General features: G+C 67.7%; 44 protein-coding genes and 1 riboswitch. Of the genes, 16 read left to right on the top strand and 28 right to left on the bottom strand.

The features are described 5' to 3' along the window. Positions 1–55: 55 nt before the first annotated feature. A riboswitch (glycine riboswitch) is annotated at positions 56–187 on the top strand. 54 nt (positions 188–241) lie between these two features. The 4 genes from gcvT to Q0982_RS09415 all read left to right on the top strand — a co-directional run bounded on the left by gcvT (position 242) and on the right by Q0982_RS09415 (position 5583). Next, a complete protein-coding gene (gene gcvT / locus Q0982_RS09430; RefSeq protein ID WP_299394580.1) occupies positions 242–1369 on the top strand; it encodes a glycine cleavage system aminomethyltransferase GcvT in 1128 nt (375 codons plus the stop codon). A 29-nt stretch (positions 1370–1398) separates the two neighbouring features. Continuing rightward, complete coding sequence (gcvH, locus tag Q0982_RS09425) at positions 1399–1776, top strand: glycine cleavage system protein GcvH (RefSeq protein WP_299394577.1); 378 nt, start codon at positions 1399–1401, stop codon at positions 1774–1776. Between the two features lie 71 nt (positions 1777–1847). After that, positions 1848–4748, top strand: coding sequence for an aminomethyl-transferring glycine dehydrogenase (gene gcvP, locus Q0982_RS09420; protein ID WP_299394575.1), 2901 nt, complete (start codon positions 1848–1850; stop codon positions 4746–4748). A gap of 193 nt (positions 4749–4941) precedes the next feature. Beyond that, positions 4942–5583, top strand: a complete 642-nt coding sequence (locus Q0982_RS09415; RefSeq protein ID WP_299394572.1) for a class I SAM-dependent methyltransferase — start codon at positions 4942–4944, stop codon at positions 5581–5583. 12 nt (positions 5584–5595) lie between these two features. Here the strand turns inward: Q0982_RS09415 and Q0982_RS09410 are convergent, their stop codons facing one another. Further along, positions 5596–6696 (bottom strand): metal-dependent hydrolase, encoded by a 1101-nt coding sequence (locus Q0982_RS09410; protein ID WP_299394570.1) that lies wholly within the window; start codon positions 6694–6696, stop codon positions 5596–5598. Between the two features lie 233 nt (positions 6697–6929). Between Q0982_RS09410 and Q0982_RS09405 the strand changes: the two genes are divergently transcribed. Then, positions 6930–7367 (top strand): GFA family protein, encoded by a 438-nt coding sequence (locus Q0982_RS09405; RefSeq protein ID WP_299394567.1) that lies wholly within the window; start codon positions 6930–6932, stop codon positions 7365–7367. 330 nt (positions 7368–7697) lie between these two features. On the opposite strand, the gene Q0982_RS09400 is transcribed toward Q0982_RS09405, so the two are convergent. From Q0982_RS09400 to Q0982_RS09380, 5 genes are all read right to left on the bottom strand, one after another. After that, positions 7698–8180 (bottom strand): ATP F0F1 synthase subunit B, encoded by a 483-nt coding sequence (locus Q0982_RS09400; RefSeq protein ID WP_299394566.1) that lies wholly within the window; start codon positions 8178–8180, stop codon positions 7698–7700. Beyond that, complete coding sequence (locus tag Q0982_RS09395; protein WP_299394563.1) at positions 8180–8686, bottom strand: F0F1 ATP synthase subunit B'; 507 nt, start codon at positions 8684–8686, stop codon at positions 8180–8182. Before Q0982_RS09395 ends, Q0982_RS09400 begins: the two co-directional genes overlap by 1 nt. Positions 8687–8773: 87 nt before the next feature. Further along, on the bottom strand, positions 8774–8998 hold the full coding sequence (locus tag Q0982_RS09390; protein ID WP_299394562.1) for an ATP F0F1 synthase subunit C: 225 nt from the start codon (positions 8996–8998) through the stop codon (positions 8774–8776). Between the two features lie 75 nt (positions 8999–9073). Then, a complete protein-coding gene (locus Q0982_RS09385) occupies positions 9074–9817 on the bottom strand; it encodes a F0F1 ATP synthase subunit A (RefSeq protein ID WP_299394559.1) in 744 nt (247 codons plus the stop codon). Between the two features lie 10 nt (positions 9818–9827). Next, on the bottom strand, positions 9828–10202 hold the full coding sequence (locus tag Q0982_RS09380) for an AtpZ/AtpI family protein (RefSeq protein ID WP_299394558.1): 375 nt from the start codon (positions 10200–10202) through the stop codon (positions 9828–9830). A 690-nt stretch (positions 10203–10892) separates the two neighbouring features. On the opposite strand from Q0982_RS09380, the gene Q0982_RS09375 reads away from it, so the two are divergent. Further along, the gene (locus Q0982_RS09375) at positions 10893–14720 is read left to right on the top strand and encodes an ATP-binding protein (RefSeq protein WP_299394556.1); all 3828 of its coding nucleotides are present in this window, start codon (positions 10893–10895) and stop codon (positions 14718–14720) included. Continuing rightward, positions 14698–15414 carry a response regulator gene (locus Q0982_RS09370; protein ID WP_299394554.1) on the top strand — a complete coding sequence of 239 codons (717 nt, stop codon included), beginning with the start codon at positions 14698–14700 and terminating at the stop codon, positions 15412–15414. Before Q0982_RS09375 ends, Q0982_RS09370 begins: the two co-directional genes overlap by 23 nt. A gap of 16 nt (positions 15415–15430) precedes the next feature. Here the strand turns inward: Q0982_RS09370 and smc are convergent, their stop codons facing one another. From smc to Q0982_RS09355, 3 genes are all read right to left on the bottom strand, one after another. Beyond that, the gene (gene smc, locus Q0982_RS09365) at positions 15431–18895 is read right to left on the bottom strand and encodes a chromosome segregation protein SMC (RefSeq protein ID WP_322096991.1); all 3465 of its coding nucleotides are present in this window, start codon (positions 18893–18895) and stop codon (positions 15431–15433) included. A gap of 106 nt (positions 18896–19001) precedes the next feature. Beyond that, on the bottom strand, positions 19002–19673 hold the full coding sequence (locus Q0982_RS09360; protein ID WP_299394552.1) for a thioredoxin domain-containing protein: 672 nt from the start codon (positions 19671–19673) through the stop codon (positions 19002–19004). A gap of 165 nt (positions 19674–19838) precedes the next feature. After that, complete coding sequence (locus tag Q0982_RS09355) at positions 19839–20321, bottom strand: DUF721 domain-containing protein (protein ID WP_299394550.1); 483 nt, start codon at positions 20319–20321, stop codon at positions 19839–19841. A 195-nt stretch (positions 20322–20516) separates the two neighbouring features. On the opposite strand from Q0982_RS09355, the gene mutY reads away from it, so the two are divergent. After that, positions 20517–21665: an A/G-specific adenine glycosylase gene (mutY, locus tag Q0982_RS09350; protein ID WP_299394548.1), complete on the top strand. Its 1149-nt coding sequence runs from the start codon at positions 20517–20519 to the stop codon at positions 21663–21665. Further along, positions 21658–22572: a DMT family transporter gene (locus tag Q0982_RS09345; protein WP_299394547.1), complete on the top strand. Its 915-nt coding sequence runs from the start codon at positions 21658–21660 to the stop codon at positions 22570–22572. The genes mutY and Q0982_RS09345 overlap by 8 nt, the downstream gene beginning before the upstream one ends. 5 nt (positions 22573–22577) lie before the next feature. On the opposite strand, the gene Q0982_RS09340 is transcribed toward Q0982_RS09345, so the two are convergent. The 3 genes from Q0982_RS09340 to Q0982_RS09330 all read right to left on the bottom strand — a co-directional run bounded on the left by Q0982_RS09340 (position 22578) and on the right by Q0982_RS09330 (position 25268). After that, the gene (locus Q0982_RS09340) at positions 22578–23720 is read right to left on the bottom strand and encodes a DSD1 family PLP-dependent enzyme (protein WP_299394544.1); all 1143 of its coding nucleotides are present in this window, start codon (positions 23718–23720) and stop codon (positions 22578–22580) included. A gap of 187 nt (positions 23721–23907) precedes the next feature. Beyond that, positions 23908–24549: a CARDB domain-containing protein gene (locus Q0982_RS09335; protein WP_299394542.1), complete on the bottom strand. Its 642-nt coding sequence runs from the start codon at positions 24547–24549 to the stop codon at positions 23908–23910. 92 nt (positions 24550–24641) lie between these two features. After that, positions 24642–25268, bottom strand: a complete 627-nt coding sequence (locus Q0982_RS09330; protein WP_299394539.1) for a LysE family translocator — start codon at positions 25266–25268, stop codon at positions 24642–24644. A 122-nt stretch (positions 25269–25390) separates the two neighbouring features. Here Q0982_RS09330 and Q0982_RS09325 point away from each other — a divergent pair, with 122 nt between their 5' ends. Together Q0982_RS09325 and Q0982_RS09320 are read left to right on the top strand one after the other, a co-directional pair. Beyond that, positions 25391–25756: a VOC family protein gene (locus Q0982_RS09325; protein WP_299394537.1), complete on the top strand. Its 366-nt coding sequence runs from the start codon at positions 25391–25393 to the stop codon at positions 25754–25756. Positions 25757–25774: 18 nt separating this feature from the next. Further along, entirely contained in the window at positions 25775–26170 is a 396-nt protein-coding gene (locus Q0982_RS09320; RefSeq protein ID WP_299394534.1) for a VOC family protein, read from the top strand. A 144-nt stretch (positions 26171–26314) separates the two neighbouring features. On the opposite strand, the gene Q0982_RS09315 is transcribed toward Q0982_RS09320, so the two are convergent. Beyond that, entirely contained in the window at positions 26315–26782 is a 468-nt protein-coding gene (locus Q0982_RS09315) for an SRPBCC domain-containing protein (protein WP_299394532.1), read from the bottom strand. Then, entirely contained in the window at positions 26779–27108 is a 330-nt protein-coding gene (locus tag Q0982_RS09310; protein ID WP_299394529.1) for a helix-turn-helix transcriptional regulator, read from the bottom strand. Before Q0982_RS09310 ends, Q0982_RS09315 begins: the two co-directional genes overlap by 4 nt. 79 nt (positions 27109–27187) lie before the next feature. On the opposite strand from Q0982_RS09310, the gene Q0982_RS09305 reads away from it, so the two are divergent. Continuing rightward, entirely contained in the window at positions 27188–27796 is a 609-nt protein-coding gene (locus tag Q0982_RS09305) for a glutathione S-transferase family protein (RefSeq protein ID WP_299394527.1), read from the top strand. Between the two features lie 31 nt (positions 27797–27827). Here Q0982_RS09305 and Q0982_RS09300 read toward each other — a convergent pair whose 3' ends face one another. Together Q0982_RS09300 and Q0982_RS09295 are read right to left on the bottom strand one after the other, a co-directional pair. After that, complete coding sequence (locus tag Q0982_RS09300; protein WP_299394524.1) at positions 27828–28463, bottom strand: GNAT family N-acetyltransferase; 636 nt, start codon at positions 28461–28463, stop codon at positions 27828–27830. A 30-nt stretch (positions 28464–28493) separates the two neighbouring features. Next, on the bottom strand, positions 28494–29834 hold the full coding sequence (locus Q0982_RS09295) for a tetratricopeptide repeat protein (protein WP_299394523.1): 1341 nt from the start codon (positions 29832–29834) through the stop codon (positions 28494–28496). Between the two features lie 309 nt (positions 29835–30143). Between Q0982_RS09295 and Q0982_RS09290 the strand changes: the two genes are divergently transcribed. Continuing rightward, positions 30144–31970 (top strand): hypothetical protein, encoded by a 1827-nt coding sequence (locus Q0982_RS09290; RefSeq protein WP_299394520.1) that lies wholly within the window; start codon positions 30144–30146, stop codon positions 31968–31970. Here Q0982_RS09290 and Q0982_RS09285 read toward each other — a convergent pair. From Q0982_RS09285 to Q0982_RS09255, 7 genes are all read right to left on the bottom strand, one after another. Further along, complete coding sequence (locus Q0982_RS09285) at positions 31967–33286, bottom strand: radical SAM protein (RefSeq protein ID WP_299394519.1); 1320 nt, start codon at positions 33284–33286, stop codon at positions 31967–31969. The two genes, Q0982_RS09290 and Q0982_RS09285, sit on opposite strands and share 4 nt — an antisense overlap. 12 nt (positions 33287–33298) lie before the next feature. Then, the gene (locus Q0982_RS09280; RefSeq protein WP_299394511.1) at positions 33299–34024 is read right to left on the bottom strand and encodes a hypothetical protein; all 726 of its coding nucleotides are present in this window, start codon (positions 34022–34024) and stop codon (positions 33299–33301) included. A gap of 267 nt (positions 34025–34291) precedes the next feature. After that, positions 34292–35329: a site-specific DNA-methyltransferase gene (locus Q0982_RS09275; protein WP_322096993.1), complete on the bottom strand. Its 1038-nt coding sequence runs from the start codon at positions 35327–35329 to the stop codon at positions 34292–34294. A gap of 141 nt (positions 35330–35470) precedes the next feature. Continuing rightward, entirely contained in the window at positions 35471–36088 is a 618-nt protein-coding gene (locus Q0982_RS09270) for a ribonuclease HII (RefSeq protein ID WP_322096992.1), read from the bottom strand. 92 nt (positions 36089–36180) lie between these two features. Then, entirely contained in the window at positions 36181–37632 is a 1452-nt protein-coding gene (locus tag Q0982_RS09265) for a cation:proton antiporter (protein WP_299394503.1), read from the bottom strand. Between the two features lie 170 nt (positions 37633–37802). Continuing rightward, positions 37803–38945, bottom strand: a complete 1143-nt coding sequence (locus tag Q0982_RS09260) for a PA0069 family radical SAM protein (RefSeq protein WP_299394502.1) — start codon at positions 38943–38945, stop codon at positions 37803–37805. A gap of 42 nt (positions 38946–38987) precedes the next feature. Then, positions 38988–40115 carry an aminoglycoside phosphotransferase family protein gene (locus tag Q0982_RS09255; RefSeq protein WP_299394500.1) on the bottom strand — a complete coding sequence of 376 codons (1128 nt, stop codon included), beginning with the start codon at positions 40113–40115 and terminating at the stop codon, positions 38988–38990. Positions 40116–40277: 162 nt separating this feature from the next. On the opposite strand from Q0982_RS09255, the gene Q0982_RS09250 reads away from it, so the two are divergent. Together Q0982_RS09250 and Q0982_RS09245 are read left to right on the top strand one after the other, a co-directional pair. Then, a complete protein-coding gene (locus tag Q0982_RS09250) occupies positions 40278–40994 on the top strand; it encodes a TIGR04283 family arsenosugar biosynthesis glycosyltransferase (RefSeq protein WP_299394498.1) in 717 nt (238 codons plus the stop codon). A 13-nt stretch (positions 40995–41007) separates the two neighbouring features. Further along, positions 41008–41604: a TIGR04282 family arsenosugar biosynthesis glycosyltransferase gene (locus Q0982_RS09245; RefSeq protein ID WP_299394495.1), complete on the top strand. Its 597-nt coding sequence runs from the start codon at positions 41008–41010 to the stop codon at positions 41602–41604. Here the strand turns inward: Q0982_RS09245 and Q0982_RS09240 are convergent, their stop codons facing one another. From Q0982_RS09240 to Q0982_RS09220, 5 genes are all read right to left on the bottom strand, one after another. Then, complete coding sequence (locus Q0982_RS09240) at positions 41605–42342, bottom strand: nitroreductase family protein (RefSeq protein WP_322096990.1); 738 nt, start codon at positions 42340–42342, stop codon at positions 41605–41607. Positions 42343–42500: 158 nt separating this feature from the next. Continuing rightward, entirely contained in the window at positions 42501–43046 is a 546-nt protein-coding gene (gene moaB, locus Q0982_RS09235) for a molybdenum cofactor biosynthesis protein B (protein WP_299394493.1), read from the bottom strand. After that, entirely contained in the window at positions 43033–44994 is a 1962-nt protein-coding gene (locus tag Q0982_RS09230; RefSeq protein WP_299394490.1) for a lytic transglycosylase domain-containing protein, read from the bottom strand. Before Q0982_RS09230 ends, moaB begins: the two co-directional genes overlap by 14 nt. 197 nt (positions 44995–45191) lie before the next feature. Next, entirely contained in the window at positions 45192–46112 is a 921-nt protein-coding gene (locus Q0982_RS09225) for a uracil-DNA glycosylase family protein (protein ID WP_299394488.1), read from the bottom strand. Between the two features lie 154 nt (positions 46113–46266). Next, positions 46267–46755 carry a hypothetical protein gene (locus Q0982_RS09220; protein ID WP_299394487.1) on the bottom strand — a complete coding sequence of 163 codons (489 nt, stop codon included), beginning with the start codon at positions 46753–46755 and terminating at the stop codon, positions 46267–46269. A 218-nt stretch (positions 46756–46973) separates the two neighbouring features. On the opposite strand from Q0982_RS09220, the gene Q0982_RS09215 reads away from it, so the two are divergent. Continuing rightward, on the top strand, positions 46974–47798 hold an 825-nt coding region (locus Q0982_RS09215; RefSeq protein WP_322096989.1), incomplete at its 3' end, for an NAD(P)/FAD-dependent oxidoreductase.

Genomic DNA, 47798 nt, shown 5'->3' with positions numbered 1-47798 from the left:
CCGGCGCCGAAGGAGCAACCGCCCCGGAAACTCTCAGGCAAAAGGACCGCAAGGGGGAGGCGCTTCTGGAAAGTGGTCGCAATCCGCCCGTTGGGCGTTTGCGCCTCACCGAAGGAGTAAACCGTGCTGTGGCCCTGCGACGGGCGGCGCGGCGAATCTCTCAGGTATCCATGACAGAAGGGGCCGGAACCACTGAAACAAGGTGGTGACGGCACAACGACCTTTGTCGGAGGATCTGGGAGTGGCCAACAACGGCGAATCGGCGGTTGCGGCGGAACCGAAGCACACCCCGCTCTACAACCTGCATAAGGAACTGGGCGGCAAGGTGGTGGACTTTGCCGGCTATGCCCTGCCGGTTCAGTATGCTGCCGGCATCATGGCCGAGCATCAGCAGACCCGCCAATCAGCTGCACTCTTCGACGTCTCCCACATGGGCCAGCTCCGCCTCGAAGGTGCGGACCGGGTCGCCGCCCTCGAAGCCCTGGTGCCCGCGGACATCGCCGGCCTGGCGCCGGGCCGGCAGCGCTACAGCTATTTCACGGCAGGGGATGCCGGCATCCTGGACGACTTGATGATCAGCAACCAGGGGGACTGGCTTTCCCTGGTGGTCAACGCCGCCTGCAAGGACGCCGACATCGCCCATCTGCAGGCAAACCTGCAGGGCGATGTCCGCCTGATGGTCGAGGAGGACCGGGCGCTGCTGGCCCTGCAGGGACCGGCGGCCGCCGCGGTGCTTGCACGCCATGCGCCGGGGGTCGAGACCCTGCGCTTTATGGATGCCGTCCCCGTCGAGATTGCCGGTCTCAGTTGCCGGGCCAGCCGCTCCGGCTATACGGGCGAGGACGGCTACGAGATTTCCGTGCCGGGCGGCCAGGCGGAGACGCTTGCCCGCCGCCTGCTGGCGGAACCGGAGGTCGAACCGGCCGGTCTTGGCGCGCGCGATTCGCTGCGCCTGGAAGCGGGCCTCTGCCTTTACGGCCACGACATCGACACCACCACCACGCCGATCGAGGCGGACCTGGCCTGGGCGATCCAGAAGCGCCGGCGAAGCGAAGGCGGATTTCCCGGGGCTGCGGTCGTTCAGCGGCAACTGGCCGAGGGGCCGCCGCGCCGCCGTGTCGGGCTGCTGCCCCAGGGCCGCGCGCCGGTGCGCGAGGGCGCGCCGCTGAAGGACGCCGACGGGCAGGACATCGGACTGGTCACATCGGGCGGCTTCGGCCCCAGCGCTGGCGGCCCCATCGCCATGGGTTACGTCACGAGCGAACAGGCATCCGAGGGAACCGAGGTGCAGGCGGAGGTGCGCGGCAAGCTGCTGCCCTGCCGCGTCACCGCGCTGCCCTTCGTCAAACACAACTATTACAGAGGCTAAACCATGCTTCAGAGGGGGAACCTTTTGCCATGAGCAATCGTCGTTACACGGAAGACCATGAGTGGCTGAGCGTCGAGGGAGATGTCGCCACGGTGGGCATCAGCAACCATGCCCAGGAACAGCTCGGTGACATCGTCTTCGTCGAGTTGCCGGAGATCGGCAAGACCCTGGCGAAGGGCGGCGAAGCGGCGGTCGTCGAGTCGGTGAAGGCGGCCAGCGAGATCTACGCCCCGGCGGATGGCGAAGTGGTCGCGGTGAACGAAGCCCTGAACGACGAGCCGGGCAAGGTCAACAGCGAGCCCGAAAGCGGCGGCTGGTTCTTCAAGATGAAGCTTGCCGACGCCGGACAGCTCGCCGATCTGATGGACGAGGCCGCCTATGGGTCCTTCGTCGAAGGACAGGGCTGAGAAGCCCGGGTAAGGGTTTGGGGGTTTCCGGTCGGTGGCAGGGACCAAGAAGGACCAAAAGGGAGACAAGCATGAGTGACGCAGTGCGCAGCCTGGCGGAGTTGGAAGTGAAGGACGACTTCGTTCGCCGTCACATCGGCCCCGGCGAACCGCAGACCCGCGCGATGCTGGACAGCCTGGGCTTGGACTCGCTGGAAGCCCTGATCGACAAGGCGGTGCCTGCGGCGATCCGCAGCGAGACGCCCATGCCCCTGCCGCCGGTCGTCAGCGAACGCGGCGCCCTGGAGGCCCTGCGCGCCATGGCCGACAAGAACCAGGTCATGGTTTCGATGATCGGCATGGGCTATTCCAACACCATCCTGCCCGGTGTCATCGTGCGCCGCGTGCTGGAGAACCCGGGCTGGTATACGGCCTACACGCCCTATCAGGCCGAGGTCAGCCAGGGCCGGCTCGAAGCGCTGCTGAACTTCCAGCAGATGGTCATCGATCTGACCGGGATGGAACTGGCCAACGCCTCGCTGCTGGACGAAGCAACGGCGGCGGCCGAAGCCATGGCCATGGCCCACCGGGTCGCCAAGTCCAAGGCCGACCGCTTTTTCGTTGCCGAGGACTGCCATCCCCAGACCCTGGCGGTCCTGCAGACCCGGGCCCGCCCTCTGGGCATCGACCTTGTCGTCGGCGATCCGGAAAGCGATCTTGCCGGCCAGGAGGTCTTCGGTGCACTGCTGCAGTACCCCGGCACCTACGGCCAGGTCCGCGATCTGACGCCGGTCGTCGAGACGCTGCACGGCCAGAAGGCGCTGGCCATCGTATCAGCCGATCTGCTGGCGCTGACGTTGATCAAGCCGCCGGGCGAGATGGGGGCGGACATCGTCGTCGGCTCCTCCCAGCGCTTTGGTGTGCCGATGGGCTACGGCGGCCCGCACGCGGCCTACTTTGCGACACGGGAGGCCTACAAGCGCTCGGTGCCCGGCCGCCTCATCGGTGTCTCCGTCGATGCCGAGGGACGCCCGGCCCTGCGCATGGCCCTGCAGACCCGCGAGCAGCACATCCGCCGCGAGAAGGCGACCAGCAACATCTGCACCGCCCAGGTTCTGCTCGCCATCATCGCCGGGCTCTATGCCACCTATCACGGCCCCGACGGCCTCCGAACCATTGCCCAGCGGGTGCAGCGCCTGACCGGCATCCTCGCCGGCGGCCTCGCCCGCCTCGGCTATGTGGTGGAGAACGACAGCTACTTCGACACCCTGACGGTGAAGGCGCCGGGGCGCGCCGCGGCGCTGGTCGCCGCGGCCCGGGCTGCGGGCATCAACCTGCGCCCCATCGACGGCGACCGCCTGGGCATCGCCCTCGACGAGGTGACGACCCGCGAGCATCTGGACCTGCTGCTGGAAGCCTTTGCGAAAGGCGATGCGCCGACGGTGGAAACCTTGGAGAACGAGGCTTCGTCTGGCATTCCCGAGGCGCTGCGCCGACGCAGCGATTTCCTCACCCATCCGGTCTTCAACCTCTATCATGCCGAGACCGAGATGCTGCGCTACCTGCGGCGTCTCCAGTCCAAGGACATCGCGCTCGACCGCGCCATGATTCCGCTCGGCTCCTGCACCATGAAGCTCAACGCGACGACGGAGATGGAGGCGGTCACCTGGCCGGAATTCGCCGACCTGCATCCCTTCGCGCCGCTCGACCAGGCCGCCGGCTACCGCCAGCTCTTCGACCGGCTGGAAGCCATGCTCTGCGCGGTCACCGGTTTCGAGGCGGTGTCCCTGCAGCCCAACGCCGGCTCCCAGGGCGAGTACGCCGGTCTCATGACCATCTGCAAGTATCATGAGAGCCGCGGCGAAGGGCATCGCAACATCTGCCTGATCCCCTCTTCGGCGCACGGCACCAACCCGGCCTCGGCCACCATGGCCGGCCTGCGCGTCGTCGTGGTCGCCTGCGACGACCAGGGCAACGTCGACGTCGAGGACCTGAAAACGAAGGCCGGCGAGCACCGCGACAACCTGGCAGCGCTGATGGTCACCTATCCCTCGACCCACGGCGTCTTCGAGGAGGCGATCCGCGAGATCTGCCGGATCATTCATGACAACGGCGGCCAGGTTTACATGGACGGCGCCAACCTGAACGCGCTGCTGGGCGTCTGCAAGCCGGGGGAGATCGGCGCCGACGTCTCCCACATGAACCTCCACAAGACCTTCTGCATTCCCCACGGCGGTGGCGGCCCCGGTATGGGCCCCATCGGCGTGATGGCGCATCTCGCGCCCTTCCTGCCGGACCATCCGGTGGTTCCGGGCGTCAATCCGGCGGCGGGGCCGACCGGCACCATCGGCACCATCTCCGCCGCGCCCTGGGGCTCCTCCAGCATCCTGCCGATCTCCTGGGCCTACATCGCCATGATGGGGGCGGAGGGGCTGACCCGGGCGACGCAGATGGCGATCCTCGGCGCCAACTACGTGGCGCACCGCCTGGCGCCCCATTTCCCCGTGCTCTACACCGGCCAGAACGGCATGGTGGCGCACGAATGCATCATCGATCTCAGGCCGATCAAGGAGGCCTGCGGCATCTCCGTCGAGGACGTGGCCAAGCGGCTGGTGGATTACGGCTTCCATGCCCCCACCATGTCCTTCCCGGTCGCCGACACGCTGATGATCGAGCCGACGGAAAGCGAGTCCAAGCGGGAGCTTGACCGCTTCTGCGACACCATGATCGCCATCCGCCGGGAAATCGCCGAGGTGGAGAGCGGCGCGGCGGATGCGAAGAACAACCTGCTGCACAACGCCCCTCACACCCACAGCCTGCTGCTGGGCGACTGGGACCGCCCCTACGACAAGGCGCGCGCCTTTTTCCCGCTGCCCGGCATGCAGGAGGACAAGTACTGGCCGCCGGTCGCCCGCATCGACAACGTCGCCGGCGACCGCAACCTGGTCTGCACCTGCCCGCCCATGGAGGCCTACCAGGAAGCCGCGGAGTAACCGGTACTCTCTGGCCGCAGCGGCATCCGGTCACGCGTCGTATGGACCGGCCCGGGTGCTTTCCGGTCCCGGCTCTTTTGGGTATGCCCACGCAAGGCCGTTGCAATCTGCGCCGGGCGGGAGGACCTTACGCGGCGCCGGCCGCGGGTGGAGCCGGAGTCCTTTTCAGACAAGATCATATGTGGGAGATGCAATGGCTCAGGCAGCCAGGTTTTGGGACAACGTCGCGCTGCGTTATTCGAAGAAGCCGGTCAGTGACGAGGCGTCCTACCAGAAGAAACTGAAGATCACGCAGGCGTACTTTCGCCCGGATATGGAGGTGCTGGAACTCGGCTGCGGCACCGGGTCGACCGCCATGGTCCACGCCCCTTTCGTGAAGCACATCCACGCCGTCGACATCTCCGCCGGGATGCTGGAGATCGCCAGGGACAAGGTCGAGGCCGCCGGGATCGACAACATCACCTTCCAGTGCGCGGCGGTCGACGATTTCACCGCGCCCGATGAAAGCCTCGATGCCGTCCTGGCGCTCAGCCTGCTGCACCTTGTGACCGACAAGCAGGCGGTGATGGCGCGGATTCACAGGATGCTGAAACCCGATGGCCTCTTTGTCAGCAGCACCGTCTGCCTGGGCGAGAACATGATGCGCTATATCCGGTTCATCAATCCGTTGGGCCGGGCGCTCGGCCTGATGCCGCTGGTCAAGGTCTTCACCGCCAAAAACATGGAAGACAGCGTGACCGCCGCCGGCTTCGAGATCGAGCGCGTCTGGCTGCCGCCCGACGGCATCACCGCCTTTATCGTCGCCCGTAAAGTGGGGGGCGGGAAGAACGCCTGAGACCGGTCGGCGTCAGCAGCCCGCCGTCGGACCCGCCGGTGGGCGGGCCGCTTCGGCGAGCGCGGCCGGACCCGACAGATCGGCCAGCCAGGGCGCCTCCACCGGGCGCAGGGCGGGCTCGCCAGAGAGGTTGGCCAGCAGCCAGTCCAGATCGCCCTCGGCCTGGCGCTGGCTGCGCCGGCGCTCCGGGGCCATGGCTTCCAGCCCCTCGCCGGTTTCCTCGGCAATGGCGAAGCGGAAGACGTAGTTGGGCGTCATCCCCATGCGCAGGTCGGAGACCACGACCTCCCCGTCTTCCAGGTCCACGCCGTAGAAGCCGTCGCTGAAGGCGGCCAGCTTCTCCAGCGCTTCGGACTCGCCGAGGCAGGCCAGATGCTCGGTGCCGCGCGGGTGGATGTAGGCGGTGATCCGCTCCTGTGGCCCGAAGAGGGGGACGTAGAGGTTGACGTAGCGGTCGCCGGTGACCGCGATCACCTTCCAGAACAGGCTGTTGAAGGGGGTCGGATTGGCCAGCAGGCGGTCCGGATAGACGCCGGCCTCCGCCAGCAGCGTGCGCGCCCGGGTCTCTATGGCCTGCTGTGCGGCCAGGCCTGCACCGAGATAGGCTGTGGAGACCGCAAGCGCGGCGGTCGCCGCCTTCCCGAATCGCGGCGTCCAGTTTCCTTTGAACAGCGCCCAGATCACCACCACCAGCAGCGGTATGGAGTAAAGCGGATCGATGATGAAGATCGATCCGGCGCCCACCGGGTCCGGGAACAGCGGCCAGAAGATTCTTGTGCCGTAGACGGTCAGCGCATCGATGATGGCGTGGGTGACGAAGATCAGATAGACGGCCAGATAGCTCCGCAGCCGCTGGTCGCGCAGGCCCTCGAACAGTCGCACCAGCGCTTCCCCGAAGACCGGGGTCGCCAGGGCCTGGATGAAAAACGAATGGGTGGCGCCGCGGTGCAGGGTAAAGGCGTCGATGGGATCGTCGAAGGGATAGAGCACGTCCAGGTCGGGCAGGGTGCCGAGCAGACCGCCGGCGATGGCGGCCTTGCGCGGACCGATGCGTGGCCCCAGCAGGGCGGCGCCGACACCGGCGCCCAGCGCGAATTGGGTCAGGGAATCCATGGGGTCGGGCGGGCTTCCTGAGGGTGGCAGGGACGTCTTCGGGTCGGTCCGGCGGCAAAGCCGGAGGCCCTGCATTGATCGCCCTCAAAGACATATAGCGTGGTTGCGGCCATTGTCACGGCTGAACTGCCGGTCCCTTCGGGGCTGCCCCTGCCGGTTTCGACAAAGGCGCGGCGGGTCGGGTGGAACGACACCGGCGTGTGAACCGTTACGGTCAGGTATGGGAGAACGCAATGTCCGAAGCCAGCAAAGCGACCGCAAGCTGCCTCTGCGGCGCGGTGAAGATCACGGTGAGCGGAGACCACAAGGAAGTCGGCGCCTGCCACTGCACCATGTGCCGGCGCTGGGGCGGTGGCCCGGGCATCGCCGTCTATGTGGGCAAGGACCCGCTCACCATCGAGGGCGGGGACAATGTGGGCGTCTACCGCTCCTCCGACTGGGCGGAGCGGGGTTTCTGCAAGACCTGCGGCAGCAACCTCTTCTACCGCCTCGTCGAGGCCGGCGACCACTACCTCTACGCCGGCCTGTTCGACGACCAGGACGACTTCGCCATGACCACCCAGGTCTTCATCGACGAGAAGCCGGGCTACTACGCCTTCGCCAACGAGACGAAGAACATGACCGGCCCCGAGATCTTCGCCATGTTCGCCCCGCCGGCCGAGCAGCCGTAGGGTTGCGAGGATCGTAGTCGAGGGGTGGAGCGGTGGCGCATAGCCCCCTCACCCTCCCGCTTCGCGGGCCCCTCCCTCTCCCACCAGGGGAGAGGGAATCAAGGAGCGCCTCGCCCCTGCGTTTAAATCCCTCTCCCCTGGTGGGAGAGGGTTGCGCAGGCTTGGCGAACCCGGAGGGTGAGCTTAGCCGAAGCTGGGTGAGGGGGAGCCCGGGCCCCGTGACCGCAGCGGCCCAAAAAAGAAAACGCCCGGTCCTCGTTGTGAGGGCCGGGCGCTTTGCGTCCTTGGGACTGGCGGCTGCGGGTCAGTGATGCCGGTCAGTGAAGACGGTCAGTGCAGCTTGGCGCCGAGGTCCTTGATGGCCTGGTCGACCATGGCCTGATCGCGGCCGGGGTCGACGTTCTCGGAGAGCAGCTTGGCCGTCGCCGTCATGGCGATGTCGACCGCCTGGCTGCGCACCTCCTGCAGTGCCTGGGTTTCGGCCTGGGCGATCTTGTCCAGGGCGGCCTTCTCGCGGCGCGCCAGCACCGCCTTCAGCTCTTCGCTGGCCTGATTGCGCAGCAGCTCGGCCTCGTGCTTGGCGTTGGCCAGCATTTCCTCGGCTTCCTTGGCGGCGTCGCGCTGCTTGCGCTTGTACTCGGCCAGGGCCTTCTGCGCTTCCTCGCGCAGGCGCTGGGCCTCGTCCAGTTCGGCCTTGATGCGCTCGGCACGGGAGTCGAGCCCGGCGAGAATCGGCTTGCCGGCCTTCCAGGCAATCAGCCCCATGAAGAGGAAGAAGGCGACCGCGACCCAGAATGACGGATCCTGGAACATCAGTGCCCTCCTTCCTTGGCCTGATCGCCCATGACCTGGCCGACCACGCGGGTGACCTCCTGCTCGCCGGCCTTGACGCCGATCAGCTTTTCCGTGGCGGCGACCACCACTTCGGAGACCGTGCCCTCCAGGCTCGCCAGCGCCGAGGACTTGGCCGCGGCGATGCGCGCTTCGGCTTCCTCGGTCTGGCTGTTGAGCTTGGCGGCAAGCGCCTGGGTTTCCCGCTCCGCCTCTTCTTTCAGGGCGTCGTGGGCGGCCCGCAGCTCTTCATGGGCCGAGGCCTGGGCGTCGGCGCGCATCTTCTCGTACTCCGCCAGAATGGCTTCGGCCTCTTCCTTGAGGGCCGTCGCCTTCTTCAGGTCGTCGTCGAGCTTGCGTTGCCGGGCCTCCAGCACCTCGCCGATGCGCGGCAGGGCGACCCGCCAGATCACCAGGTAGAGAATGGAGAAGGTCAGCACCAGCCAGAACAGCTGGGTCGGCCAGACGGAAGGATCGAGTTGGGGCATGGCCCGCGTCCTCTCTCAAACGGTTCTGCAGGGCTTCGGGAGAAGCGCCCCGGGGACATCCCCAGGAAGCACCCCGCCGTCGGCCTGTTAGCCGAAGAGAATCAGCAGCGCGATGACCAGGGCGAAAAGCGCGATGGCTTCCACCAGGGCGAAGCCCAGCATGGTCATGGTGAAGACTTCACCGCGGGCGGCCGGGTTGCGGCCGACGGCAACGATGAAGGAGGAGAAGATGCTGCCGATGCCGACACCAGCACCGATGACGCCGATCACGGCGAGGCCGGCGCCGATCATTTTGGCGGCTTCAAGTTCCATTGATAAAGCTCCCTTTGAGGTAAACCGAAAACGGATGGTGGATAGGGGCGGCTGCCGGTCTGCTGTTCCCCGGGATCAGTGCAGATGCAGCGCGTCGTTGATGTAGAGGCAGGTCAGAATGGCGAAGACATAGGCCTGCAGGAAGGCGATGAGGATCTCCAGGCCGGTCAGTGCCACGACCAGGGCGAAGGGCAGGATACCGAACACGCCCATCACGCCGATGAAGCCGGCGATGACCTTCAGCAGGGTATGGCCCGCCAGCATGTTGGCGAAGAGCCGCACCGAGAGGCTGATCGGGCGCGAGAGATAGGAGATCACCTCGATCGGGATCAGCAGCGGCCACATCGCAACCGGCGCGCCCGGCGGCACGAAGAAGGAGAAGAAGTGCAGCCCGTGCTTGGCGATGGCCAGGATGGTGACGCCGGTAAAGACGGTGATGGCCAGGGCGAAGGTGACGATGATGTGGCTGGTGAAGGTGAAGCTGTAGGGCACCATGCCGAGCATGTTGCCCACCAGAATGAACATGAAGAGCGTGAAGATGATCGGGAAGTAGCGCCGGCCTTCCGACCCCACGGTCTCCGATATCAGCCCGGCGATGAACTCGTAGGAGAGTTCCGCCAGGCTCTGCATGCGGCCCGGCACCAGGGCGCCGCGGCGCATGCCGAGGATCAGAAAGGCCGAGATCAGCACGACCGCGATCACCATCATCAGGGATGAGTTGGTGAAATCCAGGGTACCGATTTCGCCGGGGTCGCGGGCCGGGAAAATGCCCTTGATCTCGAACTGCTCCAGGGGGCTGTGCGCGCCGCCTTCCGCCATGACTTAACCCTTATCCGTCCTTGTCCCGCTCTTCGGCGGGGTTTTGCCCGTCCCCGGACCCGGTCGGTTCGCCTTTTTTGCGGTATCCGACCTGTCCCCCCAGACCACCGACAATCCTGAAAACGTTCATAAATCCCGCGGCGGCGCCGAGCACGAAAAACAGCAGCAGAAACCAGGGTTTGGTTCCCAACCACTGATCGAGGAAGTATCCGATCGCAACGCCGACAATGAGCGCCGCGACGATCTCCACCCCGATCCGCATCGCAAAGGCCAGTCCCTGTCCGCGTTCGCGCGGGTCCGGCTCAGCGCTGCGCCGCTTGGCTTTCGCCGCACGGAGTTTTTCGTCCAGCTGTTCGAGGGATGGCGGGGGAGAGTCGTCTTGCATGCGCGCTTTCGTCCCACTCGCCGGGTGACCGTTCTCCCCAAGAATTGATGGAGGTCTGAGCTGAATTCGCGCGCACAGTATGAAGACTCCTCCCCCCTGTCAAGGCGAAGAGAACCCGCGATTCCCTTGGCCTTCGGCGGTCTTTCCGGCGCGTCGAAAGCAGCCCGCGGCGGGCTTTGAATGGGGGGCTCCCCGCCGACCCCGCCGGCTGCCCGGTTGCGCCTCCGGATGGGTTCGGGGGCACCGCCCAGTCACCGCCCAGTCACCGCCCAGTCACCGCCCAGTCACCGCCAAGTCACCGCCAAGTGCTGCGCGTGCGCTCTGTGGCGGCGCCTGCCCTGGCTGAGGGCGGTTGGCGGCCCGGGTGGCGGCCCGGGTGGCGGCCCGGGTGGCGGCCCGGGTGGCGGCCTGGGGTGGCGGCCCGGGTGGGGTCAGGGGGGGCGGTCAGGTCAGCGCAGGGCCCCGCCGTGCGGCCCCGATGCCCGGACACCCGGCGGCTGGACACCCGGCGGCTGGACACCCGGCGGCTGGACACCCGGCGGCTGGACACCCGACGGAGACCCGCGCCCTTCCTGGCAGACAAGCTTCTCCTAATCAAAGTTGTAAGTGAACTAAACATAGCAATTATCAATTGTTTAGGAAGTTTCTTGTAGGAGTAGCATAAGTCCAAAGAAAGCTCTCGCAGGTACCATGTTCCGGACTTTCTCCAAACCGCTCGCCCTCGGCCTGGTTTTTGCCGCCCAGTTCGGCATTTTCAGCCTGCTCGCGCTGATGTCCTACGAGCGCACGGTCGAGCAGGAGCGCCTGCGCCTGACGGTGGATGCCCGCGCGACGGCAGAGCAGATCGCCTATGCCATGCGCCTCGTCGATTCAGAGCTCGATCATCTGGAAGACCTGGTCGACCAGAACCCGAATTGGGTCGACGAATTGACCCCGGAGACTTTGTCGGTCTTGGGGCGTGTCTCGCAGTCCGGGGAACACGTGACCGGGGCCGCGCTGGCGGATCGCTTCGGCATTGTTCGCGGCCTGGTCGCTGCAGGCGGCACCAAGGTCAGCGGCCTCGATATCTCCGACCGCTCTTACTTCGTAGCGCAGCGCGATGGCCTGGTCCGGGGCTCCTTTCTCAGCGAGCCGATCGTCAGCCGGGTGCGCGGCGAGACAATTCTTGTGGTTTCGCGCCGCCTTTCCGCCGCTGACGGCAGTTTCCGCGGCATCGCGATGATCTCGGTAAAGCCCTCCTACTTCGCGCAGAAGTTCGCGCTCCTGGGCGATTTCCCCATCGCGCGCCGCGTGCTGACGGACGACGGCGAACTCGTCGCCATCAAACGGCCTGACGGCGCGGATGAGGCGGCGGCAGAGGGGGAAATCCCGACCTTCCTCGACCAGGCCTATCTGGGCAGGGGCGGCATTTTCTGGGAACCGGGCACCCGGGGCCGTGACGTCCTGACGGCAACGGCCCCGGTGGCCGGCTGGCCCATGACGGCCGCTGCCACCATGGACATGAGCGCCATCCTGGCCGACTGGAAGGCCAACCTCATGGGCAAGGGCCTGGCCTTGTTGCTGTCGCTGCTGGCCATGCTGGCCCTTATTCTCATTGTCTACCGCCATCAGGACCGCGGGATCAGGCTGGAGCGCCGCTTCCGATCTCTGATTGAAGAAGCCATCGACGGCGTGGTCATTCACGACCGCGGGCAGGTGCTCTTCGCCAACGATGCCGGAGCCCAGATTCTCGGGCTGGAACACGGCACGGAACTGCGCGCGCGCTTCCTTGCCGATTTCATGCCGGAAGAAAGCCAGACTCGGGCGCGGAGCGCCTGGCGTCACGTCCAGGAAAGCGGCGAGCCGGAAACGGTGCGTCAGTTCGCCATGCGGCGCGTCGACGGCAGGCTCATCTACACAGACGTCTCGTCGCAGGCCATCGACTGGGGCGGCAAGAGCGCCGTGCGCTCATCGCTCAACGAGGTCACCGAACAGGTTCTGCTGGCCGAGCGTGACAAGCGGCGCGCGGCCGTGCTGGCGGCGGTCAACGATGCGCACTCGATCTATCTCAACCAGACCCGCAACCGGGCCGCCTTCGAGGAACTGCTCGACAAGATCCTGCAATTGAGCGGTGCGGACTACGGGCTGATTGCGGAGAAACTGGAGGACGAAGAGGGTGCGCCCTACCTGAAGACGCTGGCCATCTCCAACATCGCCTGGGACGAGGAAACGCGGCTCTGGTATGCGAGTTCGGTCAAGGGCGGCATGGAGTTCCGCAACATCGACAACCTGCGCGGCGAGCCTTTGCGCACAGGCAAGGTATTGATCGCCAACGACCCCAAACGTCATCCCGCTTCGTCTGGCGTTCCCTGCGGCCATTTGGCAATGGACAATCTGATGATCCTGCCCCTGGTCCTGGAAGACGAAATCCTGGGCGAGGTGGCCCTGGCCAACCGGACCGGCGGGTTTGACCATGCACTCGCCGGCGAACTGGGCCCGATCATCCAGGCCATCACCCGGATCGTTGCCGACTACCGCTCCGTGCGTCTGCGCCAGGCGGCCGAAAGGGCTTCGCGGTCGAAGTCTCAGTTTCTGGCGCACATGAGCCACGAGCTGCGCACGCCGCTGTCGGGCGTAATCGCGAACCTGGAGCTGCTGGCAGGGACCCAGCTCGAGCGCGAGCAGGCCGATCTTGTGGAGGCTTCGACAAGCGCCGGCCAGGCCTTGTTGGGAATCATCGGCAACACCCTCGACTTCTCCAAGATCGAGGCCGACGAACTTGTGCTCGACATGGCTGCCTTCGATCCCGCCGCTTTGGTGCGGGAAGTCCAGTCGATTTTTACCGCCGCCGCCCTGGAAAAGGGGCTCCACATTGCCGCCACCATCGATCCGCAAGTCCCGCGGGTCGTGATGGCTGATGAGAAGCGGCTGCACCAGGTGCTGGCGAACCTCGTCGGCAATGCCATCAAGTTTACCGACCGCGGCAGAGTGGAGGTGAGCCTGTCGGCCCAGCGCATCGGCAGCGATCAGGTCCGGCTGCGCTTCTCGGTGGATGACATGGGCATTGGATTTGATCCGGACATGGCCGAGACCCTGTTCAAGCCCTATGGCCAGGAAAGCCGGTCGACAACCCGGGTCTTCGGTGGCACGGGGCTGGGCCTGACGATCGCACAGCGGCTTGTCGGCCTGCATGGCGGTACCATCGACTCCAGGTCGCGCCCGGGCTGGGGCAGCAGCTTTTTTGTTTCCCTTCCGGCAAGGGTTTCGGACTGGGGATGCCCGCGGGTTTCGCCACTGCAGGGCCACAGCCTGACCTTTCTTTTTCCAGGCGAGCCTCCCGACAATGCGCTTGTTTCAGACCTTCGGGATGCAGGGGCCGAAGTGCAGATCTTGACCACGCCTGCAGGCCTCGGCCAAAGATCGTCAGGCGGTGCTGTCGGGAAACAAACGCTGCTGATCGACTGGGATTCAGCCGAAGGTATGGACGTTGGCGCCGTCCTGGCGCGCTACGGAGAGGACTTCGAGCGGACCTATGCGGTTGTCTCCTGTGACGACCCGGACTACCGGCGCCAGGCGTTGTTTCACCCCTTGCTGAGTTTGCTCGACAAGCCACTGAGCACCGTAAAGGTATCCCACGCGGCTTCGGGCGAGAGATACAGGTTTGACGACCGCGGCAATGAGCCCGCGTTTCCGGCCGGTGAGAGCTATCAGGTCTTTGCGCCCGGCCAGGCCCCGAAGATCCTGGTGGTCGAAGACCAGCCGATGAACCAGCTCGTTCTGCGCCGCCAACTGCGTCGCCTCGGCGCCGACTGCGATCTGGCGGAGCACGGCGCCGAGGCCCTGGAACTGCTCGACCGGAGGCCTTACGACCTGATCATCACGGACTGTTCGATGCCGGTTCTGGACGGCTTCGAACTGAGCCGCGCGGTTCGTGCGCTGGAGGCCGAAGGCCGCCCGCGCAGCGCGATCATCGCGCTGACCGCCAATGCCGTTACCGGCGATGCGCAGCGCTGCTATGACGCCGGGATGGACGCCTACCTGTCCAAGCCGGCCGGCCTCGCCGAGCTGTCGCGCACGCTCGAACAGTGGTGGCATCCGTCCCTCAAGGAGGGCGCCGCCGAGCCGATGGAAGACGTCGAGCCACCGGAAACCCCGCAGGCCCATGGACCCAGCCAACCGCCGATCGATCGCCAGGGGCTGGCCGAGCTGATCGGCGACGACGACGGCGACACCATCAACGCCCTGATCGCCGACTTCTTCGACAACTGGCAGACGTCGCTTTCTGCGCTGCATGAACCCTGGTCGAGCCGCGATGCCGCGCGGTTGCGCGCCGCGGCGCACGCCGCCAAGGGCACTGCCCGCTACGGCATGGCGCCGCTTCTGGCGGCGACCTGCGAGGCCCTGGAAAAGCAGGCCAAAGACGAAGACTGGGATAGCCTGCGTAAGCTCATCGAAACGCTGGAGGCGGAGACCGACCGTCTTCAGAACTTTCTGCGAAGCGAAGGACTAGTGAACGATGTTGAACGCCAAAGCGCCTAAGTCGGTCCTGGTTGTAGACGATCAGGCCTTCGTGCGGAACCTCATGGTACGCATGCTCAACGACCTGGGCTATGCGACGCAGACCGCCAGCAGCGGCAAGGAAGCCATCATGGCGCTCGACTTCGTCACCGGGGCCTTGATCCTCGACCACCAAATGGATGGAATGACGGGTCTGGAAGTCCTTCATGCCGTGCGCACCGGGGAAACGCCCCTGGAGCGGGACTTTCCGATTCTGATGCTCACCGGCCATGCCGAATCCGATCTCGTGATGCGGGCCAGCGCCCTGGACGTCTCGGCCTTTCTCTCCAAGCCGGTGTCCAAGGCCAAGCTGAGCGAACGCATGGCCTATGCGATGGAGCGCAAGCTCGTGCTCAAGCCCTCCGTCGAGTACGCCGCGATCAAGGTGCCAAAGGTCGGCGGAAACCAGCAGGAAACGGAGGAAGATCCCGCCCGGCGCCTGAAAGAAATGCTGGAGTCCCCCGATACCGTCGCGGTCGAGGGGCCGTCGCAGCAGCTTCATTACACCCTGGTCGAACCGGGCATGGTTGTTGTCGAGAATTTCTACAGCGCCGGTGGCACGCTGCTGCTGGAAGCCGGGACCGAACTGACGGTGGAACTGATCGACCAGATCGCCATCAAGTGCGCCGCCAACACGGAGATTGCCGTGATCACGGTGGCTCAGGGTCGGCGCTGAAGACGCCGCGTCTAGATCAGGCGCTCTCGCGCAGGCCCTCGGCGGCCTGCAGATCCACCGAAACCAGCTGGCTGATGCCACGCTCGGCCATGGTGACGCCGAACAGGCGGTCCACGCGCGCCATGGTCATGCGGTGGTGGGTGATCACCAGGAAGCGCGTTTCCGTCGCCTTGGTCAGCTCATCCACAAGGCTGCAGAAGCGATCCACATTGGCATCGTCCAAAGGCGCATCGACCTCGTCCAGCACGCAGATCGGCGCCGGATTGGTCAGGAAGACCGCGAACAGCAGGGCCAGCGCGGTCAGCGCCTGCTCGCCGCCGGACAGCAGCGACATCACCTGCAGGCGCTTGCCCGGCGGGCTCGCCATGATCTCCAGGCCGGCGGCCAGCGGGTCCTCCGACTCGGTGAGCTTCAGGTGCGCGCGACCGCCGCCGAAGAGCCGCACGAAGAGCTCCGAGAAGTGGCTGTTGACGGCCTCGAAGGCGGCCACCAGGCGCTCGCGCCCTTCGCGGTTGAGGCTGGCAATACCCTGGCGCAGCCGGCTGATGGCGGCGATCAGGTCGCTGCGCTCCGACTGCATGCCGACGATCTGCTCGTCCAGTTCCCGCGCTTCGGCTTCCGCGCGCAGGTTCACCGCGCCCAGGTTCTCGCGCTCGCGGATCAGGCGGGCCAGCTTGGTCTCCACCTCGTCGCGCGGCGGTAGCTCCTTGTCCGGATCGACCTCGGCCACGGCCAGGGCCTGGTCCAGGGCGCAGTTCAGCTTCTCGCGCACTTTCTCGGTGACCGTATCCAGGCTCTGACGGCCCTGGGAGACCGCACCCTCGCAGCGGATGCGGTTTTCCCGCGCGTTGGTCAGCCGCGCCTCTTCCGCCTTCAGGGCCTTGTCGGCGGCGCTCAGCCGGTTCTCGCCTTCGGCCAGGGCGTCGGCGGCGCTGCGGCGCCGCGCCTCGGCCTCTTCGATCAATGCGGCCAGGGCTTCGCGGCGCTCGGCGAGAGCCAGCGGAATGGCCGCCAGCGTCTCAATCTCGGTTTCCGTGGCGCCGCGCCGGGCTTCCAGGTCGGCCAGATGGGCCTTGGCTTCCTCGGCGCGCCGCTGCCAGGACTGGCGCTCGGTGGCGATGTCCTGCAGCCGGCGGCCGCGTGCTTCGGCTTCGCGCTGCAACTGGCTCAGGCGGCCCTGGCGCTCGACCAGGCCGTCGCGGGCCGCGGCGAGGGCCTCGCGCAGGTCGTCCGCCCGCTGGTGTTCCAGGTTGAGGTCGGGCAGGCCCGCTTCTTCGCCGCGCGCCTGGGTCAGGGCGCTTTCGGTCTCCGCTTCGTCGGCCTGCAGGCGCTCGACGCTCTCGTCCAGTGCCGCCAACCGCGAGGCGACGGCGCTGGCCTTGCCGGCAAGCTCTGTGTGCGCCTGGCGGGCCGCGTTGACGCCGTCGAAGGCGGCTGTTTCGCGTTCGCGCGCCGTCTTCTCCGCCGTCGCGGCCTGCTCGACCGCGGTTTCCAGGCTGCCGTGGTCGGCACCGGCGCGGGCGGTTTCCCGTTCGACTCCGTCCAGCTCGCCGCGCAGTTCCGCAAGCCGGTTGCGCTGGGCCATGCGTTGGGCGGCGGCGGTGGGCGCGTCGGCCTTGGCCGTGAAGCCGTCCCAGCGCCAGAGGTCGCCGTCCTTCGTCACCAGGCGTTGGCCCGGCTGGAGAGCACCCTGCAGGCGCACGCCGTCCTCGGCGGAGGCGACGACGCCGATCTGCGACAGCCTGCGGTCCAGGGCGGCGGGGCCGCGCACACTGGCCGAGAGCGGCTCGGCCCCCGGCGGCAGGGCAGGCGCGGCGGTCATCGGTGCGAGCTGCTGCCAATGCACCGGCGCAGCCTCGTCGGCGGAAAAGGTCAGGTCGTCGCCGAGGGCGGCCCCCAGCGCCGCTTCGAAGCCCGGCGTCACCGAGATCGCATCGACCACCGGCGGCCACATGTCGGCCTCCGCCGGCTCCAAAAGCGCGGTGAGGGCCGAGATCTCCGCCTCAAGCTTCGCCTGCGCCGCCTCGCGCTCGCGCAGAGCCTGGCGGGACTCTGCCTCCGCCGTGCGGGCGGCGGCGGTCGCCTCGGCGGCCGCGCCACTGGCCGCCCGGCACTGGGTCAGCGCGGCCTCGGCCTCCGCAAGGCGGGTCTCGGCGGCCGCGAGGACCTGCGGATCCACGGTTTCGTCCTGCAGGTTCCGGCGCTGGGCCAGGGCCTCCTCGCTCTGCCCGCGCAGGCGCTGCAGGCGCTGGGCCAGCTCCTCGCAGCGCCGCTGCAGGGCCGCGGCCCGGGCCTCGTCCTGGGCGATCTTGCTGGTCACCTGGCCCAGAAGCTGCTCCTGCTCGCTGGCCTTTTCCGCGGCCTCGGCACGATCCTGCTCGGCAGCGGCCAGGGCTTCGCGCTCGCCTTCCGCGGCCTGGGTCAAGCCGTCGCGCTCGCCGTCCAGGCGCGCCTGGGCGGCCTCGGCGTCGCCCGCCAGCGCTTCGGCGCGGCTCTGGTCGCCTTGCAACTGCGCCAGGCGCTCCTCGGCCCGGCTCTTGGCCTCGACGGCCTGGGCCTCTTCCTTGTCCAGCGTGTCGCGGTCCACGGTCAGCCGGTGCAGGGCTGCGGCGGCTTCCGCCTCGCTTTCCCGGAGAGCCGGCAGGGCGGCGGCGGCCTCGGCCTGCTCGCTGGCACGGGCGGCGGTTTCCTGGGTCACTTCCGCGACGCTGCGCTCGGCGGCCTCGTAGGCGGCTTCGGCAGCGGCCAGGGTTTCTTTGGCTTCCGCCCCCTCCAGGTGGAGGACGATGGCCTCGGAGCGGCGGATGTGCTCGTTCACATTGCGGTAGCGGGTCGCCTGGCGCGCCTGCTTCTTCAGGCTCTGAAGCTGGGTCTCCAGCGTCGCGATGACGTCGTCCAGGCGCTCCAGGTTGGTCTCCGCAGCGCGCAGGCGCAGTTCGGCCTCGTGGCGGCGCGAGTGCAGCCCGGTGATCCCCGCCGCCTCCTCCAGGAGCGAGCGGCGGTCCGCGGGCTTGGCGTTGATCAGGGCGCCGATGCGCCCTTGGCTGACCAGGGCGGTGGAGTGGGCGCCGGTCGCGGAATCGGCGAACAGAAGCTGCACGTCGCGGGCGCGCACTTCCTTGCCGTTGACCCGGTAGGTCGAGCCCTCGCCGCGGTCGATCTGGCGCGTGACCTCGATGTCGTCGAAGTCGTTGAACATGGCCGGCGCCTTGCGCTCGGCATTGTTCAGATAGAGCGTGACGTCGGCGACGTTGCGTGACGGGCGATTGGCGCTGCCGGCGAAGATGACGTCGTCCATCTCCTTGCCGCGCATGCTCTTGGGCGAGGTTTCACCCATCGCCCAGCGCAGCGCCTCGACCAGGTTGGACTTGCCGCAGCCGTTGGGGCCGACGACGCCGGTCACGCCCGGTTCGATCACCAGTTCGGTGGCATCGACAAAAGACTTAAACCCGCTCAAACGAAGCTTGGTGAACTGCACCACGCGCGGCTATTCCCCCTTTGCCGTCGAACCAGAACTCATACGTCCCCCTGCAAAACGCCGCGCCGCCTCTGCCTGCCGATCAGCCGCTCGCCGCCGGGCGCCGTCCTCAGGCGTCCGGCGCGAAGCGCGTCAGCACCGCCGCGAACTCGTCATAGCTGCGGGCGCCGACAACGCGCTGACCGTTGATCACAAAGCTCGGAGTCGAAGCAACCTCGTAGGTGTCGCGGCCGTCCTTTTGGACTTCAAGAATGCGGGTGATGGTTGTCTCGTCGGCGATGCAGGCCTGGAAGGCTTCCGGGCTGAGGCCCGCCAGCGCCGCAAACTGCTGCAGCGCGCCGATCGGATCCTGGCTGCGGCTCCAGCGCGGCTGATTGCTGAAGAGCACGTCGAGAAAGCCGAAGAAGCCGTCGCCCTCGATGCAGTTGGCTGCCGCCGCGGCGCGCAGCGCCAGCTGGTCCAGCGGGTAGTGCCGGTAGACCAGGCGCGCCTTGCCGGTGTCGATCCAGTCGGTCTTCACCTGGGGCAGGGTGCCCTGATGGAAACTGGCGCAGTGCGGGCAGGTCAGCGAGGAGTATTCGAGAATGGTAATGGGCGCGTCCGGCGCGCCGAGAATACGGTCGTCCTCGAAGAGCTGCATATCCCCGGCAGCCGCCAGCCGCGGCGCCTGCTCGGCGACCTGCGGGCCGTCTTCCGGCCGCTGCACGAGAGCATAGGCGCCACCGACGCCGACACCCAGGGCCACGGCCCCCATTCCGATCAGTATGTTCCGTCTCTTCATGGCTTTACCTACCATATGTTGTGCATGCTAGTGGGCCATCCGCGATTCCACAAGCGCCCATTTGCCCCGGATTCCGGGGCTTTGGCGAGGTCTCGCGCCGGGTCTCTCGCCGGGTCTCTCAAGGTCTCCCGGACCTGAGGGATGTGGGCTCCGAAAGGCATGTTTTTAAGCCCTTTCCGGCCGCTGGACCTGTTTTTGTCGAAGGGCGCGGCCAAGGCGTTCAAGGGCCTGGCGCAGCTCGGGATCGTCGATGCGGGCGAGCTTATCCACAAGATCTCTGTCAGCCGGTGGCGGAGCCGCGGCGTCTGAGGAACGGGCTGCCGGCTGCGGCGTTGGCTGCGGCAGGGGGCCCTGTTGCAGGGTCAGCCGTTCGACCGCCCGATAGCCGAAGAAGCCGTTGACCCGTTCCAGGAGCAGGGTTTCCAGGTGCTGGATCTCCAGCGCCCAGGCGGGCGTCACCCGCAGCGTCAAATCGCCCTCGCGCGTTTCACCCGGACGGCGAAACCGCAGCCGCCGGGGCCGGCAGTGGCGGGCGAGGTCGGCACCGACAATCGCCGGCCACTGGCGGGCCAGTTCCGCCCCGCTGAGGCCGCGCCGGGCGAAGGCCCGCTTGGTCACGGCCGGCAGATCGCTGGCCAGGGCGCGCAAGCCGCTGCGCCGCTTCCGGGCCGCACTGGGGTCCTGTGCACTGGGGTCCTGTGCACCGGGGGCCCGCGCATTCTGCCGCCGGCCTCTGCCTTTGGGATCCTGGGGGGTCGCCTTGGCCATTGTCGCGGTGACAAAACCTCGCTTTGCCGTGTTGCGGCGGCTCAGTATATGAAGGGATCGACTATAGAGATTTTTATGTCCTCTGTCGCATCTTCTCCGGCGCCGGCGCCCGCTGCAGACGCCGTTCATGCCACGCTGCTGACGTGGTACGACCACCATGCGCGGCGCCTGCCCTGGCGTTCGCCGCCGGGCGCCGCGGCGCCGGATCCCTATCACGTTTGGTTGAGCGAGATCATGCTGCAGCAGACCACCGTCGCGGCGGTCGCGCCCTACTATGCCGATTTCCTGGCGCGCTGGCCTGATGTCGAGACGCTGGCAGCGGCGCCATTGGATGACGTTCTCACCGCCTGGGCCGGGCTCGGCTACTACGCCCGGGCGCGCAACCTGCACCGCTGTGCCCAGGTCGTGGCCGGCGACCTCGGCGGACGCTTCCCCGACAGCGAGACGGAGCTGCGCCGCCTGCCGGGGATCGGTGTCTATACGGCCGCGGCCATCGCGGCCATCGCCTTCGGCCGCCGGGCTGTGGTGGTCGACGGCAACGTGGAACGGGTGATCGCGCGGCTGTTCCATGTCGAAACCCCGCTGCCGACGGCAAAGCCGGAGTTGAAGGCCCTGACCGACCGCATCACGCCGGAGCAGCGGGCCGGCGACTTCGCCCAGGCGATGATGGACCTGGGCGCCACGGTCTGTCTGCCGCGCCAGCCGAAATGCCTGTTGTGTCCGCTGGAGGACCAGTGCCAGGCGCGGGCGGGCGGTGTGGCGCCGGAGCTGCCGCGTAAGCTGGCCAAGGCCCCGAAGCCGACGCGCCATGCGGTGGCGTTCTGGGTTGCCACGCGGGACGGGGCTCTGCTGCTGCGCCGGCGGCCGGAAAAGGGCCTGCTCGGCGGCATGATGGAGGTGCCCTCGACCCCCTGGCGCGAAGGCGCATGGGACGAGGCGGAGGCCGGGGCGGCCGCGCCGCTGCAGGCCGACTGGCGGGTGCTGCCCGGGGTCGTGCGGCACACCTTCACCCACTTTCATTTCGAGGTGACGGTCTGGGCCGCCTCTGCAGACCAGACCTCTGCAGATAAGGCCGGGCTCCCCGAGGCGGCCGGCCGCTGGGTCGGGCTTGACGCCCTGGACGGCGAGGCCTTGCCGACGGTCATGCGCAAGATCATCGCCCACGGGATGAAGCAGACCGCTCTTGCGCCGTCCGGCGAAAGGTCCGCCGATAGCGATGGCTGATCAGCCGCAGGGCGTGGCGCCTGTTACCGCCGAGGGTCCGGCGCGTCAGGAGGCGAAAGGCCTGCTGCTGGGCTTCATCGGTGTTGCCATCTTCAGCCTCACGCTGCCGGCCACCCGCATCGCCGTGGTCGACTTCACTCCCGTGATGATCGGGCTGGGCCGGGCCATCCTGGCAGCCGCGGTGGCCCTGATCATCCTGCTGGCGACGCGCCAGCGCCTGCCGCGGCGCGGGGAGTGGCGCAGCCTCGTCATCGTCGCCCTCGGCGTGGTGCTGGGCTTTCCCCTGCTTTCGGCCTGGGCCATGCAGAGCGTGCCCGCCGCCCATGGCGGCGTCGTGCTCGGCATCCTGCCGCTGGCCACCACCCTGGCTGCGGCGGTGATGCTGCGCGAACGGCCGTCGCCCGGCTTCTGGTTCGTCGCCTTGGCCGGCGGCGGCGCGGTGGTGGCTTTCTCGCTGCTGCGCGGCGGCGACAGCATCGGGCCCGGCCACCTTGCGCTGCTGGCCTCGGTGGCCTGCGCCGCCATCGGCTATGCGGAGGGTGCGCGCCTGACCAGGACTCTCGGCGGCTGGCAGGTGATCTGTTGGGCGCTGGTGATCGCCGCGCCCTTCCTGGCGGTCCCGGTCGGCCTCTCCCTGGCCGAGCACGGCATGCAGGGCTCGCCGGCCAGTTGGGGCGCTTTCCTCTACGTGGCCCTGTTCAGCCAGCTCCTGGGCTTCTTCGCCTGGAACCGCGGCCTTGCCATCGGCGGCGTCTCCCGGGTCAGCCAGGTCCAGCTGCTGCAGACCTTCCTGACCATCTTCGCCTCGGCGGTCCTTCTCGGCGAGACGGTGGACGCAGTCACCCTGGCCTTCGCCGTCTTCGTGGTCGCCAGCGTCGCCCTCGGCCGCCGCATGCCGGTGAGGTAAGCGGGTTAGTTGGAGGCGCCCCTGGCCTCGATCGGCCAGAGGGCCACCAGGGCGTCGCCGCGGACACAGTGGTAGAAGTCGAAGAGGTTGATGGTGGTGTCGCAGTGCGGCACCTGCAGGGCGATCAGGTCGCCGACCGCGGGTGCCGCGCTGCACGGTGCCAGGGTGAGCTGGCCGAACTCGTCGCCGGAAATGGCATAGCGGCTGCCCGCCGCGGCGCCGAAGACCACCTCCGGCAGCGGCCCGTCGGTGGAGAGCGTCTTGGAGCCGGCGTCGATGGTGACGAAGTCCGCATGGCTGGCGCTGATCACCCGGCTGTAGACAAAGAGCCCGGCCGTGAAGGGCGCCGCCTCCGCACCGGCCAGATCAACCGCGCCGTACTGGACGTCCGAGACGATGTAGGAGCCGGCCTGCAGATCGGTCAGCAACCCGGCCTCGTGATCGAAAGCGTGGCTGCCGGTGCCGCCGCCGGTGACGATGGGGCAGGGGTGGCCGGCGCCCTCCAGCGCATCGCGCACCTCCGCCAGCGCCTGCAGTGCGGCATGGGAGGCGCGGCGGCGTTCCTCGAAGCCGGCGATGTGCTGCAGATGGCCGGCATAACCTTGCAGGCCCCGCAGGGTAAGCTGTGGATGCGCGGCAATGGTTTCCGCCAGCGCCAGGGCGCTTTCGGCGCCGACGACGCCGGTGCGGTGCTGGCCGATGTCGACGTCGATCAGCAGGTCCAGGCTTTGCCCGCGCGCCGCCGCCGCTTCGCCGAGGTCGCGCAGATTGCCCGGGTCGTCGACCACTGCCAACAGCTCGGTGCAGCGCGGCTGCAGGTCCAAGAGGCGGGCGATACGCCGGGCGCCGGTGACCGGCGAGGTCAGCAGCAGCCGGTCGAGCCCGCCGGCGGCCAGCGCTTCGGCCTCAGCCAGCTTGGCGCAGCACAGCCCGACGGCCCCCTGATCCATCTGGCGTTTGCCGATGGCCACCGACTTATGGGTCTTGGCGTGGGGCCTGAGGCCGATGCCCTGCGTCTTGGTGATGGCCGCCATGGCGGCAATGTTGCCTTCCAGCGCATCAAGGTCGAGCACCAGCGCCGGCGTGGTGATTTCCAGGCGGCTGCCCGGGCGGGCGATGAGGTCCTGGTCGTTGGGGGCCTGGGTCATGCGGGTCCTTGCAGTACGTGAGAAGGCCGCAAGACTATCGCGAGTCTGGATGTCGTTACAAAGATGCCTGTGCCCGCGCGCAAAAAAGGGGGCGGTCCCAAGGGACCGCCCCGGGATCGCAAAAAAATGGGCGGTCCCAAGGGACCGCCCAGGAGGCAAGCTTCAAGAGGGAAGCTTCGGGAGGAATTCAGTTCGTCGAGCGCCGCGGCGCAGGCTGCTGCGGTGCCGGGCGTGTCGGTTTTGCGGGAACGGCTTTCAGGACCGGCAGACGCTGCGGCGCGACAATGGTGGCCTTTGCCGGCTTCTGCCGATGAGGAACTGCCGGCCTGGTCTGCAGTGGCAATTGCGGCTTCTGGCCGATGCCGGGCTGGGGCAGCTGGGTGTAGCTGGTCTGGGTATCGTTGTTGAACTCGTTGGCTTCCACGGCGGCGTTCCCGGCATCGGCGGTGACGCTGAAGATGTAGGTGCCTTCCGGCCAGACCATGTCGTCCCAGACGCTCAGCACGTGGTTGTAGCTTTCGCCGGGCGCCAGTTCGGGCACCTCGATGGTCGCATGCTGGGGATAGGCGGGGTTCTCGTAGATGCCGAGATCCGGGGCATCCGGGCAGCCACCGCCGCCGGCCTTGCCGAGCTTGTCGCAGCTGATGATCAGCTGGCTGGCCGGGGCCGGGCTGTCGCCGATGTTCTGCACGCCGACGTTGGCCGACATGGGCGCTGTGACGATGGGCACAAGATCGGGCTGGGCGGCAGCCTGGCCGACGCCGATGACCGTCAGGGCGGCAATAAGGCTCACGGAGGCCAGAAGGCCCTGGACACGGTACTTGCGCACGGTTCTCTCCTGCGAGAAAGGGTCAGATTGATCATGGGTCGCAGGGACTGTGCGGAAGGTTCAAAGAGCCGCCGGGGAGGGCGGCGGAGGACCTAGCTGCGCGAGGCCGCCAGATGGACGCCGAGGGCCACGAGAATGGAGCCGCCGATGGCCCGCACCACCCGCTGGCCGGCGGCGCTCTTGCGCACCAGACCCACCATGGTGGAGGTGGCGGCGACGGTGATGAAATCGACCGTGGAGAAGGCCACGTTCACGAAGGTCCCGAGGATCAGCAACTGGACCCAGAGCGGCCAGGCCGCAGCGGGATCGACGAACTGCGGCAGGAAGGCGATGAAGAACAGCGCCGCCTTGGGGTTCAGTACTTCGACCAGCATGGACTGGGCGAAGGCGCGCCGGGCGTTGCGCTGGGTTACCGCGGGCAGCGCGTCGCTCTGCGGCTTGCGGAAGAAGGAGATGCCGAGCCAGATCAAGTAGAGCGCCCCTGCAATCTTCACCGCCAGATAGGCTTCCGGCACATAGCGGAAGACGGCGGAGAGGCCGGCCGCCGCGGCGATCACATGCACGTAGCCGCCGATATGGATGCCGAAGGCCGCCATGGCGCCGCCCCGCCGCCCGCGCGCCATGGTCTGGGCGGCGGTGTAGAGGATGGCCGGTCCGGGCATCACCGCGAAGAGCAGTGTCGCCGCGAAGAAGGGGAGGAGCAGATCGAAGGCAGGCATGGCGGGTCCTTTCCGGGCGGGAGGCTAGCAGAGACCGGACCGCGGCAACCAGCCCAAAGTTGTCCGCACACCGAAGCGCTTGCCGTCCTATAATGGGCTTGGCCGTCCACCAGGGTTCCGTCATGGCACAGGTTCGCTACATCGTTCACGACGTCGATCAGGCCGTCGCTTTCTACCGCGACCGGCTCGGCTTCGAACTGCAGCAGCAGTTCGGGCCGGCCATGGCGATCATGAGCCGAGACAATCTCGGCCTCTGGCTCGCCGGTCCGCAGGCCTCGGCCTCCAAGCCCATGCCGGACGGGAGCCGCCCCGAGCCCGGCGGCTGGTCGCGGATCGTAGTCACGGTCGGCGATCTTGAGGCGACCGTGACCGCTTTGCGGTCCGAGGGCACGGTCTTCCGCAATGACATTCTCGCCGGGCCGGGCGGCCGCCAGGTCCTCTGCGAGGACCCTTCCGGCAATCCCATCGAGCTGTTCGAGCCTGCCTGACGCCGGGAGCCCAAGCGTATGCACCAGCACCTCGGCCTCGTTGCGCTCCTGGTGCGCGACTACGACGAAGCGATCGGCTTTTACGTCGGCAAGCTCGGTTTCGATCTGATCGAGGACAGCGACCAGGGCGGCGGCAAGCGTTGGGTCGTGGTCTCGCCGCCGGGCGCCGCAGAGACGCGCCTGCTGCTGGCAAAGGCCGCCGACGAATCACAGCGCGCGAGGATCGGCGACCAGACCGGCGGGCGCGTCTTCCTGTTTCTCATGACCGACGACTTCGCGCGCGACCATCGGGCGATGCAGGCGGCCGGCGTGACCTTCCTGGAGGCGCCGCGGGAGGAGCCCTACGGCACCGTGGCCGTCTTCGAGGATCTCTACGGCAACCGATGGGATCTCCTGCAGCCGGGCGGCCGCTAGAGCGGATCATGTTTAGACGGAAACACTCTTGTGTTTGCGTCTAAACATGTGAATCCGCTCTACACTTTACACTTAGAGCAGATTCAGCGGGCTTGATGGATCGCTTCCGCGACTCCATCAAACCCGGATCTGCTCCGGGCCGTCTCAGCCAAGCCGCGTCTTCAGCTTGTCGATGGCGCCGCCCCAGCCCCAGGTAACCAGCTCCGAATAGGTCGGGTTCAGCCCGTCCTGGGTCAGGATGATCTCCGACTGGTCGCCATGGCTGACGAACTCGACGGTCACTGGTGTCGGGGCGATCTGCGGTTCCACCTCCGGCGGCAGGTCTTTTGCGCAGTGCTCGGTGATCTCGAAGACCAGCCGCGTTGGCGGCGAGATCTCCCGGTACACCCCTGTGATACGGCTGGCCTCGCCGTCCTCGGCGGTCATCTCGATCTCGAAGCGCCCGCCGGGGTGCAGTTCCATCACCAGAACCTTGCTGCGAAAGCCTTCCGGCCCCCACCACTCCGCGAGCATCTCGGGGTCGGTCCAGGCGGCGAAGAGTTCCTCGACGCTGGCGTTGAAGCGGTACCGCAGGACGACGCTGCGAAGATCTTCCGCGACTGCTTGGCTCATCGCTTCTTTCTCCTCTGTATCGCCCTCTTCTGTATCGCCCGGTCCAGGCGCTGCAGCTTGCCGACCCACATGCGGCGGTAGCGTTCCATCCAGCGGTCGACCTCCGCCAGGGTTTCGGCACGCAGGGCGCAGAGCCGGCGCTGGCCGTCCCGCCGCCGTTCGATCAGAGCGGCCTGCTCCAGCACGTTCAGGTGCCGCGAAACGGCTGATTGGGTGATGGGGAAGTGGTCGACAAGCTCGCCCACCGAGTGTTCGCGCTCAGCCAGCAGGTCCAGGATCGTGCGTCGTGTCGGGTCGGACAGGGCCGCGAAGGTTGTATCCAACATATATCACCTATTGATCATATGTTGATTAATAGATATCAAAGGCGGAGCGGATTGTAAAGAGACCAGAGGAGACCTGACCGTGAAACTCTACAATGCTGCTGCGGCGAGCCCGCGCCGGGTGCGCATCTTTCTGGCTGAGAAGGGGATGGACCTGCCGCGTGTCGATCTGAGTCTCGATGCTCAGGGTACCCGCGGCGAAGCTCTGCGGAAGAAGAACAGCCTGGGCGAGGTTCCGGTTCTGGAACTCGACGACGGCACGATCATCTGCGAGTCTCAGGCGATCTGCCGTTACCTTGAATCTTTGCAGCCTGAACCGAACCTCTTCGGTGGGGATGCCGTGGAGCAGGCCCGGATCTACATGTGGGACCGCCGCATGGAGCTGGAGATTCTGACACCCCTCAGTCTGATCGCGCGCCACAGCTTCGACTTCTTCAAGGACAAGCTGACCCAGGTGCCGGCCATCGTCGAGGCGCAGCGCCATGACCTGCCGGCCAAGCTGGCCTGGCTGGACAGCGCGCTGGCCGACGGCCGGCCCTTTGTTGCCGGAGAGCGCTTCACCGTCGCCGACATCACCGGCATGACGGCGCTGTTCCTGTCCGACTTCGTGAAGGTGCCGATCCCGGAGGGCCTGGATCATCTCAAGCGTTGGAACGACGCCCTGCGCGCCCGGCCCAGCTGGAACGCCTGAGCAGTTCGGAAGCCTGAACGGCCCGGGTTACTCAGCAGGCGCGCGCCAGAAGCAGGGCGTCTCCCTCGGCGTAGTGCAGGCTGGGGTGGGGCACCAAGGGCCGCCGTGCGATCTCGCGATAACCGCGGCGGCGGTAGAACGCCAGGGCCCGCGTGTTGCGCTCGAAGCAGATCAGCGAAACCCGCGGCAGACCCTTGGCCCGGGCCAGTTCCTCTACGCAGTCCATCAGCTCCGCACCGATGCCCGTGCTCCGGTACGCCTCCTCGACTGCCAGGCCGGAGAGGTAGAGCGAGCCGGGGGCCTCCAGCTCCGCATAGGGCCGCAGCACTGGGTCCTCCTCCTCGGCAGGTTCCGGATCCGCCTCCATGGGAAAGGCATGGGCCATGCCGACGACGGCCCCGCCGGCAAGGGCCAGCAGGCAGTTCTCGTAGGAGAAGGCCGTGCCGCTGCGCGCGTAGCGGGCGGCCCCGACGTCCTCCAAGCTTGCGTCGCCCGTACGCAGGCCCGGCATGTCGATCCGGCTCCAGATGTAGGCGGCAAGGCCGTCGGAGGAGATGAGGAAGAGACGCGCGATCGCACGCGCCTCCTCCGCCTTCGCCCAACGGATATCGAGGTCGGCGCGGGAGGCTTTAGGCAACGCTCCCTCGCCGCTGTCGCCGGCTTGCATGGCGCGCTCCTGGCAGTTTCGGTGGGCCGCCTAAGCGGCCTGCTCGCCGCCGGAACCGCCGGCCCGGGCGCGCTCCAGGAAGCCGCGGTTGACCGGGCTGTGGGGCTTCAGGGCCAGGCGCTCGTTGGCCAGCGCCGTGGCGACGTCGCGGAAGCCGCCACGCAGCGCCGCCTCGGTCAGGGTCCAGTCGATGATGTCGCGCTGGGCATGGCTGCCGCCGAAACGGTTGGCGATATAGCGCGCGCCGTGCAGACGCTCGACCGCGGTCTCGTAGTCGCCGCGCCGGAAGGCCGTGAAGCCCTCCACCAGCGCAAGCCCCGTGGTCCTGGCCCAGCCGCTGGTTTCAGCAGCCGGGTCGGCCGCGTTGCGCAGGGCATCCGTGATCCGGCTGACGTCGCTCTCGCGGCCGGCGCCGAGATAGGCCATGACCGCATGCCAGTCGTTGAAGGCATAGAGCCGCCCGTCGGCATGCTGGTCCCAGGCCGTGGCGACCTCGTCCCAACGTTCGCCGACGTCATGACCAGTCAACTGCAGCCGCCACAGCAGCGCCGAGGCATCCACCAGATCCAACGCGACGGCGCTGCGCTCCTCCCGGATCGGGCCGTCGTAGAGCGCAAAGACCTGGTCGACCTGGCCGAGGTCGAGATGGTAGAGCGCGCGATGCCACCAGTTGTGGACCTTGAAGAAGTTGTCGTCGCCCGACCACTGGGGCTCGCGGGCGATCATCCAGCCGATGCCGTCCTCGGCCCGGCCCTGCATCTCCATCACATGGGCGACGGCATGATGCGCCCAGCAGTCGAGCGGCTGCAGCTCGACGGCCTTGCGGCCCATTTCTTCGGCGCGGGCATAGTCGCCGCTTTCCTCCAGGCCGAAGGCATACATGCCCAGCACGATGGAATAGCCGGGCACCTCCGGCGACCACTGGGGCAGGGCGCGGGCGATGCGGTCGCGCATGTCGCGCGCGTTGGCGCGGTAGAAGTCCATCAGGTGGCCGGACTGCAGCGCCACGAGGTCGCGGGGGTAGCGCACGAGATGGTGGTCGAGCGCGACGGCCGCCGCGGTCCAGTTGCCCTGCAGCACCAGATCCAGGGCGTCGAGGTGGGAGGCCTCGCGCTCGTTCAGCGCGCGCGTCTTGACATCAGCGACGATGTCGCGTGCCTCCGCCGTCGCTTCCGGCTCGGTCGCAAGGCCATAGAGGTGCGCCTTCAGGATGCGCGCCATGGCGAAGTCCGGCGCCTGCGCGATGGCCTCGTCGACAAGGGCGATGGGATCGCCGCGGTAGATGTTGAAGGCCTCGACGGCCTGCTCGTAGAGCGTGAGGGCCGCGGGCGTGGCGCCGGAAAGGGTGTTTCCCTGGCGGTCGCTGGACATGCTGTGATCTCCTTCTTCGGCTGACGCCAAATCCACAAAACAATACCCGCGCCGGGGGCGGCGCGGCTTCGATTTATTTCATTCGCGGCGGAAGGGACCTTGCGGCGGAGAGCTCCCTGTACCCCAAAGGGCGTGAGGCGGCGCCTCACGATGTGAGGGCCGGCGCATTTTCCTGAAGCCCGGCTTGGGCTATGCTCGTAGATAAGGCCGCCGATCAGACGAAAAGACCAAGCCATGCCCGGCCCAATGCCCGGCCCAATAACCGGCCCCAACGCAGGCCAGAATCCAAGCCAACCTCCTGTCCTGGCTGTGCTTCCCTTTCAGGTTGCAGGCGACGCTGCCGCTGCCGACCCCCTGGCGCAGGGGCTGCTGGAAGACATCTGCGGCGAACTCACGCGCTTCCGCAGCCTGCAGGTCATCTCCTGGATGTCGTGTATGGCCGTGGCCGGCCTCTCCGACCGGGAAGCCGGGGCACGCCTGGGGGCCAGCCACCTGCTGCGCGGCAGCCTGCGGCGTGCCGGCGAGCGGCTGCGGGTGACCGCCGCCTTGGTGGACTGCGGCGGCGGCCGCCAACTCTGGAGCGAGCAGTACGACTTCTCCGCCGGCGATGTCTTTGCCGTCCAGGACGAGGTCGTCGCCCGCATCGCCGCCACGCTTTCGACGCGGCTGGAGGAGACGGCGCGCGACGATCTGCGGCGCAAGCCGACGGACTCCCTGGCCGCCTACGAGCTTACCCTGCGGGGCCTCGCTTTGCTGCGCAACGGCAGTGCCAGCGCAGACGAAGAAGCCCGCGGTCTTTTCGAGCGCGCCATCGACCTGGACCCGCACTACGCGCGCGCCCATGCAGGCGTTTCGCTCTCCTGGTTCAACGAGTGGAGCTGCCATTTCTGGTCGCAGTTCGAAGAAAACGGCCAGCGTGCCTATACACACGCCCACCGCGCCCTGGAGATCGACGACCGCGACGCCCTTTTGCACGTCGTCATCGGCAAGGTGCTGAACTACAGGCGGGAGTTCGACCGCGCCGCCTGGTACTTCGACCGCGCCCTGGCGCTCTGCCCGAACGACGCCGACATGCTGATGGAGATGTCGGTCGGCGAGGCCTTCCTCGGCCGGCCGGAGCTTGGCGCCGAGCACGCCGAACGGGCCCTGCGTCTCAACCCCTGTCATCCGAACCATTACTTCGCCTACGCGGCTATCGCCCATACCGCTGCCGGAGATTACGAACGGGCCGCCGCCCTGGCCGCGGCCATCGACGGCTTTCCCATCGTCGATGTGCCCGCCTTCGTCGCCATCGCTTACGCCAGGCTCGGGCGGATGGAGGAGGGGCGGGCAATGCTGGCGGTCTATGAGCGGGAGTACCGCGACTGGATCAACGGCGGCCGCGAGCCTGAGCCGGGCGAGGCCTGCCGCTGGCTGCTGACGGTCAACCCCTACCGCCGTGCCGAAGACCGCGCGGTCCTGGCCGAGGGGTTTCGCCTGTTGGACGATGCCTGCGGTAGGCCCTCCGAGGCTGCGGCCTCCGGCACCGCCCGGGGCAGCAATCCCGCAGCGGCGGAACCGGCGGCGCTGGTGCCGGAGGCCGGCCAGTGGCGGCTGGCGTTTGCCGGACAGACGGTGCGGCTTCCTGCCCTCAAGGGGCTGCACGACATCCGCCGCCTGCTGGAGCGTCCGGGGACCGAGGTGCATTGCCTCGATCTCGCCGAACGCAGCGACGAGCACTTCGCCGGCGACGCGGCGCTCGACGAGCCGGCGCGCCGGGCTCTCAAGGCGCGTATTCGCGATTTGCAGGAAGACCTGGCCGAGGCGGAGGACCGCAACGATCCGCTGCAGGCCGAACGGCTGCGCGGCGAGATCGGGGAGCTGGTCGATACCCTGGCCAAGGCCTTGGGCCTGGGCGGGCGCAGCCGCCGTCTCGGCAGCCTGGCCGAGCGGGCGCGCACCACCGTCACCTGGCGCATCCGCCATGCCCTGCGCAAGATCGAGGCCGCCCACCCGGCGCTCGGCCGCCACCTCGCCAACAGCCTGCGCACCGGCACCTTCTGCGCCTACCGCCCGGAACGGCCGATCGACTGGCAGCTCGCAGAAGAACCCAAAGCGGCGCGGCAGCAGCAGGCCCCTGCGCGGTCCCGGGCCTAGGAGATGTTGGACGGAGCGTGAGACTGAAGTCGCCGAAAGGCGCCACGGCGCTGGCGTCTGAAGTCGTCGCTGTATAGGGTTGCGATGAGGGCATGAAACCGCGATTCCAGATCGCTGGCGCTCATGGTTTGCGGCTTGAAGGTCACGTCAAAAAGCGTGCACGCCTCCCAGGCGTCTTCCTCCAGAAGGCGCCCTGCGTCGCGCAGGCGCGCATAAAGCGGTGTTCCGGGAAAGGGCGTCTGCAACGTCACCTGCACCTCGTAGAGGCCGCTTTCGCGCACGAACGTTATGACGTCGTTGAAGCTGCTCTCATCCTGGCCGTCGAGACCCAGAATGAAGCAGCCGTTAACCGTGATTCCCTGCCGCTGAATGCGTTCGATCGCGGCCAGATTCGTTGCAACGCGCCCGGCCTTCCAGTTCGACTTTGTCTCCAGCCCATCCAGCCCGCGGCGGCTCGGCGCCTCCAGCCCAATGAGCAACTGGCTGCAACCAGAATCCCTCAGCATCGCAAGCAACTCAAGATCGTCAGCGACGGAGATGTCTGTCTCGGTGAACCAGCGGATGCCTTCTTGGGCGATTGCCCGCACCAGGCGCTTCGCGTGGGAACGGTTGGCGAAGCTGTTGTCGTCAGCCAATTCAATGAAGGGGTTCGGCCAGATCTCCTTGATGCGCCTGATCTCGGCAATCACTTTCTCCACCGGCTTGACCTTGAAGCGGGGAGAAAGGCGGATGGAGGCGGCACAGAACTCGCAGGAAAAGGGGCAGCCGCGCTGGGTCTGGACTGTAAGGCGATTGTAGCGCGCGGGATCCAGTAGGTCGAAACGCGGCATCGGAGCGGCAGCGAGATCGAAGCTCTCGCCGCGAGCATCGTAGACCTGCTTGAGCTGCTTTCTTTCGAGGTCTGTCACGACCTGCGGCCAGAGCCCTTCCGCCTCGCCGAGCACCACGGCATCGGCATGCTGTGCGGCCTCTTCCGGGCAGGCGGTGACGTGCAGGCCGCCGAGGATTACTCTCACCCCAGCCATTCGATACCGGTCAGCGAGGCGGTAGGCATCCTTGATCTGGGCGGTATAGCTTGAGATCGCAACCGCGTCGAAGCCGTCTGGCAGCTCATGAGACTCGGAGAGGTCTGGGAGCTCCAGGTATCGGACGTCGATGTGCCTGGGTGTCAGCCCCGCGAGGGTCAGCAGGGCGAGGCTAGGCAGGGACGCGATCACCTTGCTGCGTTCGACAAAGCCCGGCAGCGTCAGCCCCAGGGCGGTCAGCTCGGGGTTTTGTACCCGCACCCCACTCATGGCGATGAGGCCGAGCTTCATGCCTTTGTGGACCTAGCTGCCGTGTCTCTCATCGCTTCTCTTGTCCCATCGGGACGGCCGCGCCTTGAGGCATAGAATCATGTAGGCGAGGAGAAGAAACGGAAGGGCGATAGAGGAGAACAACGTGATGGTGATCAACACGGCGTAGGCCGCATCGTTCGGGGTTCTCTGGGCGGGGTCCAGACCGCCCATGATCTCAAAAGTGGCATGTTCAAGGTTGAACAGGCTGAGGGCAACCACGATGAGAGCAATCGGCAGAAGAGTGCCCACGAAACTGACGCCGAGTGTGAGGCCCGCCGCGCGCTGCAGGAAGACCCACAGGAGGATGACCCGCCAGAGCGCGACCGTCACGAGAAACCAGATGTTGACGCTCTGAGCGGCATCAAGAGAGAGGAAGCGCTCCACCGGTATTGCATAGAGTATGGCCGGTGGGGAGGTCAGTGCGACGAAGACGAGAACCGAGCGGTAGCGCCAGCCGCGCGGATTCAGGGGCCAGACGATAATCCAGAGCAGCAGCGCCATCACGAAGACATAGGCGACCGAACCCAGGCCGAGTGTCTGCCAGAGCTCAGCCCTCGGGTTATCCCAGTAGCGTCCGATGCCCGCAAGCCAGGCAAAGGCCAGCCCCATTGCGACATAGAGCGGTCCCAGGCGCTTCAGATCCGGCACCGCCGGGCGAAAGGCCAGCAGCCGGCCGGTGGTCAGCAACACCTCACCAACGTCGCTGAGCTTGTACATCGGCCAACTCCTTCCGGGCCAAGGGCCATCGCTGATCCCGCGTCACGAGGTGGACCGCACCTGCGGCTGCCTTCTTCATAGCGGAAGACTCGCCGGCGAGTCACCCTGTGGTTGAGCCCTGCTCAGGGTGATGTCGTTCTACAGACCGTGCGCTGTGGCCGTAGGAGCCGCGGCTAGGTGCTTGTCATCGACCGCGCCAGCGGGAACGCCCTTCGAGTTGGTCAAAGTTCGGGGGGCTCGAGCCGTTTCGGCGCTACTCGAGAGACTTCAGTTCAGCGTCTTGCCGAGATTGGCGCGAAGCTTCTGGCGCAGCACGTCGATGGAGACCGGCTTGCCGTCGGCCTTGATGTGCCAGAAGGACCAGCCGTTGCAGGAGGGGGCGCCCTGCAGGTGGGCGCCGACCTGGTGGATGGAACCCTTGAAGTCGCTGGTGATGAGGGTGCCGTCGGCGCGCACCTTGGCGCGCCAGCGCTTGTCGGGCCCGTGCAGCACGGTGCCGGGCTCCAGCAGGCCGTGTTCTATCAGCCAGCCGAAGGGGATGCGCGGCTCCTGGCGCTTGGCCGGGGTCTCGACCAGTTCCAGATCCTTGACCGGCTGCACCTGGGCGATGCGCTGCTCGGCCAGCTTCACGTAGCCCGCATCGCGCTCCAGCCCGATGAAGCGGCGGCCCAGCTTCTTGGCAACCGCGCCGGTGGTGCCGCTGCCGAAGAAGGGATCGAGCACGACCTCGCCCGGCTTGGTGGCGGCCATGATGACGCGGTGGAGCAGCGCTTCGGGCTTCTGGGTCGGGTGGCCCTTCTCACCCTGGTCGTTCTTCAGCCGCTCGCCGCCGCTGCAGATCGGGATCAGCCAGTCGCTGCGCATCTGCAGATCGTCGTTCAGCCGCTTCATGGCGTCGTAGTTGAAGGTGTAGCGGGTATCCTTGTCCTTGGCCGCCCAGATCAGGGTCTCGTGCGCGTTGGTGAAGCGCCGGCCGCGGAAGTTCGGCATGGGGTTGGACTTGCGCCACACCACGTCGTTGAGGATCCAGTAGTCCAGGTCCTGCAGCGCCGTGCCGACGCGGAAGATGTTGTGGTAGCTGCCGATCACCCAGAGCGTGCCGCTGTCCTTCAGCACGCGGCGCGCGGCGCGCAGCCAGCGGCGGGTGAAGTCGTCGTAGGCGGCGAAGCTGTCGAACTGGTCCCAGGCGTCGTCCACCGCATCGACGCGGGTATTGTTGGGCCGGTAGAGCTCGCCGTCGAGCTGGAGGTTATAGGGCGGGTCGGCGAAAACCATGTCCACCGAGGCTTCCGCCATCTCCTCCATCAACGCGATGCAGTCGCCCTGCTTGACCACATCTTTCTGCACGCCGGTCGATCCCCCCTCTCTTGCGCGAAAGCGGGCATCCTGAGTCACCCGGGGACTCCCGTCAAGAGTCTATGAGACTCAAGATGTTAGGGATTGTTGTTAAGAGACTTTGGCGATTGCCTCCCGGATCGGGCGGAAGGAGCGGCGGTGCTGTGGCGTCACGCCCAGTCGGGCGATGCCCTCGCGGTGCTCGGCGGTGCCGTAGCCCTGGTTGCGTTCCCAGCCGTAGCCGGGATGCGCGCGGGCCAGGGCGGCCATGGTGCGGTCGCGGCTGACCTTGGCGATCACTGAGGCCGCGGCGATGGACAGCGAGCGGGAATCGCCCTTGACCACGGTGCGCAGGGGGCAGGTCAGGTCAGGCTTCTGATTGCCGTCGACCAGGGCTGCATCGGCGGTCAGCGGCAGCGCTGCCGCGGCGCGCCGCATGGCCAGGAGCGAGGCCTGGAGGATGTTCAGACGGTCGATCTCCGCGACGCTGGCCTCTCCCAGCGCGACCGCGCCGGCCTCCGGCGGCAGCGCCTGCAGCGCATCGAAGAGGGCTTCGCGCGCCCGTGCCGTCAGCTTCTTGGAATCGTCCAGGCCGTCGCGCAGCGTTGCCGGCAGGCCTTCGTGCCGCAGCCAGACCGCTGCGGCCACCACCGGCCCGGCCCAGGGCCCGCGGCCGGCTTCGTCCAGGCCGATGATCCGCAGGCTGGGACGGGGCGTATCTGAGCCCAGGCTTTCGGCGAATGCGTGTTCGAGGGCGAAGTCCGGCACGGGAGGTGGGGGTCCGGCAGCGTTAAAGGATGGCCGCCCGCCCCGGTCTACGGTCAGTCCGCTTCCGCCCCACCAGGATTGAGGGGCGGCGACGGACTGCGCCGGGGGGATGGCGACCCAGTGCCATCAAGGTCGCCGCCATTATGGGTAGGGCCGGCGTCCGGCGCCAGCGGCTTTTGGTCGCGTTGGGAGGCCCCGAGCATCTTTGGCGCCAAGGGTCCGGCGGCGCGCCGCAGCCAGTCGCCGATGCGTCCGCCGATAAGCCCGCCCGAGCGGCCGAGCGCCTTTGCCTCCGGCCCCAGGGTGAGGCGCAGGGTCTCGCGGCCGGAGGTGATGCCGAGCAGGGCGATGCGGTGCAGCCGCCGCGCGGCCTCCAGCCAGATCGGGCTGCCGATCAGCGACAGCACGGTGACGGCCACCAGCAGGCGGTGCTCCTCCGGCGAGATCACGCCGGCGGTGAGGCCAAGGGCGGCGAGAATGAAGGAGAACTCGCCGAGCTGGGCCAGCATGACACCGGAGAGAAAGGCGCGCGGCCAGGTCTCCCCCATCGCACGGATGACGACGATGTTGAGGGCGGTCTTGAGGATCGCCACGAAGGTGACGATGAGGATGACGGTGCCCAGGTTCTCCCAGATGTAGCCGAGATCCATCAGCAGGCCGATGGTGAGGAAAAAGACCATCAGCAGCACGCTCTGGATCGGCGCGGTGTAGTGCATCATCACCCGCCGGCTGGTGGAGTTGCCGATCACCAGCCCGGCCAGGAAGGCGCCGTAGGAGGCGGAGAGCTCCATCAGGCCGGACAGCGCCGCGGCGCCGAAACAGAAGGCAAGCCCGGCCAGAGGCGTCAGGTCGGCATTGCGCCCGACGGACTTGGCAAAGGGCAGGCGCAGCCGGCGGCCGCGGCCGAGGTAGACCAGCAGGATCCCCAGGAAGGCGATGGAGAGACCGAGCTTGATGAGCGTCCCGGCCCCGATCGAGGCGTTCTCGCCGGTGAAAGTGCTCACCACCAGCATCATCGGGATCACCGCCAGGTCCTGGGCGATCAGGATGCCGATGGTGACGTTGCCGACGCGGGTGCCCTTCTCGCCGATCTCTTCCAGCATCTTGATGGCGATGGCGGTGGAGGAGAGGGCGACGACGAAGCCCAGCACCACCGTCAGGCCGATGGGCCAGTCGAGATAGAAGCCGAGCAGCGACATGGCGAGCACGCCGACGGCGATCTGGAAGAGGGTGGTCATCAGCGCGATGCGCCAGACCGCCTTCAGGCTGCGGAGTTGCAGCTCCATGCCGATGAAGAACAGCAGCATGAGCACGCCGAGTTCGGCGAGCAACTGCACCTGATCGCGGTTTTCGACGAAGCCGAAGCCGGAGGGGCCGAGGGCGGCGCCGGCCAGGATGTAGCCCAGCAGGATCGGCTGGCGGAAGGACCGGACGATGAGCCCGCAGCAAAGCGCGGCGACCACCACGATCGCCAGTTCGGTGATGCTGCTGGTATGGCCCTCCATGACCGGTCTCTGATCTCGTCAAATCGCCAGGGCGCGCCGCCGCGGCCCGCCTCCCTTCTGTTTAGCAGGCTGCTGCTTTCAAAAGAGTGAAGGCCGGACAAGGCGTTAGCCGCGATTTCGCTGGCCCGGCAGGCAAGGGGCGCTTGAAGGCGCGGTAGCGGGGATTTGCGTTAAAAGAACGAGAGCTGGCGCTTGTCGGTCTTGGCTTCGGCTGCCGGCGGCTCGAACTGGCTGCAATCGAGGTCGCCGAGGCCCCTGCGCTTGAAGCCCCCGCGGTTGAGGCCGAGGCGCCCTTCGGCCCGCTTGAAACGCTGGGCCAGGAGGTCGGAGTAGACCCCGCTGCCGCGCTGGCGCAGGCCGAACTCCGGCTGGTAAAGGGCGCCGTCGCGGGTCTCCCGCACCAGCTTCATGACCTTGGACTTGCGGTCCGGGAAGTGGGCCTCCAGCCACTCGGCGAAGAGGTCCTTGATCTCGAGCGGCAGGCGTAAGAGCACATAGCCCGCCGTGGTGGCGCCGGCCCGCGCCGCCGCCTCCAGCAGTGCTTCCAGCTCGTGGTCGTTGATGGCCGGGATCATCGGCGCGGTCAGCACCCCGGCGGGCACGCCGGCGGCGTTGAGGGTGCGCAGCGCCTGCAGGCGCCGCTCCGGCGTCGGCGCGCGCGGCTCCATCACCCGGCTCAGCTTGCGGTCCAGGGAGGTGACCGAGATCATCACCCGCACCAGCCGTTCCCGCGCCATGGGGGCCAGGATGTCGAGGTCCCGCAGGACGAGGTTGGACTTGGTGACGATGGTGAAGGGATGGCGGGTGTCGCGCAGCACCTCCAGGATCTGGCGGGTGACCTTCAGCCGCTTCTCGATGGGCTGGTAGGGATCGGTGTTGGTGCCCAGGGCGATGGGTTCGGGCTTGTAGCTCTTGCGCGCCAGTTCGGCCCGCAGGAGGTTCGCCGCCTCCGGCTTGGCCAGCAGCTTGGTCTCGAAATCGAGGCCGGGCGAATAGCCGAGCCAGGCATGGCTCGGGCGCGCAAAGCAGTAGATGCAGCCGTGCTCGCAGCCCCGATAGGGGTTGATGGAGCGGTCGAAGGGCACGTCGGGGGAGGTGTTGCGGGCAATGATCGTGCGCGTCGCATCCCAGGTCACCTCGGTCGGACGCGGCGGCGGATCGGCCCCGAAACCGGGCTCGCCGAAGCCGCTGCTGCCGGGGTCCTGACCCCAGCCATCGTCTATGGCGACGCGGGTGAAGGGCTCGTAGCGCCCGCTGGCATTGCTGACGGCGCCACGGCCCTTGCGTGGTTTATCGGGGATCAGATCAACCATGCGCAGAGGGTAGCGCAGAGATAAGAACAAAGCAAGAACAAACTATTGATCCGACAGCACTTCCGTCAGGGCGCCGGGGCTCAGCCATTCGCTCCGCATGCGCGCCAGAACCGGCGGCGAAAGGTAGAGCGCGACCCGTCCGGCGACATGGGCAACGAGCGCAGGATCGCTGTTTTCAGCGGACCAGTCCTCGGTGCTCTCCGCCGCCGCCTTGTCGGCGGTGCGGGCCCTCGCCTGCAGCACCTGCCACTTGGCGCACCAGGTGATGGCGCGCAGGAAGAGGAGGCGGCGCAGCGGCAGCAGCCAGGGGCGTAGCCGCGCCGCCCAGGCGGCGCCGCGGAGCTCGGCGGCGACCGCCAGATAGCGGGCATAGAAGGCGGCGACCTCCCCGACTTCCAGCTCTGCCGAGGTCGCGACGTCCCAGGTGGTTGAGGAGTAGACGCTGGCATGGGCGAGGTCGATTCCGGGGGCGCCGTAGAGCGCCTTTTCCAGGTCGACGATGATGGCCCGCCCTTGGCGATCGATCAGGAAGTTGCCGGGGTGGGTGTCGGTCAGCACCAGGGCGCGGGGCTGCGGTGTGCCGGCCTCTGCAATCTCGGCGGCGTAGGCGCGCGCCCAGGCCAACTCCTCCGCGATGGCCCGGGCGCTTTCCCGATCGAGACCGGCTTCCGGCAGGAAGGCGGCCTGGGCCTCGATCTCGGTCAGGGCGCCGGCAACCGGGTCGCGGTGGTCGGCCAGCGGCGCCCGCGCGCCCTCCGGCGGCAGCGGCAGGCTGTGCACCCGGGCCATGGCCTCGGCCAGGGCCGGCAGGTCCCCCGGCAGGTGCGGTGGGCGACCGTCGATGCGCTCCACCGCCAGGGCGCCCATGGGCAGGCCCGCGTCCGGCGCCAAGACGCCGAACAGCCTGGGGCCGCGGGCGCTGACGGCGACCCGCTCGAAGCAGGCGGCCTGATAGGCCAGGTTGTCGGCGGCGTTGAAGGCGAACTGACTTTGCCGCGGCACCCGCAGCAGCACCGCCCGGCCCTCGAGGCGCAGGCCCTCCATCGTCACGTGGTCATGCGCCAGGCCGGTGGTCGGCATGAGCGCGAGCTGTTCCCGCGCGACGCCGGCGAAGGCCGGCAGCGCCGTCAGGCCGCGCAGCAGCGCATCGATGTCGGGTCCGTCGGGCAAGGCCGGCTCCGGGTTCGGGAAAGACGCCCGGACCGCTAGCACGGGCGCCGCCGCACCGCCAAGCGCGCGGCGGCTACGATCACGAAAACTTGGCCCGCGCCGACTCCCGCGCCTTGCGGCGCGTTGTGTTCGACCTCCAGGGCCCCGTGCTAAGTCTTGGCCATGCGCCGCCCTTCGCTCTCCCCTTCGCTTTCGGTCGTCATTCCCACACTCGACACCGCCGATGGTTTGCGGGCCTGTCTGGCGGCGCTGGCCGAGGCACGCCGGGACGGCCTGCTGACGGAGATCGTCCTCGCCGCTGCCGGTGACACGGCGGCCAGCCGCGCTCTGGCGGAGCAGGCCGGTGCCAGGGTCATCGAAACGCCGCGCGGCAGAGGGTCTCAACTCCGCGCCGGGGCCGCGGCGGCCAGCGGCGACTGGCTGCTCTTCCTGCACGCCGACACGCTGCTTCAGTCCGGCTGGGCTGATGAGGCCGCTGCTTTCATGACCGCCGGGGCCGCGGGGGAGCGGGCGGCCTGCTTCCGCTTCGCCCTGGACGATCCCGCCCCGCAGGCACGCCGTATCGAACGCCTGGCCAACTGGCGCAGCCGGCGCCTGGCTCTGCCCTACGGCGACCAGGGCCTGCTGATCGCCCGCGACCTTTACGGCCGGCTCGGCGGCATGCGCCCGTTGCCGCTGATGGAGGATGTCGACTTCGTGCGGCGCCTGGTGCGGCGGCAGGGGCGCAGCGCCCTTAGGATGCTTAAGAGCCGCGCGGTGACCTCCGCAGTGCGCTATCGCCGGGGCGGCTGGCTGCTGCGGCCCTTGCGCAACCTCTCGATCCTCGCACTTTACTTCGCGGGCACGCCGCCCCGGGTTCTGGCGCGGCTCTACGGTTAGAAGAGAGCGAGGAATGCTGGAGAACCATCTTGTCGTCATGGCGCGCGCGCCGCGCCTGGGCACTGTGAAGCGGCGTCTCGCGCGCGACCTCGGGACCGTCGCCGCGCTGCGTTTCTACCGTAGTCATACCGGCGACCTGCTGCGCCGCCTGTCGCCCGATCCGCGCTGGCGGCTCTGGCTCGCGGTGACGCCGGACTGCGCCGCCCGCGACGGCAGAGGGCTCTGGCCCTTCGAGGGCACGCTGGTGGCCCAGGGCAGCGGCGATCTCGGCCGGCGTATGGGCCGGCTGTTCGAGGACCTGCCGCCCGGCCCTTTGGTGCTGGTGGGCAGCGACATCCCCGGCATCCGCCGTGACCACATCGCCGCCGCCTTCCGCGTGCTGGGCGCCAAGGACTGGGTCTTCGGCCCGGCGGCGGACGGCGGCTACTGGCTGGTCGGCGCCCGCCGGCGGCCGCGCATCGTGGCGCCCTTTGACGGCGTGCGCTGGTCCAGCGTCACGACGCTGGCGGACACGCTGGCCAACCTCGGCAGCTGTGACGTCGGCTTCGTCGAGACCCTGCGCGACGTCGATACCGCAGCCGACCTCACGGCCCTGCGTGGCGGGCGCTGATCAGCAAAACGTCGCAATCTCGTCCAGGGACTTCTTGCGCTTGGCGTGCTTGGGTACGGTGGCGTCTTCCGTCGCGTGCCCGGCGACCAGGATCATGTAGGGCTTCTCGTTCTCCGGCCGGCCGCAGATCTCGTTCAGGAAGCGCATGGGGTTGGGTGTGTGGGTCAGGGTCGCCAGCCCGGCGCAGTGCAGGGCCGTGATCAGCATGCCGGTGGCGATGCCCACCGACTCGTTGATGTAGTAGTTCTTGACGATCTTGCGGTCGGCGGAAACGCCGTAACGTTCGGCGAAGATGACGATCAGCCAGGGTGCGGTCTCCAGAAAGGGCTTCTCGTCGTCGGTGCCGAGCGGCGCCAGGGCGGCCAGCCAGTCGTCGCCCGCCTTGCCGTCGTAGAAGGCCTTCTCCTCGGCCTCCGCCGCCTGGCGGATGCGGCGTTTCATCTCCGGGTCGCCGACAGCGACGAAGTGCCAGGGCTGTCGGTTGGCGCCGCTGGGCGCGCGCCCGGCGGCCAGGATGCAGCTCTCGATGACCATGCGCGGCACCGGCGTGGGGGCAAAGTCGCGGATCGAATGGCGGGTCTTCGCCTCTTCCAGGAACTTGGCGGCGCGCTCGGCCATCTCCACGTCGGTGAAGCTGCGGCGGTCGGGCAGGGGAATTGCCTCGTAGCTTTCAGTGGTCAGATCGCTGTCGGTGATGCGCGCTTCGTTCGCGGTGCCGTCGTTCATGCCGTCATTCATGACTGTCTCCTCCTGCCGCGCCCCTGCCTGGTGCGTACCCTGGACAAGAGTAAAGCCTCTCGCCCCCGGCTTTCAAAGCGGAAAGGCGAATGCGCGCGCAATTGTGTTGCGCGCAGGCTCTGGCGATTTTGAATCTGCTGGAGTCGACCGCTGCCCGGTCAGCTTGCCGCCTTCAGGTGTTCCTTCAGGCGCGGCATCAGCTCGACCAGGTTGCAGGGCTTGTGGCGGGAGTCGAGCTGGTACTTCAGGATCTCCTCCCAGCCGTCCTTGCAGGCCGAGGGCGAGCCGGGCAGGGCGAAGAGGTAGGTGCCGTCGGCGACGCCGCCGATGGCGCGGCTCTGGATGGTGGAGGTACCGACCTTCTGGTAGCTGATCCAGCGGAACAGCTCGCCGAAGCCCTCGATCTCCTTTTCCATTACCTGCTTGAAGGCCTCCGGCGTCACGTCGCGGCCGGTCACGCCGGTGCCGCCGGTGGTGATCACCACGTCCACGTCCGGATCGGCGATATGCTTGCGCAGGGTGGCGACGATCTTGTCGCTGTCGTCGGTGACGATCTCGCGCGCTGCCAGACTGTGGCCGTCGGCGGTGAGCATCTCCTGCAGCCGCTGGCCCGACTTGTCGTCCGCCAGCGTGCGGCTGTCGGAAATCGTCAGGACGGCGATGTTGATGGGCAGGAAGGGCAGGCTTTCGTCAATTCTGGCCATGTTGCGCGACCTCGGCACGGGTTCCGTCCAAGGCTACGTAATGCGGCCAGTCGCCGCCTGCAAGACGTTCCAGCGAAGGCGCGGGCTGGCCGAGCCGCTGGCGGTAGATCCAGAGATTGGTCAGAACCCGCTCGATGAAGAGCCGGGTTTCCCGCGACGGCAGGGCCTCGATGAACAGCAACGGGTCGTCGCCGGCCTTCATGTGGCGCTGCCACTTGCCCAGATTGCCGGGCCCGCCGTTGTAGGCGGTGGTCAACCGGAAGAGGTCGCCCTGCACCCGCTCGTGGCGCAGCAGATAGGCGATGTAGCGCTGGCCCAGCTCCATGTTCAGGCTGGGCTCGAAAAGCTCGTTGCGCCCGTTCTTGCCGCGGTAGCGCCGGTCGCGGGCCATGTAGCTGGCGGTGCGCGGCATAAGCTGCATCAGGCCGCGGGCGCCGTCCGGGCTCTTGGCCCGGGTGTTGAAGCCGGATTCCTGGCGCATCAGGGCGTAGATCAGGGCGCGGTCGACCTGAAAGCCGCTTTCCGGCTGCCAGGGCGGGATCGGGTAGAGCGCGGCGTCCAGCGCGCCGGGGGTCGCCCGGTTGTCGCCCAGACGAGCCAGTTGGGTGCCCATGCGAAAGGCCAGCGACGGCATGCGGGCATGCTGGGCCAGCGCCAGCAGGGCCTGGCTCATACGCGGGTCGTTCCAGGACCCGCCTTTCACCAGCTCCCGCTCGGCCGCTTCGCGGTCGCCCACCTGCATCAGCGCCAGCGCGCGGCTGCCGACCCGGTTGTTCTTCAGCAGCGCCGCCATCTGCGGGTCCATGCGGTGGGAGCCGAAGTCGAACTCGATCGGCATGCCCAGCGCCCGGCGCGCCAGCAGGCCGTAGAAGGTGTGCGGGTAGAGCGCGGCACGCTGCAGCAGCGGGCTGATGCGCTCCGGCCGCTGCAGGCGCAGGTGGGCGCGCGCCGCCCAGTAGGCGCCGGCGGCGATGTTCCAGCCGGCGGCGCGGTCGGTCTGGCCCAAGACCTCGAAGAATCCGGCCGCCGCTTCCAGCTCGCCGAGGCGCCAGGCGGCAAGCCCGGCGGTCCAGTTGATCATCGGTGCTGCATGGCCCGAGCGTTTGGCGGCCGGCGCTGCCAGGGCATAGGCCCGCTCCGGCCGGCCGTAGTAGAACCAGCCGGCCGCGACGCGCGCGCGGGCCTGATCCAGTTCCACCTGGTCCAGCAGTTTCTGGGTCGATGTCCGGTTCAGCAGGTCCTCGGTCACGGTGAAGCGCTGGCGCAGCACGTTGCGGCGCACCTGACGCTTGATCTTCGCGACCCGGCTGCGGGTGGCCTTGCTGCGCTGGCGCGGCGAGACGTATTCGCTGCTGACACGCTTTGCGGAGGACAGGATGCCCTTGCCCGGCGTGATCGGCGGCTGCGGTCGGCGGTAGTTCGCCGGGCGCCGCTTCAGGGCGAGCTTGTAGATGCGCGGTGCCTGCGGATGGTCGGCGTAGTCGTCCATCCAGGCTTTCAGCTCCTTGTAGCGGGAGCGGTAGGCCGTGGGGTGCAGATAGCGCTGGGCCAGGACGTGTCCCATCAGCACGCGGTTGTCGAGGGCGGCGATCAGAGCGTCCGCTTCCTTCCAGCGCCCCTTTTCCTGCACGGCGAAGATGCGGCGGTAGCGCTCGGCATCGGCGGGCGAGAGCACGGCCGGAAGTCCGTCGGGGCCGGGCAGGATGCCGCCGGGCAGTGCCGCGGCGTCGCCTGGAAGACTGTTGTTGAGGCCGGGTTGCCGGCTGTCAGGCTGAAGATCGCCCGGCTGCAGCACCTGCGCCTGGGCTGCTGCGCCGAGCGCCAGGGTGCCGGCCAGGCCGGCAGCAGCCAGGGCAGCGGTAAGGGCAGCGGTAAGGGCAGCGGTCAGGCGCAAAGGCAGCGTTGCCGCGCAGGCTCCCGCGCGGGCGATCTGACGGGGGATCGACAAGAAAAGCCGTGCCCCGGAAAACTGGACACGGACCCGACTCCTGAACTGCACTACCTCTCCCGGTGTTCTCATGGCCCCGGTGTTCGATAAAGGTTAATGAAGCGCTCATAAGACTGCAACCACGGCGGTCTTCAGGCGATCTTCAGAAGGCCACAGCGCGGGTTAAATCCGCGTTAAGCTTTGCAGCCGCCAGGGTTTTAGCGTCGGGGCGTCGAGCGAACTTCGGGGGCGGTCGGGCTGGATATCAGGCTTTGGGGGGAGAGCCCTTCGCGGGTCATCGCCTCGCTGAAGGCCAGCAGGTCGCGCCAGGCCTCCCGCTTCTGCGCCGGTTGGCGCAGAAGATAGGCCGGATGCAGGGTCGGCAGGGCGGGAATCGGTTCGCTGAGGCGGGGATGGCGGTAGTCGTCCCAGCGGCCGCGCAGCTTGAGGATGCCCTGGCTGCGGTTCAGCAGGGTCTTGGCCGACATCCCGCCCGTCAGCAGCAGCAGTTTCGGTTCCAGCAGTTCGACCTGGCGCTCGAGGAAGGGCAGGCAGACGGCGATCTCCGCCGGCGTGGGGTTGCGGTTGCCCGGCGGACGCCAGAACAGCAGGTTGGTGATGTAAACTTGGCTGCGGTCCAGCCCGATGGCCGCCAGCATGCGGTCCAGCAACTGGCCGGCCGGGCCGACGAAGGGCTTGCCCTGCCGGTCCTCCTGGCCGCCCGGCGCCTCGCCGATGATCATGATCTTGGCTTCGGGATTGCCGTCGTAGAGGCAGAGGTTGGTGGCGGTCGCCTTCAGCGGGCAGCCGTCGAAGGCCTCCAGCGTTTTGCGGATGTCCTCGACCGAAGAGGCCCCCTGGGCCAGGCGCTGCGCATCGGCCTGGGTTTCGCTGGCCGAGGTCAGGCTGGCCGGGCGGCGCGCGCGCGGCGCTGCGGGTGCGGCCTCCTGCAGGCCCGGACGGGCGGGCGCAGCGGCTGCCGCTGCAGGCTTCGCTGCCGCCGCCTGCAGTGGGCGCTGCGGTTCGGGCAGGCGGGTGCGGTCCAGCGCCGTCTCGCCGACGGCCTCGTCGGCGCCGGCATCGATCAGCCACTGGAGGGCGGCCAGGGCCTCGGTGTTGCGGGATGCTGGATCTGCCATGGATCCAGGCTAGCAGATGCGCCCCTTGGCCAGAAAGTCCGCAGTGTCAGGCTTTCGCGCAGTGTCGGGCTTTCGCGCAGTGTCGGGCTTTCGCGCAGTGTCGGGCTTCAGCAGGGCCCGGCTGCGACGTTTCGCGTCCTGGAGCGGCCGCGGCCTAGCGGTAAAGTGGCGAAACGAAGAGAACCAGCATGAGGTTGCCCATCAGCACGCTGACGATCATGAAGGCCAGCAGGGTGTAGCGATGGACGTTGGCTTCGCGGGAGGACTTGATGGCGCGAATCGCCTTGGCGTAGCTGGAGAGGTGCAGACCGATCTCGCGCAGTTTCTTGCGCTCCGTGTTCTGCCAGGCCTGATAGAGCGCCAGCGAATAGATGACTCCGCCGCTGCAGACAAAGCTGATGGCGATGATCAGGTTGGTCAGCAGCGGCTTTTGTTCGGCGAGCTGCGACAGGCCCATCAGGGCAATGAAGACGACCAGGATCGCACCCACCGACTTCCATTGCTGGGTCTTGGCAAAGCGAACGACCTCGACGGATTCGGCATAGAGCATGCGCATCTCCGCGTGGGTCAGGTCGTCAAGCTCGCTCGGGATGTTCTCCGGGCGCTCGTCGGACTCGAATCTCGTAAGGTCCTGTACGGCCATGGTTTTGCTTCTCCTGGCCTTTAAGGATGCCGGGCATTGGTAAATCCTCCGTAAAGCCCGATTCGGGAGTCCCAGGGGGCCGGGAGGGGCGGAAAATGGCCAGAAAGCGGCGTCCCTGCCGTGCGCGGGGAGGGGTCGGCATCTGTACTCTGGCGGCATAAATCTATAGGACAGTCCGAAAACGTGGGTCAGCCACGGCAGTTGAGGAGTGAGGGATCTTGGAACGCGAGTTCATGGAGTACGATGTGGTCATCGTCGGGGCGGGCCCGGCGGGACTGTCTGCCGCCATCCGTCTGCGCCAGTTGGCGCAGGAAAGCGGCCGGGAGATCACGGTCTGCGTGCTCGAAAAAGGCTCGGAGGTTGGCGCCCACATCCTCTCCGGCGCGGTGCTGGAGCCACGCGCCCTCAACGAGCTGATTCCCGACTGGAAGGAAAAGGGCGCGCCCCTGAACGCGCCGGTCGGCGACGAGAAGTTCATGCTGCTGCGCGAGAAGGGCAGCCTCTCGCTGCCCGTCTGGATGCTGCCGAGCCAGATGCACAACCACGGCAACTATGTGGTCTCGCTCGGCAACGTCTGCCGCTGGCTGGGAGAACAGGCGGAAGCCCTGGGCGCCGAGATCTATCCCGGCTTTGCCGCCGCCGAGGTGCTGTATCACGACGATGGCCGGGTGAAGGGCGTGGCCACCGGCGACATGGGCATCGGCCGCGATGGCGCGCAGAAGGCGTCCCACCAGCAGGGCATGGAGCTGCACGGCCGCTACGTTTTCTTCGGCGAGGGCTGCCGCGGTTCGCTCACCCGGCAGCTCGAACAGCGTTTCGGCCTGCGCGACGGCGCGGACCCGCAGACCTACGGCATCGGCATCAAGGAGCTCTGGCAGCTCGATCCCGCCAACCACAAGACCGGCACGGTCATTCACACCGCCGGCTGGCCGATGAACACCACCACCTGGGGCGGCTCCTTCATCTATCACCTGGAGGACAACCAGGCCTACGTCGGCTATGTCGTCGGCCTTGACTACGACAACCCGCATCTCTCGCCCTTC

The organism is Pelagibius sp. (genome assembly GCF_028281305.1).
GTDB lineage: Bacteria > Pseudomonadota > Alphaproteobacteria > Kiloniellales > Kiloniellaceae > Pelagibius.
Note: the sequence above shows the minus strand (reverse complement) of the source record. Positions and strands in the feature narration are given on the sequence as shown.

Excerpts from the sequence above, each read along its gene's own strand:
- gcvH (WP_299394577.1), top strand. The coding sequence starts at position 1,399 with ATGAGCAATCGTCGTTACACGGAAGACCATGAGTGGCTGAGCGTCGAG.
- gcvP (WP_299394575.1), top strand. The coding sequence starts at position 1,848 with ATGAGTGACGCAGTGCGCAGCCTGGCGGAGTTGGAAGTGAAGGACGAC.
- Q0982_RS09415 (WP_299394572.1), top strand. The coding sequence starts at position 4,942 with ATGGCTCAGGCAGCCAGGTTTTGGGACAACGTCGCGCTGCGTTATTCG.
- Q0982_RS09410 (WP_299394570.1), bottom strand. The coding sequence starts at position 6,696 with ATGGATTCCCTGACCCAATTCGCGCTGGGCGCCGGTGTCGGCGCCGCC.
- Q0982_RS09405 (WP_299394567.1), top strand. The coding sequence starts at position 6,930 with ATGTCCGAAGCCAGCAAAGCGACCGCAAGCTGCCTCTGCGGCGCGGTG.
- Q0982_RS09400 (WP_299394566.1), bottom strand. The coding sequence starts at position 8,180 with ATGTTCCAGGATCCGTCATTCTGGGTCGCGGTCGCCTTCTTCCTCTTC.
- Q0982_RS09395 (WP_299394563.1), bottom strand. The coding sequence starts at position 8,686 with ATGCCCCAACTCGATCCTTCCGTCTGGCCGACCCAGCTGTTCTGGCTG.
- Q0982_RS09390 (WP_299394562.1), bottom strand. The coding sequence starts at position 8,998 with ATGGAACTTGAAGCCGCCAAAATGATCGGCGCCGGCCTCGCCGTGATC.
- Q0982_RS09385 (WP_299394559.1), bottom strand. The coding sequence starts at position 9,817 with ATGGCGGAAGGCGGCGCGCACAGCCCCCTGGAGCAGTTCGAGATCAAG.
- Q0982_RS09380 (WP_299394558.1), bottom strand. The coding sequence starts at position 10,202 with ATGCAAGACGACTCTCCCCCGCCATCCCTCGAACAGCTGGACGAAAAA.
- Q0982_RS09375 (WP_299394556.1), top strand. The coding sequence starts at position 10,893 with ATGTTCCGGACTTTCTCCAAACCGCTCGCCCTCGGCCTGGTTTTTGCC.
- Q0982_RS09370 (WP_299394554.1), top strand. The coding sequence starts at position 14,698 with ATGTTGAACGCCAAAGCGCCTAAGTCGGTCCTGGTTGTAGACGATCAG.
- Q0982_RS09360 (WP_299394552.1), bottom strand. The coding sequence starts at position 19,673 with ATGAAGAGACGGAACATACTGATCGGAATGGGGGCCGTGGCCCTGGGT.
- mutY (WP_299394548.1), top strand. The coding sequence starts at position 20,517 with ATGTCCTCTGTCGCATCTTCTCCGGCGCCGGCGCCCGCTGCAGACGCC.
- Q0982_RS09345 (WP_299394547.1), top strand. The coding sequence starts at position 21,658 with ATGGCTGATCAGCCGCAGGGCGTGGCGCCTGTTACCGCCGAGGGTCCG.
- Q0982_RS09340 (WP_299394544.1), bottom strand. The coding sequence starts at position 23,720 with ATGACCCAGGCCCCCAACGACCAGGACCTCATCGCCCGCCCGGGCAGC.
- Q0982_RS09330 (WP_299394539.1), bottom strand. The coding sequence starts at position 25,268 with ATGCCTGCCTTCGATCTGCTCCTCCCCTTCTTCGCGGCGACACTGCTC.
- Q0982_RS09325 (WP_299394537.1), top strand. The coding sequence starts at position 25,391 with ATGGCACAGGTTCGCTACATCGTTCACGACGTCGATCAGGCCGTCGCT.
- Q0982_RS09320 (WP_299394534.1), top strand. The coding sequence starts at position 25,775 with ATGCACCAGCACCTCGGCCTCGTTGCGCTCCTGGTGCGCGACTACGAC.
- Q0982_RS09315 (WP_299394532.1), bottom strand. The coding sequence starts at position 26,782 with ATGAGCCAAGCAGTCGCGGAAGATCTTCGCAGCGTCGTCCTGCGGTAC.
- Q0982_RS09310 (WP_299394529.1), bottom strand. The coding sequence starts at position 27,108 with ATGTTGGATACAACCTTCGCGGCCCTGTCCGACCCGACACGACGCACG.
- Q0982_RS09300 (WP_299394524.1), bottom strand. The coding sequence starts at position 28,463 with ATGCAAGCCGGCGACAGCGGCGAGGGAGCGTTGCCTAAAGCCTCCCGC.
- Q0982_RS09295 (WP_299394523.1), bottom strand. The coding sequence starts at position 29,834 with ATGTCCAGCGACCGCCAGGGAAACACCCTTTCCGGCGCCACGCCCGCG.
- Q0982_RS09285 (WP_299394519.1), bottom strand. The coding sequence starts at position 33,286 with ATGAAGCTCGGCCTCATCGCCATGAGTGGGGTGCGGGTACAAAACCCC.
- Q0982_RS09280 (WP_299394511.1), bottom strand. The coding sequence starts at position 34,024 with ATGTACAAGCTCAGCGACGTTGGTGAGGTGTTGCTGACCACCGGCCGG.
- Q0982_RS09275 (WP_322096993.1), bottom strand. The coding sequence starts at position 35,329 with ATGGAGGAGATGGCGGAAGCCTCGGTGGACATGGTTTTCGCCGACCCG.
- Q0982_RS09265 (WP_299394503.1), bottom strand. The coding sequence starts at position 37,632 with ATGGAGGGCCATACCAGCAGCATCACCGAACTGGCGATCGTGGTGGTC.
- Q0982_RS09260 (WP_299394502.1), bottom strand. The coding sequence starts at position 38,945 with ATGGTTGATCTGATCCCCGATAAACCACGCAAGGGCCGTGGCGCCGTC.
- Q0982_RS09250 (WP_299394498.1), top strand. The coding sequence starts at position 40,278 with ATGCGCCGCCCTTCGCTCTCCCCTTCGCTTTCGGTCGTCATTCCCACA.
- Q0982_RS09245 (WP_299394495.1), top strand. The coding sequence starts at position 41,008 with ATGCTGGAGAACCATCTTGTCGTCATGGCGCGCGCGCCGCGCCTGGGC.
- Q0982_RS09240 (WP_322096990.1), bottom strand. The coding sequence starts at position 42,342 with ATGAATGACGGCATGAACGACGGCACCGCGAACGAAGCGCGCATCACC.
- moaB (WP_299394493.1), bottom strand. The coding sequence starts at position 43,046 with ATGGCCAGAATTGACGAAAGCCTGCCCTTCCTGCCCATCAACATCGCC.
- Q0982_RS09225 (WP_299394488.1), bottom strand. The coding sequence starts at position 46,112 with ATGGCAGATCCAGCATCCCGCAACACCGAGGCCCTGGCCGCCCTCCAG.
- Q0982_RS09220 (WP_299394487.1), bottom strand. The coding sequence starts at position 46,755 with ATGGCCGTACAGGACCTTACGAGATTCGAGTCCGACGAGCGCCCGGAG.